The sequence below is a fragment of the Pseudomonas sp. GM74 genome (genome assembly GCF_000282455.1).
Lineage (GTDB): Bacteria > Pseudomonadota > Gammaproteobacteria > Pseudomonadales > Pseudomonadaceae > Aquipseudomonas.
Map to the genome: position 1 here is coordinate 56,890 of NZ_AKJG01000108.1, position 42,759 is coordinate 99,648.

General features: G+C 61.7%; 39 protein-coding genes and 1 pseudogene (1 of these 40 only partly in view). 23 read left to right on the forward strand and 17 right to left on the reverse strand.

The features are described 5' to 3' along the window. The 3 genes in view from hemL to PMI34_RS07070 are tightly spaced (at most 31 nt apart) and all read right to left on the reverse strand, a layout consistent with a single transcriptional unit that may run on beyond the window. Positions 1–336 carry the start of a glutamate-1-semialdehyde 2,1-aminomutase gene (hemL, locus tag PMI34_RS07080; protein WP_008052405.1) on the reverse strand. The gene continues 948 nt to the left of window position 1, outside the view, so only the first 336 of its 1,284 coding nucleotides appear in the window; the start codon lies at positions 334–336; its stop codon lies beyond the left edge, outside the window. A 28-nt stretch (positions 337–364) separates the two neighbouring features. Continuing rightward, complete coding sequence (gene thiE, locus PMI34_RS07075) at positions 365–988, reverse strand: thiamine phosphate synthase (protein ID WP_008052406.1); 624 nt, start codon at positions 986–988, stop codon at positions 365–367. Between the two features lie 31 nt (positions 989–1,019). Further along, positions 1,020–1,817, reverse strand: a complete 798-nt coding sequence (locus PMI34_RS07070) for a hydroxymethylpyrimidine/phosphomethylpyrimidine kinase (RefSeq protein ID WP_008052407.1) — start codon at positions 1,815–1,817, stop codon at positions 1,020–1,022. A 303-nt stretch (positions 1,818–2,120) separates the two neighbouring features. Between PMI34_RS07070 and PMI34_RS07065 the strand changes: the two genes are divergently transcribed. The 4 genes from PMI34_RS07065 (at position 2,121) to PMI34_RS07050 (ending at position 8,642) form a co-directional block, all read left to right on the forward strand. Further along, positions 2,121–4,505 (forward strand): hybrid sensor histidine kinase/response regulator, encoded by a 2,385-nt coding sequence (locus PMI34_RS07065; RefSeq protein WP_008052408.1) that lies wholly within the window; start codon positions 2,121–2,123, stop codon positions 4,503–4,505. Positions 4,506–4,579: 74 nt separating this feature from the next. Continuing rightward, on the forward strand, positions 4,580–6,229 hold the full coding sequence (locus PMI34_RS07060; protein WP_008052409.1) for an acyl-CoA dehydrogenase family protein: 1,650 nt from the start codon (positions 4,580–4,582) through the stop codon (positions 6,227–6,229). A 203-nt stretch (positions 6,230–6,432) separates the two neighbouring features. Next, complete coding sequence (amn, locus tag PMI34_RS07055; RefSeq protein WP_177318815.1) at positions 6,433–7,932, forward strand: AMP nucleosidase; 1,500 nt, start codon at positions 6,433–6,435, stop codon at positions 7,930–7,932. 71 nt (positions 7,933–8,003) lie between these two features. Then, positions 8,004–8,642: a pseudouridine synthase gene (locus PMI34_RS07050; RefSeq protein WP_008052411.1), complete on the forward strand. Its 639-nt coding sequence runs from the start codon at positions 8,004–8,006 to the stop codon at positions 8,640–8,642. Here the strand turns inward: PMI34_RS07050 and PMI34_RS07045 are convergent. Both PMI34_RS07045 and PMI34_RS07040 read right to left on the reverse strand, forming a co-directional pair. Further along, positions 8,637–8,846, reverse strand: a complete 210-nt coding sequence (locus tag PMI34_RS07045) for a DUF2788 domain-containing protein (protein ID WP_007937369.1) — start codon at positions 8,844–8,846, stop codon at positions 8,637–8,639. The two genes, PMI34_RS07050 and PMI34_RS07045, sit on opposite strands and share 6 nt — an antisense overlap. 214 nt (positions 8,847–9,060) lie before the next feature. Further along, the gene (locus tag PMI34_RS07040; protein ID WP_007937367.1) at positions 9,061–9,540 is read right to left on the reverse strand and encodes an Lrp/AsnC family transcriptional regulator; all 480 of its coding nucleotides are present in this window, start codon (positions 9,538–9,540) and stop codon (positions 9,061–9,063) included. A gap of 439 nt (positions 9,541–9,979) precedes the next feature. Between PMI34_RS07040 and PMI34_RS07035 the strand changes: the two genes are divergently transcribed. Next, positions 9,980–11,029: a DUF6515 family protein gene (locus tag PMI34_RS07035; protein ID WP_008052412.1), complete on the forward strand. Its 1,050-nt coding sequence runs from the start codon at positions 9,980–9,982 to the stop codon at positions 11,027–11,029. Here the strand turns inward: PMI34_RS07035 and PMI34_RS07030 are convergent. Then, positions 11,023–11,919, reverse strand: coding sequence for a cation diffusion facilitator family transporter (locus PMI34_RS07030; protein WP_008052413.1), 897 nt, complete (start codon positions 11,917–11,919; stop codon positions 11,023–11,025). The two genes, PMI34_RS07035 and PMI34_RS07030, sit on opposite strands and share 7 nt — an antisense overlap. Before the next feature lie 41 nt (positions 11,920–11,960). Further along, a complete protein-coding gene (locus tag PMI34_RS07025) occupies positions 11,961–12,380 on the reverse strand; it encodes a hypothetical protein (protein WP_008022979.1) in 420 nt (139 codons plus the stop codon). A 109-nt stretch (positions 12,381–12,489) separates the two neighbouring features. On the opposite strand from PMI34_RS07025, the gene hrpB reads away from it, so the two are divergent. Then, positions 12,490–15,006 carry an ATP-dependent helicase HrpB gene (gene hrpB / locus PMI34_RS07020; protein WP_008052415.1) on the forward strand — a complete coding sequence of 839 codons (2,517 nt, stop codon included), beginning with the start codon at positions 12,490–12,492 and terminating at the stop codon, positions 15,004–15,006. Between the two features lie 90 nt (positions 15,007–15,096). Here hrpB and PMI34_RS07015 read toward each other — a convergent pair whose 3' ends face one another. Then, complete coding sequence (locus PMI34_RS07015) at positions 15,097–16,026, reverse strand: LysR family transcriptional regulator (RefSeq protein ID WP_008052416.1); 930 nt, start codon at positions 16,024–16,026, stop codon at positions 15,097–15,099. Positions 16,027–16,252: 226 nt separating this feature from the next. Here PMI34_RS07015 and PMI34_RS07010 point away from each other — a divergent pair, with 226 nt between their 5' ends. From PMI34_RS07010 to PMI34_RS06990, 5 genes are all read left to right on the forward strand, one after another. After that, positions 16,253–17,743, forward strand: coding sequence for an aldehyde dehydrogenase (locus PMI34_RS07010; protein ID WP_008052417.1), 1,491 nt, complete (start codon positions 16,253–16,255; stop codon positions 17,741–17,743). Between the two features lie 21 nt (positions 17,744–17,764). After that, complete coding sequence (locus PMI34_RS07005; protein WP_008052418.1) at positions 17,765–19,135, forward strand: aspartate aminotransferase family protein; 1,371 nt, start codon at positions 17,765–17,767, stop codon at positions 19,133–19,135. 389 nt (positions 19,136–19,524) lie between these two features. Further along, on the forward strand, positions 19,525–20,511 hold the full coding sequence (locus PMI34_RS07000; protein WP_008052419.1) for an ABC transporter substrate-binding protein: 987 nt from the start codon (positions 19,525–19,527) through the stop codon (positions 20,509–20,511). Between the two features lie 8 nt (positions 20,512–20,519). Continuing rightward, entirely contained in the window at positions 20,520–21,323 is an 804-nt protein-coding gene (locus PMI34_RS06995) for an ABC transporter permease (protein WP_007990681.1), read from the forward strand. Continuing rightward, entirely contained in the window at positions 21,311–22,144 is an 834-nt protein-coding gene (locus PMI34_RS06990) for an ABC transporter ATP-binding protein (protein ID WP_008052420.1), read from the forward strand. Before PMI34_RS06995 ends, PMI34_RS06990 begins: the two co-directional genes overlap by 13 nt. A 137-nt stretch (positions 22,145–22,281) precedes the next feature. Here PMI34_RS06990 and PMI34_RS06985 read toward each other — a convergent pair whose 3' ends face one another. Both PMI34_RS06985 and PMI34_RS06980 read right to left on the reverse strand, forming a co-directional pair. Further along, positions 22,282–23,361, reverse strand: a complete 1,080-nt coding sequence (locus PMI34_RS06985) for an endonuclease/exonuclease/phosphatase family protein (RefSeq protein ID WP_008052422.1) — start codon at positions 23,359–23,361, stop codon at positions 22,282–22,284. Between the two features lie 66 nt (positions 23,362–23,427). Further along, positions 23,428–24,102 carry a YciC family protein gene (locus tag PMI34_RS06980; protein ID WP_008052423.1) on the reverse strand — a complete coding sequence of 225 codons (675 nt, stop codon included), beginning with the start codon at positions 24,100–24,102 and terminating at the stop codon, positions 23,428–23,430. Positions 24,103–24,280: 178 nt separating this feature from the next. Here PMI34_RS06980 and PMI34_RS06975 point away from each other — a divergent pair, with 178 nt between their 5' ends. The 3 genes from PMI34_RS06975 (at position 24,281) to PMI34_RS06965 (ending at position 26,297) form a co-directional block, all read left to right on the forward strand. Continuing rightward, positions 24,281–25,063: a DUF2076 domain-containing protein gene (locus tag PMI34_RS06975; protein WP_008052424.1), complete on the forward strand. Its 783-nt coding sequence runs from the start codon at positions 24,281–24,283 to the stop codon at positions 25,061–25,063. Between the two features lie 120 nt (positions 25,064–25,183). Next, on the forward strand, positions 25,184–25,663 hold the full coding sequence (locus tag PMI34_RS06970) for a LabA-like NYN domain-containing protein (RefSeq protein ID WP_007990686.1): 480 nt from the start codon (positions 25,184–25,186) through the stop codon (positions 25,661–25,663). Between the two features lie 22 nt (positions 25,664–25,685). Then, the gene (locus tag PMI34_RS06965; protein ID WP_008052425.1) at positions 25,686–26,297 is read left to right on the forward strand and encodes a 3'-5' exonuclease; all 612 of its coding nucleotides are present in this window, start codon (positions 25,686–25,688) and stop codon (positions 26,295–26,297) included. Between the two features lie 126 nt (positions 26,298–26,423). Here PMI34_RS06965 and PMI34_RS06960 read toward each other — a convergent pair whose 3' ends face one another. Next, entirely contained in the window at positions 26,424–26,876 is a 453-nt protein-coding gene (locus PMI34_RS06960; RefSeq protein ID WP_007990688.1) for an Lrp/AsnC family transcriptional regulator, read from the reverse strand. Positions 26,877–27,041: 165 nt separating this feature from the next. Between PMI34_RS06960 and yedA the strand changes: the two genes are divergently transcribed. Together yedA and PMI34_RS06950 are read left to right on the forward strand one after the other, a co-directional pair. Further along, positions 27,042–27,974 carry a drug/metabolite exporter YedA gene (gene yedA / locus PMI34_RS06955; protein ID WP_008052426.1) on the forward strand — a complete coding sequence of 311 codons (933 nt, stop codon included), beginning with the start codon at positions 27,042–27,044 and terminating at the stop codon, positions 27,972–27,974. A gap of 65 nt (positions 27,975–28,039) precedes the next feature. After that, positions 28,040–29,380: a DEAD/DEAH box helicase gene (locus PMI34_RS06950; protein WP_008052427.1), complete on the forward strand. Its 1,341-nt coding sequence runs from the start codon at positions 28,040–28,042 to the stop codon at positions 29,378–29,380. 116 nt (positions 29,381–29,496) lie between these two features. Here the strand turns inward: PMI34_RS06950 and PMI34_RS06945 are convergent, their stop codons facing one another. Beyond that, positions 29,497–30,738, reverse strand: coding sequence for a TIGR03862 family flavoprotein (locus PMI34_RS06945; RefSeq protein WP_008052428.1), 1,242 nt, complete (start codon positions 30,736–30,738; stop codon positions 29,497–29,499). 280 nt (positions 30,739–31,018) lie between these two features. Continuing rightward, positions 31,019–31,939, reverse strand: coding sequence for a histone deacetylase family protein (locus PMI34_RS06940; protein WP_032829802.1), 921 nt, complete (start codon positions 31,937–31,939; stop codon positions 31,019–31,021). Positions 31,940–32,017: 78 nt separating this feature from the next. On the opposite strand from PMI34_RS06940, the gene PMI34_RS06935 reads away from it, so the two are divergent. The 3 genes from PMI34_RS06935 (at position 32,018) to PMI34_RS06925 (ending at position 34,151) form a co-directional block, all read left to right on the forward strand. Beyond that, complete coding sequence (locus tag PMI34_RS06935) at positions 32,018–32,587, forward strand: GNAT family N-acetyltransferase (RefSeq protein ID WP_008052430.1); 570 nt, start codon at positions 32,018–32,020, stop codon at positions 32,585–32,587. 104 nt (positions 32,588–32,691) lie between these two features. After that, positions 32,692–33,561: an acyl-CoA thioesterase II gene (tesB, locus tag PMI34_RS06930; RefSeq protein WP_008052431.1), complete on the forward strand. Its 870-nt coding sequence runs from the start codon at positions 32,692–32,694 to the stop codon at positions 33,559–33,561. Continuing rightward, positions 33,558–34,151 carry an HAD family hydrolase gene (locus PMI34_RS06925; RefSeq protein ID WP_008052432.1) on the forward strand — a complete coding sequence of 198 codons (594 nt, stop codon included), beginning with the start codon at positions 33,558–33,560 and terminating at the stop codon, positions 34,149–34,151. The genes tesB and PMI34_RS06925 overlap by 4 nt, the downstream gene beginning before the upstream one ends. 141 nt (positions 34,152–34,292) lie before the next feature. Here PMI34_RS06925 and PMI34_RS06920 read toward each other — a convergent pair whose 3' ends face one another. From PMI34_RS06920 to PMI34_RS06910, 4 genes and pseudogenes are all read right to left on the reverse strand, one after another. Further along, complete coding sequence (locus PMI34_RS06920) at positions 34,293–35,252, reverse strand: alpha/beta hydrolase (protein ID WP_008052433.1); 960 nt, start codon at positions 35,250–35,252, stop codon at positions 34,293–34,295. Further along, a complete protein-coding gene (gene ypfJ, locus PMI34_RS06915; protein WP_008052434.1) occupies positions 35,253–36,143 on the reverse strand; it encodes a KPN_02809 family neutral zinc metallopeptidase in 891 nt (296 codons plus the stop codon). It abuts the gene before it with no gap. A 226-nt stretch (positions 36,144–36,369) separates the two neighbouring features. After that, positions 36,370–36,902 (reverse strand): annotated as a pseudogene (locus PMI34_RS0127440) (aldo/keto reductase). Next, positions 36,886–38,634, reverse strand: coding sequence for an FAD-dependent oxidoreductase (locus PMI34_RS06910; RefSeq protein ID WP_008052437.1), 1,749 nt, complete (start codon positions 38,632–38,634; stop codon positions 36,886–36,888). The pseudogene PMI34_RS0127440 and the gene PMI34_RS06910 overlap by 17 nt, the downstream one beginning before the upstream one ends. A gap of 175 nt (positions 38,635–38,809) precedes the next feature. On the opposite strand from PMI34_RS06910, the gene PMI34_RS06905 reads away from it, so the two are divergent. From PMI34_RS06905 to PMI34_RS06890, 4 genes are all read left to right on the forward strand, one after another. After that, positions 38,810–39,586 carry an IclR family transcriptional regulator gene (locus PMI34_RS06905; protein WP_008052438.1) on the forward strand — a complete coding sequence of 259 codons (777 nt, stop codon included), beginning with the start codon at positions 38,810–38,812 and terminating at the stop codon, positions 39,584–39,586. A 240-nt stretch (positions 39,587–39,826) separates the two neighbouring features. After that, positions 39,827–40,882 carry a Gfo/Idh/MocA family protein gene (locus PMI34_RS06900; protein WP_008052439.1) on the forward strand — a complete coding sequence of 352 codons (1,056 nt, stop codon included), beginning with the start codon at positions 39,827–39,829 and terminating at the stop codon, positions 40,880–40,882. Positions 40,883–40,884: 2 nt separating this feature from the next. Then, entirely contained in the window at positions 40,885–41,700 is an 816-nt protein-coding gene (locus PMI34_RS06895; RefSeq protein WP_008052440.1) for a sugar phosphate isomerase/epimerase family protein, read from the forward strand. Between the two features lie 123 nt (positions 41,701–41,823). Further along, positions 41,824–42,702 carry a DMT family transporter gene (locus PMI34_RS06890; protein WP_008052441.1) on the forward strand — a complete coding sequence of 293 codons (879 nt, stop codon included), beginning with the start codon at positions 41,824–41,826 and terminating at the stop codon, positions 42,700–42,702. Positions 42,703–42,759: the final 57 nt, after the last annotated feature.

Consider the following 42,759-nt stretch of genomic DNA (forward strand, 5'->3'; position numbering starts at 1 on the left):
GACCATGCGCACCATTTCCATCGACGGCACGAGGGAGCAGACCAGGTCGGCCATCTGCGTTTCCATCTCGGTCGGTGCGCCGTAGGACAGGCCGTGCTCCAGCTGTTTGCGCACCGCGTCCAGCACATCCGGGTGGCTGTGGCCGAGAATCATCGGCCCCCAGGAGCCGACGTAATCCACATAGCGCTTGTCATCTTCGTCGGTGACGTAGGCGCCTTCGGCGTGCTTGAAGAACAACGGCGTGCCGCCGACGCTCTTGAACGCGCGAACCGGCGAGTTCACGCCACCGGGAATGTGTTTCTGGGCATTGGCAAACAGCGTTTCGGAACGAGACATGATCGGGCTCTCAAATCAGATTTAAAGCTTAAATAGAAAACAATTCGTTGAAGGCGCGGGCGCGGCGGGTGACCTCAGCCGTGCTCTCGGCGCCAAACAGGCCATGCACCACCGCCAGCAGATCGACACCATGGGCCACCAGCGGTGCGGCGTTATCCAGGGTGATGCCGCCGATCGCGCAGATCGGCAGGTGCAATTGCTTGCGGGCCTGGTCGAGCAGGTCGAGGCTGCAGGTCGGTGCGCCGGGCTTGGTATTCGAATTGAAGAAGCGGCCGAAGGCGACGTAACTGGCGCCTTCCTTTGTCGCTTGCTCAGCCAGTTCGATTTGCGCGTGACAGGTCGAGCCGATGATCGCTTTGGAACCGAGCAGTGCGCGGGTCGGCGACAGCGGGCCGTCGGTCTGGCCCAGATGTACGCCGACGTTCAGGCGGGCGGCAAGCTCGGCGTCGTCATTGATGATCAGCTGGGTCTTGTAGCGTTCGCACAGGTCGCGCAAGGCCTCGGCCTCGCGCAGGCGGCGAGCCTCGTCGCTGCTCTTGTCGCGGTATTGCAGCAAGGTGACGCCGCCTTCCAGCGCCGCCTCCACGTACTTGAGCAACTTACCGTCCAGCAAATGGCTGTCGGTAATGGCGTACAGGCCACGTAGTTTCATCGGACAAGCCTCACCGCATTTCAAATAGAAGTTACGAACAGAAATCCAGTGGCAAGCGGCGCGGCACGAACTGGCCTTTGCCTAGCTGCTCGGCATCACGCAGGGTGCGCCATGTGTAGTTAAGCGCGGTCTGTACGGCACTGGCGAGGTTTTCGCCCTGGGCCAGACGACCGGCCAGGGCGCTGGCCAGGGTGCAACCGGAACCGTGATAACTGCCCGGCAAACGCTGGCAGGTATAGGTTTCGCGCAGGCCGTCGCGGCTGTACAGGCGATTGTGGATTTCGGTTTCGTCGCCATGGCCGCCGGTGATCAGCAGGTGTTTGACGAACGGCAGGAGTTTTTCAGCGCACTCGTCAGCGGTGCCTTCGGGCAGTTCGGCGAGGATACGGGCTTCGGGAAGGTTGGGGGTCGCAATGATCGACAGGGGCAGCAGGCGTTCGCGCATGGCGTAGCCGACTTCATCCTTGCCCAGGCGTCCGCCACCGCCGGCGCGCAGTACCGGGTCGCAGACCACCGGCAAGTGCGGGTGCGCCGAAAGCAGTTCGACCACGGTGTCGACCATTTCCAGGGAACCGAGCATGCCCAGTTTGACCGCCGCGACTTCGGAGTCGTTGAGCACGGCATTGGCCTGGGCCAGTACCCACTCACGGTCCAGGACGCGGAAGTCCGTGACATTGACGGTGTCTTGCACGGTCAGGGCGGTGACGGCCGGAGCCGCATGGCAACCCTGAGCGAGCAGGGCTTCGATATCTGCCTGCAAGCCGGCGCCACCACTTGGGTCGTGGCCGGAGAGACAGAGGACAACGGGGCGAGAACTGTAGATATTCATGGTGCGCGAGCTTACCACCAAACCTGTTTTTCGGGTGTTGTGGCAGTGTTTTTGGTCGATACATTGTGGTGAGGGGGCCGGCCCTTCGCCATAGTGATATTTCTGCCATTGATAATCGTTCAGTGGTCTCGCTGAAACGCCCGTCCTAGAGCCTTTTCATGAAAAATTTCAATGGTGTTCAATGGCCATCAACGGCTATGCTAGAGTGGATCCAAACCAATAACAGGTGATGCCGGTTTTACGTCTGCTCAAAAGGAATGGGGGGCTTCCTGACAGAACCGGACAGGCCACGCTGGGGCTTCAATGCGCTATTTGCTGATGTTGCTGTTGTGTTTGCCCCTCCTGGCAAACGCCGTCGAGTTCGACGAGTTCACTCAAAGCCTCCCCTTGGGCCGAACCCTGCAGGTCTATGAGGACGCAGGTGGTCAGGCGACCATCGCGGATATCCGTGCGCAAGCGGCGGCCGGTAACTTCAAACCGCACCACAAGGACACGCTCAACGCAGGGTACTCGCGTTCGGTGTTCTGGCTGAAAATCGACCTGCATTACCGTCCGGCCAATCCGGCGGCGCAAAGGACCTGGCTGCTGGAACTGGCCTATCCGCCCCTCGATCATCTCGATCTCTATTTGCCCGATGCGGCCGGCAACTATCGGTTGGTCAGGCAGACCGGCGATGCCTTGCCCTTTGCCAGTCGCGAGATTCGTCAGAACAACTATCTGTTCGACCTGGCGTTCAAGCCGGATCAGGCCGAAACCGTATTCATGCGCCTGCAAAGCGAAGGCTCGATCCAGGCGCCGGTCACCTTGTGGTCGAGTACCGCCTACCTCGAAGAGCAGCCCGTGCGCCTCTACGTACTGGGGCTGATCTATGGCGTGCTGCTGGGGATGCTGGTCTACAACCTGTTCATCTACCTCAGCGTGCGCGACACCAGCTACCTCTACTACATCTTCTATATCGCCTCGTTCGGCTTGTATCAGCTGTCGGTAAACGGTGCGGCCGTGCAGTATTTCTGGCCGGACAATCCATGGTGGGCCAACGCCGCGACGCCGTTTTTCATCGGCTGTGCGGGGCTGTTCGGCAGTCAGTTCGCCCGCAGTTTCCTGCAAATGGCTACCCACAGTCGCTGGCTCGATCGCCTGTTGCTGGCGCTGGTTGGCTTCGGTGCGCTGGTGGTCGGCCTGTCATTGATGACCAGCTATGCCCTGGCCTTGCGTCTGGCCACCGCCCTGGCGCTGACGTTCACCGTGGTGATTTTTGCCGCCGGGATCTTTGCCTGGTTGAAAGGGCTGCGGGTGGCGCGGTATTTCATCATTGCCTGGTCGGCGTTTTTGCTCGGTGGCATCGTCAATACGCTGATGGTGCTGGGCTACCTGCCGAATGTGTTCCTGACCATGTATTCCAGCCAGATCGGCTCGGCCATCGAAGTGGCATTGCTGTCCCTGGCGCTGGCCGACCGCATCAACGACATGCGCGAGCAGCAGGCACAAACCCTGTTCGACGCCAGCCAGAAGCTTGAAGTCCTCAACCAGCAACTGGCCCGCAGTAACAAGCTCAAGGACGAGTTCCTTGCCACGCTGACCCACGAACTGCGCACGCCCATGAACGGTGTGATCGGTTCGCTGGAGCTGATGCAGACGGTCGAGATGGACCCGGAGCTCGAACAGTATCAGCAGACGGCGTCTGGATCGGCCCGGGACATGATGCGCATGGTCAACGGCATCCTCACCCTCACCGAATTGCAGGCCGGCAAACTCAAGGCCTCGGCCGATACCTTCAGCTTGCGTGGCGTGGTCGAAGCACTGCGCATGCAGTTCGAGGGCAACGCGTCGAGCAAGTCGCTGGACTTCAAGGTCGATGTCGCGCCAGGTGTGCCGGATCGCTTGCATGGCGACAACGTCAAGATCGCGCAGTGCCTGGAATGCCTGCTGGATAACGCCATCAAGTTCACCAAGGTCGGCGGCCTGGCCCTGCGGGTGTCTGCAAAGGCCATCGAACCCGATCGGTTGGCCTTGACCTTTGCGGTGATCGACACGGGCATTGGCTTCACTGATTTGGGGGAGGCCACGATGTATCAGAGGTTCTTCCAGCTCGATGGCTCGATGACCCGTGAATACGGTGGCCTGGGGGTTGGCCTGGCGATTTGCCGACAGTTGGTCGAATTGCTCGGTGGACGCCTGACGCATCGCACCGAGCCAGGACGCGGCAGCCGGTTTCAGCTGGATGTGGAAGTCGGGCTGCCGGTGGCCGAACGTCCGGTGACGCCGTTGATGACTCGGGATTTTCCGCGCCTGCGCTTGCCTCAGGATTGTGCCGTGCTGTTGGTGGATGACAACGGCATCAGCCAGTTGGTGATGCGTGGCATGTTGCTCAAGCTGGGTTTTCGCGTACGCACCGCCGACAGCGCCGATGTCGCGCTCGATCTCTTGCAGCGCGAAGGGTTTGACGCGGTGCTGGTCGATTGTCAGTTGCCGCTTCAGGACGATGTGTCGGTGTGCTGCCGGATCCGCGCGTTACCCGGTTATGCCGAGCTGCCACTGTTCATGATCGCCCTGGGCGGTGACCGTGAGCGCTGCCCGACCGGTGCGTTGATTGATTACTTGAGCAAACCGGTGAAATTCGAAGACTTGCAGGCCGCCCTATACCGCCGTGTGCTCTGTTCGCAACAGGGCGAAAGCGCCGATAATTAGGCGTGTATGACACTTTGTTCGGCCGTGGGGCGGTGCTTAACTGAAGTCCCTTGGCCGACCAAAGGAGCCCTGTCATGAACCTGCATCAGTTCGCCGAAACCCACGAAGTCACCAACCAGCCACCGTCACTGGACGGCGCCAACCTGTACCGCATCGACTTGCCGTTGCAGGAGTGGTCGCGGCGGTTCGGGGCCGGTTGGGCCGAATCGCGGATCGACGCCTACGGCGCACTGGCCGGTGGCCGGTTGATGGAGGCCGGGTTTCTGGCCAATCAGAACAAGCCGGTGTTCAACAGCCACGACCGGTTTGGTCATCGCATCGATCTGGTGGAATTTCATCCGGCTTATCACCAATTGATGCGCACGGCGGTCGAGCACGGCTTGACCTCGCTGCCCTGGGCGCACCCGCAGGACGGCGCCCATGTCGCCCGCGCTTGCATGTCGTATCTGCACAGCCAGGCCGAAGCCGGCAGTGGCTGCCCGTTGACGATGACCTTTGCCAGTGTCCCGGCCATGCGTCTGCAACCGGACCTGGCCGAAAAGTGGCTGCCGAAAATCCTCGCCACCGAATACGACCCGCGCAACGTCGGCATGGCCCACAAGGCCGGGGTCACCATTGGCATGGCCATGACCGAGAAGCAGGGCGGTACCGATGTCCGGGCCAACACCACCAAAGCGTATCCGGTCGGCGCCAGTGGCCCCGGTCAGGCCTATGAGCTGGTGGGCCACAAATGGTTCTGTTCGGCGCCGATGTGCGACGCTTTCCTGACCCTGGCGCAGACCGACAAGGGCCTGACCTGTTTCCTGCTGCCGCGCCATCGTCCGGACGACACGCGCAATCAGTTCTACATCCAGCGCCTCAAGAACAAGCTCGGCAATTGCTCCAACGCCTCCAGCGAAGTGGAGTTTCGTGGCGCACTGGCGTGGATGATCGGTGAAGAGGGCCGGGGCGTTCCGACGATCATCGAGATGGTCGCCATGACCCGCTTCGATTGCATGGTCGGTTCCAGTGCGCTGATGCGTCAGGCATTGACCCAGGCCAGCCATCACTGTGCCCACCGTTCGGTCGGCGGCAAGCTGCTCAGCGAACAGCCCTTGATGCAAAACGTGTTGGCGGATCTGGCACTGGAAAGCGAAGCCGCCCTGGCCTTGAGCCTGCGCATGGGCCGGGCGCTGGATCATCTGGATGATTCGCAGGAAGCCAAATTCGCCCGGCTGGTGACGGCGGTGGGCAAGTACTGGATCTGCAAGCGGGCGCCGGCGATGATCAACGAAGCCGCCGAATGCATGGGCGGCGCGGGTTATGTCGAAGAAAGCATCCTGCCGCGGCTTTACCGCGAGGCGCCGGTGAATTCGACCTGGGAAGGTTCCGGCAACGTGCAATGCCTCGACGTGCTGCGTGCCTTGTCGAAAGAGCCGGGCGTGCTCGATGTGCTGTTCAGCGAGTTGGGCGATGGTCATGGCGACAAGCGCCTGGCTGCGCACATCAATCAATTGCAGGCGGCCTTCAAGGACACCAGCGACATTCAGTACCGCGCCCGGCAGTTGACCGAGGACATCGCGTTGGGACTGCAGGCCAGGTTGTTGCTGGAGGCGGGTAACTCCGTTGTCAGTGATGCGTTTATCGCCAGTCGTCTGAATGGCGGCGGCCGGGTGTATGGCACCCTGCCGCGCGGGCTGGATGTGGAAGCGATTGTCGCCCGCTCGACTCCGCAGGGTTTCTGACCGCGATTAACTCAGCACCGCAAACCCCTGTGGGAGCGAGCTTGGTCCGGGCGGCGTTCCGACGATGACGGATTTACATTCAACAATGATGTTGACTGATACGCCGCTATCGTCGGAACGCCGCCCGGACCAAGCTCGCTCCCACAGTTGTTCTCTGTACACAGTCAACGCCACTGTTCCCGTGAAGCGACGATGCAGGCAAGATGAAGGTCTGCAAGTCAGAACACAGGATGCTGATCGTGACCGAAGCTTTTATTGTCGTTCAAACCGCCGAGCAAGCCGTGGACCGGCTTGCACACTTGCACAATCGTGCAACCACCGCGCTGAGCCAGGCGCTCAAGCGCTACCTCAAGGATCGCGTCGAGCCCGATGCCGAACAGCGCTCGATGTTCCGCTATCCCGAATTGCGCCTGACCTACCACTGCCAGGGCGAAGTCCCGCAGACCACCCGTGCCTATGCCAAGGTCCAACTGCCGGGCACCTACAGCGTCACCGTCACCCATCCGTCGGCTTTTCGTAAATACCTGCTGGAACAGCTCGTTCCGTTGATGCACGACTTCACCGTGACGGTGGAAGTCGGTGTCAGCCAGCAGAACATCCCGTATCCGTATGTGGTCGAGCAGGGCGATGAACTGGGAGGTTCTGGCGTCACCGCCGCCGTGCTGGCGCGGGTGTTCCCGAGTACCGACCTGTCGGCCGCGACCGACGGCATTGCCGACGGTTTGTACGACTGGGAAAACACCGATCCGCTGCCCCTGGCGCTGTTCGATGCCGCACGGGTGGATTTCTCCCTGCGCCGACTGGTGCATTACACCGGCAGCGACTGGCGGCATGTGCAGCCGTGGATTCTGCTGACCAACTATCACCGCTACGTCGACCAGTTCATCGTCCATGGCCTGGAGCAGCTGCGCACTGACCCGCGTTTCGTGCGCATGGTGCTGCCGGGCAACGTGATCATCGACAAGAGCATGGACCACGGCGAAGCCTCGGCGATTGCTGCCGGGGTGGTCTGGCACCGCTACCAGATGCCGGCCTATCACCTGATCGCCAGCGATGGCCACGGCGTGACCCTGGTCAACATCGGCGTCGGCCCCTCCAACGCCAAAAACATCACCGACCATCTGGCCGTTTTGCGCCCGCATTGCTGGCTGATGATCGGCCACTGTGGCGGCCTGCGTCAGTCGCAGACGATTGGCGACTACGTGCTGGCCCACGCCTACATGCGTCGCGACGGCATTCTCGACCGGGTGGTGCCGCCGAACATTCCGATTCCGGCCCTGGCCGAAGTGCAACTCGCGCTTCAGCAGGCGGCGGCCAACATCACCGGCGAGAAGGGCGACGAACTGAAAAAACGCCTGCGTACCGGCACCGTGCTGACCTACGACGACCGTAACTGGGAGCTGCGCTGGGCGCAGGAGCGGCCGCTGATCAACCTGTCCCGCGCCGTGGCGGTGGACATGGAAAGCGGCACCATCGCAGCGCAAGGTTATCGTTTGCGGGTGCCGTACGGCACGTTGCTGTGCGTCTCGGACAAACCACTGCACAGCGAAATCAAGCTGCCGGGCTCGGCCAATGCCTTCTATGAACGCGCGGTCAGCCAGCACTTGAAGATCGGTATCGAGGCGGTCGATCTGTTGCGCACCGAACTCAACTCACTGCACTCGCGCAAACTGCGCAGCTTCGACGAGCCACCGTTCCGCTAACGGTTGTCATGGTCATTTGACGGTTGGGGCACTAGCATTAGCAGCCCTGACCGTTAGATGTTTCCTTTCTCATGTCTCGTCCTCCTCAACGTCCCGTTTCCCGCCGCCCTGGCGCGAAACCCTCTCCTTCAGCCCCGCGCCGTGTCGCCAAGGCACCACCGGCCGAGCCGAAGCTGATCCTGTTCAACAAACCTTTCGATGTGCTGACGCAATTCAGTGACGGCGAAGGGCGCGCGACCCTCAAGGATTACATCGATGTACCGGGAATCTATCCGGCCGGAAGGCTGGACCGCGACAGCGAAGGCTTGCTGCTGCTGACCAACGACGGCCAGCTTCAGGCGCGGATCGCCGACCCGAAACACAAGCTTGCCAAGACCTATTGGGTGCAGGTCGAGGGCGAGCCGAGCGCCGAGCAATTGCAGCGCTTGCGTGACGGCGTCGAATTGAATGACGGCATGACCTTGCCCGCCGAGGCGCGGCAACTGGACGAACCCGAACTGTGGCCGCGCAATCCGCCGGTGCGCTTTCGCAAAAGCGTGCCGACCAGTTGGCTGGAGTTGGTGATTCGCGAAGGGCGCAACCGACAGGTGCGGCGCATGACGGCGGCGGTCGGGTTGCCGACCTTGCGTCTGGTGCGGGTCAGGATCGGTGACTGGACGATCGAGGGGCTCGATCAGGGCCAGTGGAAGGAAGTGCCGGCGCGCTTATAACGTTCCGGACTCGATCAGGCCGATCACCACGCTCTTGATCACGAACGCCGCCACGCCCAGGCCCAGCACGAAGAACAGGATGAACGAGCCAAAGCGCCCGGCCTTGGACTTCTTCGCCAGATCCCAGACGATGAAACCCATGAAAATGATCAGGATGCTGACCAGTCCGGTCATCATCCACTCTTCGAAAACGGCAGGATCCATCGAACATCTCCAGCGCGGGCGTGGCTAAAAGGGCGCGGGGAGTATACGCCTGCGCGGGTTCGCGCTGTATTGACCTGCGGCGGTGTGTCGCAGCTATTCGTCGCCTGTGCCGGCCTCTTCGCGAGCAAGCCCGCTCCCACATTGGATCTTCTGACCGATAGAGATTAACTGTGGGAGCGGGCTTGCTCCGGGCGGCGTTCCGACGATGGCGTCTTCAGCTACGCAGATGAGTCAAAGGCAGTTCGGTGCTGTTCAACACCTGATTCAACACAAAACTCGAACGTACGCTGGTCACGCCTTCAATCCGCGTCAGATGCCCCAGCAGCAGTTTCTGGTAGTGGTCCATGTCCGGCACCACGACCTTGAGTTGATAGTCGGCATCCATCCCGGTCACCAGGCTGCATTCGAGTACCTGGGGCAGGGTGCGGATGGCCGCTTCGAAATTCTCGAAACGCTCCGGCGTGTGACGGTCCATGCCGATCAGCACGTAAGCGGTCAGGCTCAGGCCCAGCATCTTGCGGTCGAGCAGGGCGACCTGGCGGGAAATGTAGCCGTCGTCTTCCAGTTGCTTGACCCGCCGCGAACACGGCGAAGGCGAAAGGCCGATGCGCTCGGCCAGCTCCTGGTTGGAGATGCGTGCGTCGCGCTGCAATTCCGCCAGAATACTCAGGTCGTAACGGTCGAGCTTGCTCATCAAACGGTCCTTTGTCGTAACTATTGCGGAGGATTATGTATCCGAGGTTAAAAATTGCGCAAGTGATGTTTAATTCAGCAATCTTCGCAATCCTCTGCCGACGCTCTCGGCCTATTCTTATCACCAGAATCACTGCTCGGACAAACAGTCCAGTGCGGCTCGCCGAATCAGGCCCGCCGCGGTCGCCACCCCCACCGGGGATGTGCCGGCCCCCGAGCTGCACACTGTCCAGAAGACGGCGTGAGGTGAGCCGACGCCACAAGTGTCGAGCCAGGACGAAGTTCTCTAAGGGGAGGCCGACGGGTCTCCCCTTTTTCTTGCATGTGGAATTTGACCCGCTGGCCTCAGTAAATAAGTTGCGTGACAGATAATCTGTCGCAGAACCGGCCAGCGCTTTCCCAGTCTTACGTACAGGCCCTTACCCGCAATGAGGTAAAGCATGAAATCGCGCATCTGGCGTTTGGCCGGTGTTGGTTTGCTGTGTGTCAGTGTCTCCGTGCAAACGATGGCCGATGAGCCGCAAAACCGTGGCCATGATGGCGGGCAACACGGCCAGGGTGGGCATCAGGGCGATAGCCAGGGCCATGGTGGCAGCAACCAGCCGCATCCGCAAAACGGCCAGCCGCAGAACCAGCCCCGTGCGCAGAAAAACGACAACCGCCAGTACGATCACAACAGCCAGAATCAACGTCAAAACAATGACCAGAGGCAGAACCGTCCAGCGCCGGATTTCAACAGCCAGGTGCGCTCGCCGCTACCTATGCCGCAGATGCCGGCCACTGACATGCCAATCCAGCCCCGGCCCGACACCGTGCACCAGACCCAGCAGCCGCAGCGCGGTTACTACCAGGACCAGCCACGTCGCAACGATTACAACCAGCGCTGGAATGGCTACACAGTCGCACCGTCCTATGACAATCACTTGCAGGGGCGCCCGAGTGGCCATGGTTACGGCTGGGGACCAGGCCCCAGGTATCGCCCCGGCCAGGTGATCGACCGCTTCCCCGAGCGCAACTACCGCGTGCCTTACCGTGGCATGGACTACTACTATTCCGGTGGCTACTGGTATCGCCCGCTGGGCCCCCGTTATGAGGTGATAGAGCCGCCGCGCGGGATTCGCGTCAGATACCTGCCCGATTACGCCCAGCAAGTGTGGATAGGCGGGGTGCTGTTATTCGTGGCGGCCGGTTCGTATTACGCCTATCAGCAAAGCACTCAGGACTACGTTGTGGTCGAGCCGCCGGTTGGCCAACCGCAGTCGCAACCGCCAGCCGGCAACAGTGGTTATGACGTGGAGGCGTATCCAGCCAACGGTCAGTCGCCGGAGCAGGTCAGTCGGGATGGCTACGAGTGTTATCAATACGCGGTGCAGCAGAGTGGTTTCGATCCACGAACCGCCACCTACCAGCCAGATCCGTCGGTGGTGCAAGCCTACCGACAGGCCCAGGGCAACTGCCTGAGCAGTCGCGGTTATCAGGTGACTTACTGATCCCGGGCGGCTTTGACCACTTCCTGCGGGTCGGCGTGCACCAGCACTTCGGCCCGCGGGTAGGCGCTGTGAATCGCCGCGGCAGCCTGATCGCTGATGCCGTGGGCAACGGATAACGTCAGCTCCCCCGGTAACTCCAGATGCAACTGCACAAACCATTGATTGCCGGAGATCCGCGTGCGCAGGTCATGGGCACCCAGCACACCGGGCACGCTGCACGCCAACTCCAGCATGTGCTGGCTGACCTCCGGCGGCAGTTCTTCATCCATCAACACCGCAAAGCTCTCCCGAGCGATCTGCACCGCGCTCCATAGAATGTAGGCAGCGATCCCCAGGCCGAACCAGGGGTCGACCTGATGCAGGCCAAACCCGGCCAACACCAGCGCGATCAGAATACTGCCGTTGAGCAGCATGTCCGAGCGGTAGTGCAGGGAGTCGGCGCGCACCGCGTTGGAACCGGTGGCCTTGACCACCCGATGTTGAAACATCAACAACGCCAGGGTCAGCACGAGGGAGAACACAATCACGCCGATACTGATCCACGGTGCGCCGACCGGTTCGGGATGTTTGAGCCGATCATAGGCCTGCAATGCAATCAGCACCGCACTGCCGCCAATGAACAATGCCTGGGCCATGCCCGCCAACGACTCGGCCTTGCCGTGCCCGTAGCGGTGATCATTGTCGGCGGGGCGCAGGGCGTAATGCACCGCCAGCAGGTTGAGCAATGACGTGACGCCGTCGAGTGTCGAGTCGGTGAGCCCGGCGAGCATGCTCACCGAGCCGCTCAGCCACCAGGCGATGGCTTTGGCGACGATCAGGATGCACGCCACCGCCACCGAGGCACGGGTCGCCAGCCGCAGCAGGCGGGCGTGTTCGGAGCTGGAGGTCATAGGGGTCATCGTTCCTTGAAGAGTCCTTTCGCGTGGAGGGATTACGCGGCCGGTTGCAGGCCGAACATCGCCAGTTGTTGGGCGCTGCCTTTGCTCTGGATCAGGCGTGGATCGTCCAGCGGGAAGCTGCGGCCCAGTTCGCTTTCCAGAATAGTCTGCAACTTGCGGTTATCGACTTTGCCGTCGGGTCCGATGGCGTCCTTGAGTTTTTGCGGGTCGACCTGGGCGGTTTTACCCGGCTCGAAGTAAATCGCGCCGGTGGCGAAGTCCACGGCAAAAGCGATCAGGCCGGGGATGATGTAGAACAGCAGGCCCACGGCATCGAGCGCGGCGATGGCCGGGTCGATCTTGCCTTCGATCTGGCCACGGCGATCGGGGTAGAAGATCGACCCGCAGGCGGTCACTTGAGTCAGCAAGGTTGCGACCAGAACACCGCCAATCAGGCGAAAGGGAGCACGCATATGAAATCTCCTGAGTAATCTCGAAACGAAACGTCGTCGGTATGAATTAAGACCCTGACGAACGCCTTGCAGTTCGCCGTTATACTCGGCCCTCTGTTTGGGAGCCAGCATGATTTCTTTGCCGATCGATGAAGTTTTACCCGCCCTGCGTGAAGCCCTCGCTACACGCCACGAAGCCGTGCTCGAAGCACCACCCGGCGCCGGTAAAACCACCCGCGTGCCTTTGGCCTTGCTCAACGAGCCGTGGCTGGCCGGGCAGACCATCCTGATGCTCGAACCCCGCCGGTTGGCCGCACGCGCAGCGGCGGAACGGCTGGCCAGTGAGCTGGGGGAAAAGGTCGGCGAAACCGTGGGCTATCGCATTCGCCTCGACAGCAAGGTCGGCCCCAATACCCGCATCGAAGTGGTCACCGAAGGCATCCTTACCCGGCGCCTGCAGGATGACCCGGCGCTCGAGGGTGTGGGCCTGCTGATCTTCGACGAATTTCACGAACGCAGCCTCGACGCTGATCTGGCGCTGGCCCTGAGCCTCAATGGCCGCGAACTGTTCCGTGACGATCAGCCGCTGAAAATCCTCTTGATGTCCGCCACGCTCGAAGGCGAACGCTTGGCCGGGTTGCTCGACGACGCGCCGATCCTGCGCAGCGAAGGGCGCATGTACCCGGTGGCGATGCGCTGGGGCCGACCGTTTCAGGCCGGTGAATTCATCGAGCCGCGTCTGGTGCAGACCATCCTCGACGCCTTGAACGACGAGACCGGCAGTGTGCTGGTGTTCCTGCCGGGGCAGGCTGAAATCCGTCGCGTGCATCAGCAACTGGCCGATGCCTTGGGCGAAAGCACTCAGGTCCTGCTGTGTCCGTTGCACGGTGAACTGGACCTCGCCGCGCAACGGGCGGCGATCGATCCGGCACCGGCAGGCAAACGCAAAGTGGTGCTGGCCACCAACATTGCCGAAACCAGTTTGACCATCAATGGCGTGCGCGTGGTGATCGATGCCGGGTTGGCGCGGGTGCCGCGATTCGATCCCGGCAGCGGCATGACCCGCCTCGACACCCAGCGCATTTCCAAGGCCAGCGCTACCCAGCGTGCGGGTCGGGCCGGGCGCCTGGAACCGGGCGTGTGTTATCGCTTGTGGTCACAGGATCAGCACGAGCAACTGGCGGCCTATGGCAGTGCGGAAATCCTTTCGGCGGACCTCGCCGGGCTGGCCTTGCAGCTGGGGCGCTGGGGTGTGACGCCGGGGCAGCTGGTGTGGCTCGACGTGCCGCCCGCCGCCGCGTATGCGCAGGCCCAGGACTTGCTCGAACGCTTGGGCGCACTCGATGGTGAAGCGCTGACCCGTCACGGTCAGGCCATGGCCGAACTGCCGGCGCATCCGCGTATCGCCCATTTGCTTTTGCGTGGCCAGGCGCTGGGATTGGCAGACATGGCTTGCGATGTCGCGGCGCTGCTCGGCGAGCGAGATATCTTGCGCGGTGCCGGGGCGGACTTGCACAGCCGACTGGTATTGCTGTCTGGCGAAGAGCGCGCCGCACGTGGCGCGCAAGGTGGCGTGCAACGCGCACGGCAACTGGCGCGGCAATACCGTGGTTACTTGCGCGGCAAAGCGACGGAGCCGGTCAGCGATCCGGATCACCCGCGCTGGCTCGGTGCGTTGCTGGCTTTGGCCTATCCCGACCGGGTCGCCCAGCAACGGCGCGCCGGTGGCGCGGAGTATCGCTTGGCCAACGGACGTGCCGCACTGTTCGCCGAGGCCGATAGCCTGATGAAGCAACCGTGGCTGGTGATCGCCGATCTGGGCAGTCGCCAGGGCCAGCGTGAGGAGCGGATTTATCTGGCGACGGACTTCGACCCGGCGCTCTTCGATTCCGTGCTGGCCGAGCAAGTTCGCTGTGTCGATCAACTGGATTGGGATGAACGTGAAGGCGTGCTGCGGGCCGAGCGTCAGCGCAAGGTTGGCGAACTGATCCTCAGCCGTGAACCGCTCACCGGCCTCGACGAAAGCGCCCGCAGCCAGGCGCTGGTGAATCTGGTGCGGCGCAAAGGCTTGGAGCTGTTGCCATGGACGCCGGAGCTGCGTCAGTGGCAGGCGCGGGTCGCCTTATTGCGGCAACTGGACCTCGCTGGCAAGGGCGAGAGCGAGTGGCCGGATGTCAGCGACACGGCGTTGCTCAAGAGTCTGGAGCACTGGCTGATGCCGTATCTGGGCAAGGTTTCGCGGCTCAGTCACTTCGCCAATCTGGACCTGTCGAGCATCGTCCACAACCTGCTGCCGTGGCCGTTACCGCAACGGCTGGACGAACTGGCGCCCCATCATTTGAGCGTGCCGTCGGGCTCCTCGATTCGCCTGGACTACAGCGAACAGCCGCCGATTCTGGCGGTGCGTCTACAGGAGTTGTTCGGCCTGGCCGAAACCCCGCGCATCGCCGGAGGCCGGCAGGTGGTCAAGCTGCATCTGTTGTCTCCGGCGCGCCGGCCGGTGCAGGTGACGCAGGACCTGGCCAACTTCTGGCGCAGCACCTACGCCGAGGTGAAGAAGGATTTGAAGGGAAGGTATCCGAAACATTACTGGCCGGATGATCCGCTGGTGGCCGAGGCGACTGCGCGGATCAAACCGCGCAAGTAATCGCATCGCGATTACGTAGGAGCTGCCGCAGGCTGCGATCTTTTGATCTTGAAAAAATCAAAATCAAAAGATCGCAGCCTGCGGCAGCTCCTACAGAGGGTGGTGTGATCTTTCGGATTTCGCCGTGAGTTGTTCGCGGCAATAGTCCGCAAACAACTGCGCCGGCTTGGTCAGTTGCCCGCGCTTGAGCCAGGCCGCCACCAGCCCGGAGCCGGTGACGTCTTCGGCGATGTCCACGCACACCACTTTCTGCCCGTCGTAGGTGCACTCCGAATGCGGCTTGGTCACCAGGATCGAGAAGCCGAAGCCCTGGCCAACCATGCCCCGCACCATCTCGATCGATGGCGAGCTGAAGGCTATGCGTGGGGTCAGGCCCAGCTCATCGAACAGGCTGACGAAATAGGTCCGGCTCGGCTGCACGTCCAGAAGAATCATCGGCTCCAGGCACAGGTCCCGCAGCGACACCTGCGCCTGCTGGGCGAAGCGGTGATCGGCCGGCAACAGCGCGTAAGGTCGTTGCGCCGGCATCAGCGGTTCGGTTGCGATGGTGCCGTCGAGGTCATGTTCATAGAGGATCGCCAGGTCGAACGCACCGGAGGTCAGGCCTTGCACCAACTCTTGTTGCTCGCCGTCGCGGATGCGGATTTCCACCCCCGGGTACAACGCCGAAAACCCGGCGATCAATTGCGGCAGGTACAGCGGCGCGACGGTTTCGAAACAGCCGATATCGATCTGACCGGACACCACGTCGTTGTCGGCCAGGGCGTTCTGTTCGAACTCCTTGGCCATGCGCAGCAGTTCCTGGGCCTTGCGGTAGAAGCGTGCACCACTGGGGGTCAACGACACGCCCTGTGCATGGTGACGAATCAGCAGTTGCACGCCGAAGCTGTCTTCCAGCCCTTTGATGGCCGTGGAGATCGAAGGCTGGGCGATGTACAGCTTGCGCGAGGCCTCGGCGACGCTGCCGCACTCGACGGTGGTGATGAAGTATTTCAGTTGACGCAGATTGTAGGCAGCCACAGCAAACCTCGAGGGAGAACGGATCAGGCATCCTGGCAATTTGCGCGCCACCCCTATCCGCTCGGGTAGCGATTTGTTGTGGTTGAACAATAACCACATGCTGCGCCAGAAGGGAGATTGGCTACGTAGTTTTTTCTTGGCCTGCGAACACATTTTTACTGGTTTTCCACCGCTCGGGCCTGAGCGACTATCCAATACACAAGAATGTCCTCTGGAGCATCTGAACGTGTTCGAGCTTGAGTATTGGCAACGCAAGGCCGCTTCCCTGCGGTTTCCCGACCAGGCCGTAATCGACGGCCAGCGCCGTGCGGCGCAGTCGGGGCAGACTTACGCCGCGATCAACCCTGCCACCGGGCAATGCCTGGCCAACGTTGCCGCCTGCGGCGAAGAAGACGTGAACGCGGCGGTGCGCAATGCGCGGCAAGTGTTTGAAGCCGGCACCTGGTCGGCACGTTCGCCGACCGAGCGTAAACAAGTGCTGTTGCGCCTGGCCGACTTGATTCTTGAAAACCGTGAGGAACTGGCGCTGCTCGACTCGCTGAACATGGGCAAGCCCGTCGTGGACGCCTACAACATCGACGTGCCGGGTGCCGCCGGTGTGTTCCGCTGGTACGCCGAGAGCCTCGACAAACTCTACGACCAGATCGCGCCGAGTTCGCAGAACGTACTGGCGACCATCACCCGCGAAGCCCTCGGCGTGGTGGCTGCCGTGGTGCCGTGGAATTTCCCCCTGGACATGGCCGCGTGGAAACTCGCCCCGGCCCTGGCCGCCGGTAATTCGGTGATCCTCAAACCGGCCGAGCAGTCGCCGTTTTCCGCTTTGCGACTGGCTGAGTTGGCGCTTGAAGCCGGTGTGCCTGCGGGTGTGTTGAATGTGCTGCCGGGCCTCGGCGAGCAGACGGGCAAGGCCCTCGGCCTGCACCCGGACGTCGATTGCCTGGTGTTCACCGGCTCCACCGAAGTCGGCAAATATTTCATGCAGTACTCGGCGCAATCGAACCTCAAGCAGGTATGGCTGGAGTGCGGCGGCAAGAGCGCCAACCTGGTGTTCGCCGATTGCCAGGACCTGGATCTGGCAGCGGAAAAAGCCGCGTTCGGCATCTTCTTCAATCAGGGCGAAGTCTGCTCGGCCAACTCGCGGTTGCTGGTGCAGCGCTCGATTCATGACGAGTTCGTCGAACGTCTCAAGGCTCAGGCCGAACGCTGGTTGCCGGGCGATCCGCTGGACCCGTCGAGCGCCGCCGGAGCCATCGTCGACAGCCGTCAGACCTCACGCATCATGAAGTTCATCCAGCAGGCCGAGCAGCAAGGCGCGACCAAGGTTTGTGGCGGTCGACAGTCGATCTTCAATGGCTCGGACAACTTCATCCAGCCGACGATTTTCACCGGCGTAACCCCGGACATGCCGCTGTTTCGCGATGAAGTGTTCGGCCCGGTGCTAGCGATCACGCCATTCGACGACGAGGCCCACGCCTTGCAGTTGGCCAACGACAGCGTCTACGGTCTGGCGGCCTCGCTTTGGACCGACGACCTCAACCGCGCCCACCGCGTGGCGCGACAATTGCGGGCCGGTACGGTGTCGGTCAACAGCGTCGATGCGCTGGACGTGACCGTGCCTTTCGGCGGCGGCAAGCAGTCGGGTTTCGGCCGCGACTTGTCCCTGCACTCATTCGATAAATACACCCAGTTGAAGACCACCTGGTTTCAATTGCGCTGATAACAAAACGGAGAACTGGCGATGACCACACCACGTGATACCCGCGACTACCAGGCCGCCGACGCTGCGCACCACATCCATGCGTTCGTCGATCAGAAAGCCCTCAACGACGAAGGGCCACGGGTGATGGTCCGTGGCGAACGCCTGCACCTGTGGGACAACGACGGCCGGCGTTACCTCGACGGCATGTCCGGGTTGTGGTGCACCAACCTCGGTTACGGGCGCAAGGACCTGGCCTTTGCTGCGAGCCAGCAACTGGAACAGCTGCCGTACTACAACATGTTTTTCCACACCACCCACCCGCAGGTGATCGAGCTGTCCGAGTTGCTGTTCAGCCTGCTACCGGGTCACTACAGCCACGCGATCTACACCAACTCAGGCTCCGAAGCCAACGAGGTGTTGATCCGCACGGTGCGTCGTTACTGGCAGGTGCTCGGCAAGCCCGAGAAGAAAATCATGATCGGTCGCTGGAACGGTTACCACGGTTCGACCCTGGCCGCGACGGCGCTCGGCGGCATGAAATTCATGCACGAAATGGGCGGCATGATTCCGGACATCGAGCACATCGACGAGCCGTACTTCTTCGCTCACGAGGGCAACCTGACCCCGGCCGAATTCGGTCTGCGTGCGGCCCGGCAACTGGAAGCGAAGATTCTCGAGCTGGGTGCGGACAAGGTCGCGGGCTTCATCGCCGAGCCCTTCCAGGGTGCCGGCGGCATGATCTTCCCGCCGGAAAGCTACTGGCCGGAAATCCAGCGCATCTGTCGCAAGTACGATGTGCTGCTGTGCGCCGATGAAGTGATCGGCGGCTTCGGTCGCACCGGCGAATGGTTCGCCCACGAGTACTTCGGTTTCGAGCCGGACACCCTGTCCATCGCCAAGGGCCTGACCTCGGGCTACATCCCCATGGGCGGCTTGATCCTGTCGAAGAAAATGGCCTCGGTGCTGGTGGAGCAGGGCGGTGTGTTCGCCCACGGCCTGACCTATTCCGGGCACCCGGTGGCGGCGGCGGTGGCGATTGCCAACCTCAAGGCCCTGCGTGACGAGGGCGTGGTGACGCGGGTCAAGGACGACATTGGCCCGTACCTGCAACAGTGCCTGCGGGAAGTGTTCGGCAAGCATCCGCTGGTGGGTGATATCCAGGGCACCGGCATGGTCGCGGCGCTGCAACTGGCCGAAGACAAAAACAGCCGCAAGCGTTTTGCCAACGAGAACGACATTGCGTGGCGCTGCCGTACGATTGGTTTTGAAGAGGGGGTGATCATTCGCTCCACACTGGGGCGGATGATCATGGCGCCGGCGTTGATTGCCAGCCGTGAAGAGATTGATGAGCTGATCGCCAAGGCCTTGAAAGCGGTGGATCGCACGGCGCAGGAATACGGCCGGCTCTGACTTTGTAGTGCTCTAGCGGGCCTCTTCGCGGGCAAGCCCGCTCCCACAGGATTTGTGTCGGCCGCACGTTTTGGGCACGACACATAACCTGTGGGAGCGGGCTTGCCCGCGAATGCTATGGCCGATTCAACACATTTTTCATGTCTTGCACTGAGCTTGTGCATCCTTGCCATTGCCGCTTTTTAGCAGTGCGCGCTAACCAGTTTTTTCATCACTCGCATCCACATATTTCCTCATTTTCCTAATCCCGCCCTTGGGCCAACATCGATCTCGCCAGCCCGCCGAATGCTGCCCGCCGAAGGGTCCCTCAGAGACCACAGGAAGCAGCCGATTCAGGGCTCGCCGTACTGCCCATGACAAAACTAAATCAACAGCTTTGGGAGTGCTCCATGATCAAGTCCTTGCTTACGCGCGTTGCCCATCCACTGGCGATCACCGCCATCGCCGCGACGGTCGCCACCAGCGCCCAGGCCGGCACCCTGTCCATCGGTCATACCACCTGGGTCGGCTACGGCACCCTGTACCTGGCCCAGGACCTTGGCTACTTCAAGGAAAACGGTTTGACCGTCGAGTTGCCAGTGGTCGAAGAAGCGGCGATGTACATGGCCGCACAAGCTTCCGGCGAGTTGTCCGGCTCGGCGTCGACCATCGACGAGGTCCTCAAGTACCGTCCGCAATTCTGCTTCAAGGCCGTGGCCGCGCTGGACGACAGCCATGGTGGCGACGGCGTGCTGGTGGGCAAGGACGTCAAGAGTCTGCAAGAGCTCAAGGGCCAGGCCGTGGCGGTGAACGAAGGGTCGACCTCGCAGTTCTGGTTGTCGTATCTGCTGAAAAAGAACGGCATGAAAATGAGCGACATCACCGTGCAGAACATGACGGCCGATGACGCCGCCACCGCGTTCATCGCCGGTCGTGTACCCGCCGCCGTGACCTGGGAGCCGCACCTGTCGATGGTGCGCGACAAGAAACAGGGCAAGGTGCTGGTCGACAGCAGCAGCACGCCGGGGGTGATCGTCGACGTGGTGGCATTGAACTGCACCGTCATCGAAAAACAGCCGGAAGACGTCAAGGCACTGGTGGCCGGTTTGTACAAAGCCGTGCAGTACACCAAGGATCATCCGCAGGAAGCCTACAAAATCATGGCCAAGGGTGTTGGAGGTTACCTGGCCGATCCGAAGGAACTCGAAGCGGCCGCCCAAGGCGTGCGGTTCTACGATCAGGCCATGAGCGAAAAACTGCTGGGCTCGCCGGGCAAGCCGGGTGACAGCGCACCGCTGATCAAACTGGCCAACGAGACCGCCAGCGAACTGCAAGGCAAACCCTACAACGTCAGTAATGACGACCTGATCGACAACCGTTTCGTCACCCCGCTCTAGGAGGCTGCATGTTCAAGCGCAATTCATGGCTGAGCCGCTGCATCACGCCCAAGACCGGTTTGCCGGTCTCGGTGATCTGGAGCGCGAGCGGCCTGGCCTGGGTGCTGTTGGTCGGCCTGTGGGCCGGTTTGTCCTATGGTGGCGTGGTGCCGGGCATGTTCCTGCCGACGCCGGGCGCGGTGGTCGAGGCCGCCGTGCGCCTGGGTCGCGACGGCACCCTCGGCCAGCATGTGTGGGCCAGCGTCGAAGTGGTGATGGTCGGATTCATCGTGTCGTCCCTGGTGGCGGTGCCGCTGGGACTGTTGATGGGCAGCTTCCGCATCGTCCAGGCGTTCCTGGAGCCGCTGGTGAACTTCATTCGCTACCTGCCGGTGACCTCGTTCGTGCCGCTGTTCATCCTGTGGATCGGCATCGGTCTGGAGCAGCGGGTATCAGTGATCATTTTCGGCGTGTTCTTCCAGCAACTGGTGATGATCGCGGACGTGTCCAAAGGCATCTCCAAGGACCTGATCAACGCTTCCTACACACTCGGTTCGAACCGTCGTGATGCGGTGCTGCACGTGATCGCTCCGGCTTCCCTGCCGGGCGTACTCGACACTCTGCGCGTGACCATGGGCTGGGCCTGGACTTACCTGGTGGTGGCTGAACTGGTCGCCGCTTCCAGTGGCCTGGGTTACCTGAGCCTCAAGGCCATGCGTGGCTTCCAGGTGGATGTGATTTTCCTCGCCATCGCGATCATCGGCCTGCTGGGCCTGGTCACCGATCAACTGTTCCGTTTCCTACGTCTGAGGATCACCGCATGGGCTCAGTAACCGCCGCCACTCATCGTTTTGTCGCCCCTCAGGCTGCCCCGGTGAACGCGCCACGACTGAAGGTGGACAAGGTCAGCCTGAGTTACAGGAAACCCGATGGCGGTACATTTACCGCCTTGGAGGAAGTGTCGTTCGAGGTGCCGGACCAGCAATTCGCCGTGCTCGTCGGGCCGTCGGGCTGCGGCAAGTCGAGCCTGCTGTACCTCACCGCCGGCCTGGCCGAACCGACATCAGGCGAGATCTACGTCGGCGGCCAACAGGTGGAGGGCCCCGGTGCGGATCGCGGCATGGTGTTCCAGAGCTACACGCTGTTCCCGTGGCTGACGGTGCGGCAGAACGTCGAGTTCGGCCTCAAGCGGCGCGGCATGCCGGCGGCGCAACGCAAGGACATCGTCGACTACTACGTCAACGAAGTAGGTCTGAGCGGCTTTGCCGACAACTACGCCAAGCAGTTGTCCGGCGGCATGATGCAGCGCGTCGCCATTGCCCGCGCGCTGGCCAATGATCCGCAGATCCTGCTGATGGACGAGCCTTTCGGCGCCCTCGACAGCCAGACGCGCCTGCAAATGCAGCAGTTGCTGCTGCGGGTGTGGGGCAACAGCAAGAAGACGGTGTTGTTCGTGACCCACGACATCGACGAGGCGATTCTGCTCGGCGACCGGGTCTACGTCATGGGCGCCAGGCCAGGACGGATCAAGCAGATCCTCGATGTACCGATCGAACGTCCACGCAACCTGGACATGGTCATGGAGCGCTCGTTCATCGAAATGAAGCGCGAGATCTTCGGGCTGCTGCATGACGATCTGGAAGAGGTGCATTAAACCTGATTCGAGCCGATGCACCATCCTTGTGGGAGCGAGCTTGCTCGCGATAGCGATTTGTCATTCAACAATGATGTCGACTGACACGACGCCATCGCGAGCAAGCTCGCTCCCACAGGTCTTGTGTTGATTCGGGGTCAGGGCGCAGCGGGCAACAGGAACCGCGCAATCACCGGCAGATGATCGGAGATGCGCAACGTATCATCTTGCCGCACCACCGCTTCGACCCGTTTGATCCGCGGGCTGTAGAACAGGTAGTCGACGGTCCGGTCCGGGCCGTTCAGCCCGGGATCGTTCGGGTAATGGGTCAGCCAGCGTTCGCGGTCGATACCACTGGCTTCGTTGTTGCTCGGGATCATCGGGTACTTGTCCCACAGGATGTGCAACGGGCTGTCGGCGGAGTAGGGCGCTCGTTGTGCGTCGGACAGGCGTCGATACTGGCCTAGCGGCAACAGGTTGAAATCCCCACCGATCAGCCACGGCGTGCCACGGCTTTCGAGTTTATCGAGGGCCCTGGCCACGGCGTTCACCTGGTTCTGCAAGGTGTCGTCGGCTCGATTGGCGCGGTCCAGATGGGTATTGAGCACCGCTATTTGCCCACCATCACTCAACGGCAAGTAGCTCACCAGCAAGGCGTCTTTGGGTTTGAATTGGCGACTGAGCGGATTGCCCGAGGCGATGGGCAGTTGCAGGCGTTCGGCATGTTCGATCTGGAAACGGCTGAGGGTCGCCAGTTGCCGGCCGACACTGCCGAAGATGTGCGGGTTCGGCACGAAGTCAGCCTTCCAGTCGAATGCGCTGGTGCCACACGGATACAAGTCGGCGAGCCGTTCTTGCAGCAGTTTGAACTGGCGCTGGTAATCGCTGGCCTTGGCACCATCGTCCAGTTCCTGCAACAGCACGATGTCCGGTTGTTCGTCGCGAATCACCCGCGCCACTTCGTCGAGGCTGAAGGCCATGTCTTCCGCTGTGGGGCGTTCGTCGGTGCCGGCGGCCAGGTCATTCCAGAATACGTAGCGCTTGCCGGCCAGGTACTGGACGTTCCAGGTCATCACCTTCAGCGCCTGACCGGGGACCAGGGTGGGGGGCTGGGCATTGCAACTGACTGATAACACTTCCTTGGCATCGGGGCGCCAGGTCAGGCTGTAGATCATTACGATGATCAGGCCGATCACGATCAGCAGGCCCAGCAGGGTGTAGCGCAGTAGACGGGTCATGGCTCGGCTTATTAGCGTTACAGGTTTGTTCCCGAGCATAACCGAGAGCGATGGTCGCGCCCAAGGTCAGAGCGAGTTGTCATTTCTCTCAGGCAGCGGGTTGATCAGCATGAACAGCCGGAACAGCACCACGCTGGTAAACAGCTGAAGGAAGCTGTGGGCACTGTCGATCAATAGTGAGATCACCGGGTTCTGAGGTTCCGGGTACGCCGCAAGTGTCACGCCCTTGAGCAGCCACAACGGTCCCATCACACACAGAATGCACAGCAGGATGCGCAGGAAATGACCGCTGGTCAGGCGCAGGCTTTCCTTCATGGCCGCCAACGGCGCCAGGCCGCGCAACACCAGCAGGTATTCGCCAAACGCCAGGGTCACCATCAGGTAGATACCCGGCAGGAAATACAGCGACAGGCCCAGCAGAATCAGCACGGTATTGAGCGCCGTCAGCAGGGCGAAGCGCGGCCACAGATAGGCGGATCTAGACAGCAGCTCGCGGTTGCTCGGCGATTCGCCGCGGCTGCGGGCGTCGAGAAACAGAATCAGCGCGGCGGTGTACAGCGGGTACACCAGCAGGCCGACAATCACGCTGATGCCGGGGAAACTGTCCGGCTCCGTGGAGTGGTCGACCACTTGTTGCAGCAGTGCCTCAAGCATCACCAGCGGCAGGCACAGCTGCACGATCTGGCCCAGATTGAGCCTGAAGAAATACAGGGAGTCACGCAGCACATCTAACGGATTCATCAGTTGGTATCGCAGGTTGGAAGCAGTGGCTCACTTTAACCGATCAAGCGCCGGGGGACGCAAACGTAAACGTTCGGTAAATGTCATTGAAACATCTTGTTTCAGCCTCCATTAAGGTCGAGCACCTTATCCTCAGTGGAAAAAGGCAACGATTTTCCCGGCAATCTACGAGGTCGCCATGAACAGCGAAGAACAAACCCTGATCGATGGACTGTTTTCCCGGCTGCAACAGGCCGAAACGGACTCAGCCCCGCGCGACGCCCAGGCCGAGGCACGTATCAAGGAACACCTGACTCGCCAGCCCGCGGCAGGTTATTTCATGACCCAGGCGATTCTGGTGCAAGAGGCGGCGATCAAGAGCCTCGATGAGCAGAACCAACAACTGACCCGGCAAGTCCAGCAGTTGCAGGCCGAACTGCAACAGGCCAAGGCCCAGTCAACCCCGGCTCCTGCGCCGAGTAGCGGTGGCTTTTTGTCGAGCATCTTTGGCGGCAGCTCTCGCGAGCCACAACCCGCGCCAACCCAGAGCGCACCGCCGTCGAGCGGTGGCTGGCGTGAGCCGGGACGCTCGTCGTTCGGTTCGCAACCGCCACAGCAGAACTTCGGTGCCCCGCCGCAAAACTATCCACAGCAGGGCTATGCGCCGCAACAACAGGCTCCGGCAGCGGCCGGCAGCAGTTTCCTCGGTGGTGCGCTGAAAACCGCCGCCGGCGTGGCGGGTGGCGTAATGCTGGCACAAGGCATCAGCAGCCTGTTCCATCACAATCAGCAACCGGAAGTCGTCGAAGTCATCAAGGAAGAACCGGCCCAGGTCAACGACCAGGGCAACAATGGCGGGGGTGATGACCAGCGGATGGCCGATAACGATTCCTGGAGCAACGATCAGGGCGGGTTCAGCGACGCCGACTACAGCGATGACAGCTCATCGTTCTTCGGCGGCGACGACGATTCCTTCGTCTGACCTGTGGCGAGGGAGCGAGCTCCCTCGCCACATAGCCGATTATTCGCGGAACAATACTTCGGGCTGGCATACTGGGCGACTTTTCGGGCCTGGTGCCTGATTCAGCCTTGAGGAAAGCCGGTGAAAAAAATCGCAGTGTTCGCCGATGTCCAGAACCTCTACTACACCGTGCGTCAGGCCTATGGTTGCCACTTCAACTACGCCGCACTGTGGGCTGACATCAGCAAACAGGGCGAGATCGTCGAAGCCTATGCTTACGCCATCGACCGTGGCGACAGCAAACAGCAGCAGTTCCAGCAGATCCTGCGCAACCTCGGTTTCACCGTGAAGCTCAAGCCGTACATCCAGCGCAGCGATGGTTCGGCCAAGGGCGACTGGGACGTGGGCATTACCCTCGACATCATGGATGCCGCCGACCATGTCGATGAAATCGTCCTGGCCTCCGGCGACGGTGATTTCGACATGCTGCTGGAGCGCATCATCAGCAAACACGGGGTGCAAGCGGTGGCCTACGGCGTGCCGGGTCTGACCGCCAACTCGCTGATCCGCGCCGCCAGCCGCTATGTGCCGATCGAAGGCGCGTTGTTGCTCAAGAATTGATTTTTACGGAGTTGAACCAGGTTTGGAACGCATAGCAGTCATCGACTTTGAAACAACCGGGATCTCCCCGAGCAGCAGCTGCCGGGCCACGGAAATCGCTGTGGTGATCCTTGAGCAGGGGCGCATCGTCGAGCGTTACCAAAGTCTGATGAACGCCGGCGTGCGCGTCCCGGCCTTCATCGAACAACTCACCGGCATCAGCAACGCCATGCTGCGCACCGCGCCGTCGGCGGAGCAGGTGATGAACGAAGTCAATGAATTCGTCGGTACCACGCCATTGCTGGCGCACAACGCCGCGTTCGACCAGAAGTTCTGGGACTTTGAACTGGGCCGGATCAAACGCACACGCCTTCAGAACTTCGCCTGTTCGCTGCTGCTGGCCCGCCGCCTGATGCCCGCCGCGCCGAACCACAAACTCGGCACCCTCACCACCTTCGCCAACCTGCCCCACACCGGCAAGGCCCACCGGGCCATGGCCGATGCCGAGATGGCGGCCAACCTGACGGCGCACCTGGAGGAAGAGTTGCTCCAGAAGCATGGCCTGCGCGAGCTGTCCCATGACTTGTTGTGCAAGTTGCAGAAGGTGCCAGCGGCGAAAGTGGGTGAACATCTCAAGCGCTATCGCGGCTTTTGAATGCACCGCGAGTCCCCTGTAGGAGCTGCCGAGTGCAACGAGGCTGCGATCTTTTGATCTTGATCTTGAAAAATCAAAGTCAAAAGATCGCAGCCTCGTTGCACTCGACAGCTCCTACAGGGGGAGTTATTTGCCATTCCCTTCGATATGCCCCAACGGCACCCGCTTTTCTATCGCACTCGACAACACAATCGACGTCTTGCTGAACCCGAACGTGGCGATCCGGTTGATCAGTTCTTCCAGCTCCGGCATCGAGCCCACCGCTGCTTGCATGATCACGCACGGGTCGCCGGTCACCCGATGGCATTCGGTCAATTGCGGGATTTTGATCAGGTCGTCGTAGGCTTTCTGGTTGCCGTGCTGGTTCAGGCGCAGTTCGATCACGCACTGGATCGGCAGGCCGAGCTTGGCCATGTCGACCTTCGCCTGGTATCCGGTGATCACGCCGCTGGCTTCGAGCTTGGCCACGCGTTCGGCCACGGCCGGGGCGGACAGGTTGACCTTGCGCGCCAGGTCCGCGTAGGACGCGCGACCGTTTTCCAGCAGGGCGCTGAGCAGCATGCGGTCGTACTTATCCATCGGGGTAACTCCTGAAAATGGCCGACTTTCGAAAACACGGTTTATAGCGCTGAACTCCGTGTTTTGAAAAGTGTACCGGCGCTTTAAACAGGTTTTGTAACTTATTTTCCGACGCTGGCCTTTCTAGAATAGCCGTTCACTTGTCCTTGCCTGTGAGCTGCCCCCATGTCCGGCCTTCGTCGCTTTCCCTTACCCTTGATCGCTGCCTTCTTCGCCTTGTATGTGATTTGGGGTTCGACCTATCTGGTGATCCGCATCGGCGTGGAGTACTGGCCGCCGTTGTTGCTCGCCGGCATCCGTTTCGTCATCGCCGGGACCTTGATGTACGCCTTCCTGCGCTGGCGCGGGGCGCCGGCACCGACCTGGGCGCAGTGGAAAGCTGCAGGGATCATCGGGATTTTGCTGCTGGCGTGCGGCAACGGCGCGGTGAGCGTGGCCGAACACACCGGCGTTGCTTCCGGCGTCGCGGCACTGGCAGTGGCGACGGTGCCGCTGTTTACCCTGCTCTGCGGATATTTCTGGGGCGCGCGTAATACCCGTCTCGAATGGGCCGGGATCGTACTCGGGTTGATCGGCATCGCCATGCTCAACCTGGGTTCCAACCTGCAATCGAGCCCGCTGGGTGCGGCCTTGCTGATTTTTGCAGCGGCAACCTGGGCCTTTGGCTCTGTTTGGAGCAAACACCTGCCGTTGCCTCAAGGCGCAATGGCCAGTGCCGTGGAGATGCTGGTGGGCGGCGTCGTGTTGCTGATCGCCAGCGCAGTCAGCGGTGAGCACCTGGAAAAGGTACCGCCGATCGAAGGCTGGGCCGCGCTGGCGTACCTGACCGTGTTCGGTTCGATCATCGCTTTCAACGCCTACATGTACCTGCTCAAGCACGTGCGTCCAGCCGCTGCCACAAGCTATGCCTACGTCAACCCTGCGGTGGCGGTGCTGCTGGGGATCGTGTTTGTCGGTGAAACCATCGGTATCGAAGAGGCCCTGGCGATGGCGGTGATCATCAGTGCCGTGGTGTTGATCGGCTTGCCACAATGGCGTCGCACGCCAGAGCGGCCAGTGGTGGCGACGGCAGTACCGGCAGAATCCCGTGTGAATTAGGGTAAACTGCGCGGCATTGCACACTCGTTTTGCACAACCGCGCTGAATTTTCCTACGGTACTCCCATGACTTTCGCCACCCTTGGCCTGATCGAACCCTTGCTGCGCTCCCTCGAGACGCTCGGCTACCAGACTCCGACGCCGGTTCAGGCGCAAGCCATTCCGGCGGTGCTGGCCGGTCGCGACCTGATGGCCGCCGCCCAGACCGGCACCGGCAAGACCGCCGGTTTCGCCCTGCCGCTGTTGCAACTGCTGGCCATGGAAGGACCGAAAGTCACCGCCAACTCGGTCCGCGCGCTGATCCTGGTGCCGACCCGCGAACTGGCCGAGCAGGTTCACGAAGCCGTGCGCCAGTACGCCGAAAACCTGCCGCTGCGCACCTACGCGGTATACGGCGGCGTCAGCATCAACCCGCAGATGATGAAGCTGCGCAGCGGTGTCGACCTGTTGGTGGCGACCCCGGGCCGCTTGCTCGACCTGTTCCGCCAGAACGCGCTGAAGTTCAACCAGTTGCAGACCCTGGTGCTGGACGAAGCCGACCGCATGCTCGACCTGGGCTTTTCCGAGGAACTGGCGAACATTTACCGCGCGCTGCCGAAGAAACGTCAGACGCTGTTGTTCTCCGCGACCTTCTCCGACGACATCCGCCTGCTGGCCGGGCAGATGCTCAACGACCCGTTGACCATCGAAGTCAGCCCGCGCAACGTCGCGGCCAATACGGTCAAGCAATGGATCGTGACGGTGGACAAGAAGCGCAAGCCGGAGCTGTTCGTGCACCTGATGCGCAAGGGCAAGTGGAAGCAGGTGCTGGTGTTCGCAAAGACCCGCAACGGCGTGGATGCGCTGGTGGAAAAACTCCAGGGCCTGGGCATCAATGCCGATGGCATCCACGGCGACAAACCCCAGGCGACTCGTCAGCGCGCGCTGGATCGATTCAAGGCCAGTGAAGTGCAGATCCTGGTCGCTACCGACGTGGCGGCTCGGGGCCTGGATATCGAAGACCTGCCGATGGTGGTCAACTTCGATTTGCCGATCGTCGCTGAAGACTACATCCACCGTATCGGTCGTACCGGCCGCGCGGGTTCGACCGGCGAGGCGATTTCCCTGGTGTGCGCCGATGAAGTGAATCTGCTGTCGGCCATCGAGATGCTGACCCGCCAGACCTTGAAGCGGCAGAACGAGCCGGACTTCGAACCCGAGCACCGCGTGCCGGACACCGATGCCAGTGGCCAGGTCGTCAAGAAGCCGAAAAAACCGAAGAAGCCTAAGGCTTCCGGTGGTGGCGGTGGTAAACGCAATCTGGGTCGGTGGGTTGATAGCGGAGAGGTTGCGCCGGCGGAGCCTTCGATCAAGCCTGTGCGCAAGGTGCCGGTGTTCAATACCGGGCCGCGTAAGCGCAAACCATAATAATCGCGGCGTCTGTCAGGCCGCCTTCGCAAGCAAGCCCGCTCCCATACTGGATCTGTGTCGTGCACAAATCCCCTGTGGGAGCGGGCTTGCTCGCGAAGGGCGCGCCTCGGTCTTCAGTGCTTGCGTCGCAACCACTCCATCATCCCCAACCCCGCCGCTCGCCCACTGGCGAAACACGCGGTCAGCAGATAACCGCCCGTCGGCGCTTCCCAATCGAGCATTTCCCCGGCGCAAAACACGCCAGGCAGTTGCTTGAGCATCAAGCACTCATCCATCGCCTCGAACAACACCCCGCCAGCGCTGCTGATGGCCTCGTCCAGTGGACGGGTTTTCACCAGTGACAGTGGCAATGCCTTGATCGCCTTGGCCAGCAAGGCCATATCGGCAAAGCACTCGGCGCTGGTCAGTTCACGCAAAAGCGCCGCTTTTACCCCATCGATGCCCAACTGACTGTGCAGATGCTTGGCCATCGAGCGTGAACCTCGTGGTTTGCTCAACGCCGCCAGAACTTTATCCACAGGCCGGCCCGGCAACAGGTCCATATGAATCGTTGCCGAACCATGCCGGTTGATCGCTTCGCGAATAGGCGCCGACAGGGCGTAGATCAAACTGCCTTCGATCCCGGTGGCGGTAATCACGCATTCGCCGAGCCGTGGCACGTCGTCGTTAAGGCCGATAGCGATGTTTTTCAGCGGCGCGCCGGCGAATTTGCTGACCATCAATTCGCTCCAGGCCTGCACCTCGAAGCCGCAATTACTTGGTTGCAACGGCGCCAGTCCTACGCCGTGTTGCTCCAGTGCCAGCATCCATGCGCCGTCCGAGCCCAGGCGCGACCAACTGCCGCCACCGAGGGCGAGCAGGGTGGCATCGGCCTGCACGGTTTTTTCTCCTTCCGGGCTGTCGATGCGCAATCCACCACGCTCGTCCCAACCGCGCCAGTGGTGGCGGGTGTGGATAACTACGCCGCTGTCGCGCAGGCGCTTGAGCCAGGCGCGCAGCAGCGGTGCGGCTTTCATGTCGGTGGGGAATACCCGGCCGGAGCTGCCGACGAAGGTGTCGATGCCCAGGTCGTGAATCCACTGGCACAACGCTTCGGCGCCGAAGCCACGTAGCAGCGGGGCGATCTGCGGGGCGCGTTCGGCGTAGCGCGAGAGAAACGCCGGGTAGGCTTCGGAGTGCGTGATGTTCATGCCGCCGACGCCGGCCAGGAGGAATTTTCGTCCGACCGAGGGCATGCCGTCGTACAGATCGACCTTGATCCCGGCCTGGCTCATCACTTCGGCCGCCATCAGACCGGCGGGGCCGCCGCCGATGATGGCGACGCGGGAAGGGGAGGCGGTTGAGGGCTGGGTCATGATGAGAGCTGCGGCCTGGCTGGATAAGCCGCGCATTCTAGCAGCCCAAATCCCTGTGGGAGCGGGCTTGCTCGCGAAAGCGGAGTGTCAGTCGAAATCCATGAATCTGATACACCGCCTTCGCGGGCAAGCCCGCTCCCACAGGGTTTGGTGGTGTTTGCCAGTGCTGGTTAAAAAATAACCACCGTTCTGTAGCCTATACGCCGTGTGGGCTGCAGGCCCTTTCACTCAGGTTATCCACAGGCAGTTCCACAGGCATTGTGGGTAAAGCATCCACAGCTCAGTGACAACCTGATGACTGCCAGACGCGCTGCGCACTGTGATGGAGAATGCCGTGACGGCGGGCCAGGGCCTGGCGGTCCTTGCTGTAGCCGCCGCCGATCACCCCGACCAGCGGAATGTCACGGCCCAGGCAATGGCGCATCACGCTTTCATCGCGGGCGGCGACGCCTTCGTCTGTCAGCTTCAGATAGCCCAGGGCGTCGTCCTTATGCACATCGACCCCGGCGTCATACAGCACCAGGTCCGGTTGGTAGAGCGGCAGCAGGTAGTTGAGTGCATCGTCCACCACCTTCAGGTAATCGGCATCGCCCATGCCGTTGGGCAGCGGAATGTCCCAATCACTTTCGGCCTTGCGCGCAGGAAAATTCTTTTCGCAGTGTAGGGAAACGGTCACCGCCTCCGGTGTGTTGTGCAGTATTCGTGCGGTCCCGTCGCCCTGATGCACATCGCAATCGAAGATCAGCACCCGATTCACCCGACCACTTTCCAGCAGGTAATGGCTGATCACCGCCAGGTCATTGAAGATGCAGAAGCCGGCCGGGTAGTCGTAGTGCGCATGGTGGGTGCCACCCGCCAGGTGACAGGCCAGACCATGCTCCAGCGCCTGCTCGGCCGCCAGCAACGAGCCACCGACCGCTCGAACCGTACGCCGGGCCAGGGCTTCGTTCCAGGGCAGGCCAAGGCGGCGCTGGTCTTCGCGGGATAATTCGCCACTCATGTAGCGCTCGATATACGAAGGGTCATGGGCGAGGGCGAGAATCTCTGCCGGACACAGATCCGGGCGCAACAGGTCCGTGTCGCGGGTCAGGCCGCTGTCCACCAGGTGATCGCGCAACAGGCGGAACTTGTCCATGGGGAAGCGGTGGTCCGCCGGAAACTCGGGGCTGTAGTCTTCGTGATAAATCAGCGGGAGCGGCATGATGATTTCATTCAGGAATGAGAGAAGGATCCTACCAGCGTTGTAGACTTGCGGCATGCAAACGGAGGGCGGGGAGCAATGGAGCCAATACTGGAGCTTGAAAGCGCTCGGCTGCTGTTGCGCCAGTGGCGCGATGAAGATTTGCCGGAGTTTGCCGCGATGTGTGCCGATCCGCAGGTGATGCGCTATTTTCCGGCAACCTTGAGCCGGTTGGAAAGCGCATCATTGATCGGGCGAATCCGTGGTCATTTCGCCGAGCATGGTTATGGTCTCTGGGCCTTGCAGCGAAAAGATTCCGGCCAGTTCATCGGGTTTACCGGGCTCAACGTGGTCGGATTCGACGCGCCTTTCACCCCCGCCACGGAAATCGGCTGGCGCCTGGCCCGTGAGCACTGGGGCTTGGGTTACGCCAGTGAAGCGGCGTGGACCGCTCTGCGCTGCGGGTTCGACCGCTTGCCGCTGAAAGAGGTCGTGGCTTTCACGACGCAAACCAATCTGCCGTCAGAGAAAGTCATGCAGGCCATCGGCATGCATCATTATCCGGCGGATGACTTCGATCACCCGCGACTGGAAGCCGATCATCCGTTGCGTCGGCATGTGCTGTATCGCATCAGCCGCGAACAATGGCTGCAAACCTTGCATGGATAACCCGGCACGGACGTTTACAATGGCCCTCATGGGTAGAGTCCCGAAACTGAATCGAGCGTTGCAGCCAAGGCTGCGCGGCAATGTTTTGCGTGAGGAGCATCTGAATGAGCCAAGTGTTGGATGATCTGGTCGACCTGCTGACCCTGGAACCGATCGAAGAAAACCTGTTCCGTGGCCGCAGCCAGGACCTGGGCTTTCGTCAGCTGTTCGGTGGTCAGGTGCTCGGCCAGTCGCTGTCGGCGGCCAGTCAGACGGTTGAAGAGGCGCGCCATGTGCATTCGATGCACGGCTATTTCCTGCGTCCGGGCGATGCCGGATTACCGGTGGTGTATCAGGTTGACCGGGTGCGTGACGGTGGCAGTTTCAGCACGCGCCGGGTGACGGCGATCCAGAAGGGCCACCCGATCTTCACCTGCAGTGCGTCGTTCCAGTACGACGAGGACGGTTTCCAGCACCAGAGCGAGATGCCGCAAGTGGTCGGCCCGGAAAACCTGCCATCGGAGCTGGAAATCACCCAGCAGCGCGCGCACCTGATCCCCGAGAAAATGCGCGAAAAACTGCTGTGCCCCAAGCCGATCGAATTTCGCCCGGTGACCGAGAAAGATCCCTACAACCCGTTGCCCTCCGATCCGGTCAAGTACGTCTGGTTCCGCGCCGATGGCGCCTTGGCCGATTCGCCGGCGCTGCATAAATACCTGCTGGCCTATGCATCGGACTTCGGCCTGCTGGTCACCTCGATGCAGCCCCATGGCAAATCGGTCTGGCACAAGGACATGCAAGTCGCCAGCCTCGATCACGCGCTGTGGTTCCACCAGGATCTGCGTGCCGATGACTGGTTGCTCTACGCAATGGACAGTCCGTGGGCCGGCAACTCGCGCGGATTCTCCCGTGGCAGCGTGTTCAACCGCGCGGGGCAACTGGTGGCCTCGGTCACTCAGGAAGGCTTGATCCGTCACCGCAAGGATTGGGCGTGAGCCTGGCCGACGTGCGTCACTGGGTGTTCGACATGGACGGCACCCTGACGGTGGCTGTGCACGACTTCGCAGCAATTCGCGTGGCATTGGCGATTCCTGCCGAACACGACATCCTGACCCATCTCGCCGCACTGCCGGCCGATGAAGCCGCTGCCAAGCACGCGTGGTTGCTGGAGCATGAACGGGACCTGGCCCTCGGTTCGCAACCGGCACCGGGAGCGGTGGAGCTGGTGCGCGAGCTGGCCGGGCGCGGTTATCGCCTGGGCATTCTCACGCGCAATGCCCGGGAGCTGGCGCATGTCACGCTGGAGGCCATTGGCCTGGCCGACTGCTTTGCGCTGGAGGATGTGTTGGGCCGCGATGATGCACCGCCCAAGCCGCATCCGGGCGGGCTGCTGAAACTGGCCGAAGCGTGGAAGGTGCCGGCGAGCGAGATGGTGATGGTGGGTGACTACCGGTTCGATCTCGATTGCGGGCGAGCGGCGGGTGCACGCACGGTGCTGGTGAATCTGCCGGATAATCCATGGCCGGAACTGACCGATTGGCATGCGGCGGATTGTGTCGAGTTGCGGCAGATGCTGTCGGCTTGAGGAAGTGGTTGGTTGATCTGACGCCTTCGCGGGCAAGCCCGCTCCCACAGGGTTCTCGGCAGTACACAATGTTAGTGTTCACTGAAGATCACTGTGGGAGCGGGCTTGCCCGCGAAGGCGTCAGATCAGGCAGTGCAACACCTACTGCCCAAACAGCGCCTTCTGCCCCTCCGGCGAGGTAAACATCCCGTCCCCGTTATGCCCAACCCCGGGCACTTCAATCAATTGCTGCTTCAACCCTTGCGGTTGCAGCCGCTTCAGATAATCGAAGTAGTAACGCCCACGGGCCAATCGAGATGGCCCTTGCGCCCTGGCCTCACAACTCTTGTCCAGCGCCGGATGATTCGGGTCGGTGTCCTGCTGCCCCAGCAGATAAACGACTTCACGCTTGAGGTAACTTTCCTGCAACTGCGCGGCGCTTTGCCCTTCGGCGTAGGCCGGTAAATCCGCCAGCCCGTACTTCCAGCGATTGAAGTTCGGGCAACCGGCGTGGCTGAACGCCACGGGCCTGCGCTCATCGAAATAAGCGTAGGAGGACGGATTGGCGATCACGTAGCGCACCTGCACGCCGGCCGCATCGAGGTCGGATTGCGCGTGACCGAGCAATGCATAGCGCTGAACCACCTGTGCGCCGCCAGAGTGCCCCGCGATGACGATTTGCTTCACATCCGGAAACTGCTGACGGTCACTCAAGCGGGCGATGATTTCGTCGAGCGCCGCGTAGGAACTCAGCCGAAACGGTGCCGTGGATTCGCCGCCGGCCATCCATTCATTACCTTGCCAGCGCAGAACGGTGTCGGCCACCGGATGGACCGCAATGTCGGTTTCATTGAGGAATTGCGGGGCGATCACCAGGGTCGTTGCGCTTTGCCCGGCCAGTTCGGTCGCGTGCTCACCGCTCTGCAGATAGGTTTGCGCGTTGCGCAAGCGACCGTGGAGGATGATCAGCACCCGTTCGATTTTTGCCGGGGCGGGGCTGATGCCCACCGCGATTTCACCTGATTTCAACAGCAGGCGCCCTGAGCTGAGTTCCTTGACCCCATGCTCGGCGGCCTGGGACGTTGCGCAAGTAAACAGAACAACCAACAACCACTTCTTCATTTACAGATTTTTCGTCGCAAAGGTATCGCACTGGCTTACCTGGCCTTGGGCGAAACCGGTTTTGAACCAGCGCACCCGTTGCGCCGACGTACCGTGAGTGAACGAGTCCGGGACCACGCGGCCCTGACCCTGTTGCTGCAAACGATCGTCACCGATGGCGTTCGCTGCGTTCAGTGCTTCTTCGATGTCGCCTGGTTCCAGCCAGTTCAGGCGCTTCTGCGCATTGTTGGCCCAGACACCGGCCAGGCAATCGGCCTGAAGTTCCTGACGAACCAGCAAACCGCCGTCGCCTTCCATCTGCCGGCCTTGTTGGCGTGCTGCCTGAATTTTCGCGGACACCCCAAGCAGGGTCTGCACATGGTGTCCGACTTCGTGAGCGATCACGTAGGCCTGGGCGAAGTCGCCCGCGGCGGAAAAGCGTTGGGACATCTCCTGGAAGAACGCCATGTCCAGGTAGACCTTCTGGTCGGCCGGGCAATAGAAGGGGCCGGTCGCCGAGGTGGCCAGGCCGCAGGCCGAATTCACCCGGTTGCTGAACAGCACCAGGGTCGGGTCCTTATATTGGCGGCCGACCTGCTGGAATATCGCGCCCCAGGTGTCTTCGGTATCGCCAAGGATTGAACGCACGAACTCCGCGCTTTCATCATTGACCGGCGGTGCCTTGCGACTCTGGTTGGTGGCGGGCGCCGATTGCTGGTCCATTTGCCCGGCCAGTTGTCCGAGGATCTGCAGCGGATCCTGGCCGGTGATCCAGCCGATGCCGACAATCAGGAGGATCGCCGTCAGGCTCAGTCCCTTGCCACCGCCAAAACGCATGCCGCCACCGCCGCCAACATCATCGCCACGGGCGTCGACCACGTTGTCGCTGCGTCGGCCTTTTTTCCATAGCATGTGGGAATCCTCTTCTATTCCGGGTAAAGCTCCGTGCGATGAGTGTTGCTGCCAAGTGGGAGCGGCGCCAGTCCGGTCGTCCGTCTTTTTCTCGCGCACAGGCTGATTCCCTGCACCCCGCGAGGGGCTGCCGAGAACATTTCAGGCTTGTATTGAACACGGATACCCCATCGAATTCCGTCGGGCGATGGTTTTTTATCGTGAGGGCGATCGCCGGTCTTGCGGATTACTCGTCGAATGCATCCCACACCGGCGCAAAGTCAGGGCTGACCTGGCGTTCGCGTTTAGGCAGGCTGGCGATCAACGCACGGTCCTCATCATCCAGTCGCACCTCCAGCGCCGCGAGATTGGCCAATTGATTGGACTCGCTGCTGGCCTTGGGGATCGCGGCCACGTTGGGTTGATCGAGCAGCCATTTGAGCGCGACCTGGGTCGGCAGTACGCCGTGTTTCGCGGCGATCTGCTGGATGGCCGGGATGTCGGATACCTTGTTGCGCGCCAGTGGCGCATGGAATCGGGTTGCAGTTGGTCCCACCAGACTTTGGTCGTGACATGGATCTGCTCGCGGGGTGTCGGACTGTTCGCCAGCGCCTGACCGACAGCGTCTTCGTTGTTGTAGGCCGCTGCCGTGTCGATGTGCCGGTAACCCAGGGCCAGAGCCTGCTCCACGGCACGGGTGCATTCCTCACCGAGCATTGGCCAGGTGCCGAGGCCGAGTTTCGGCATGTTCAAGCCCTGTGTATTAACGATGTGCTGCATGGTCGATCTCCTTTTCATAGGCAGTGACGCCTGCGATATGGCGCGCGGCGATGTAGCCGAAAGTCAGCGCCGGGCCGAGATTGATGCCGCCAGCGGGGTAGTGGCCGCCCATGATGCTGGCCATGTCGCCGCCCGCCGCATACAGGCCGGCGATGGGGTGCGCCGCGCCATCCAGGACCTGGGCATGTGGGTTGACCTTGAGCCCGGCGAAGGTGCCGAAGCAGCCAGGCTGCACTTTTACGGCATAGAAGGGGCCTTGTTCGATCGGCGCGACGCATGGGTTGGGTCGTTGCAGTGCGTCACCCTGCTTGCGGTTGTAGGGCGTGGAACCTCGGCCGAACTGCGGGTCCTCGCCGTTGCGCGCGTGGCGGTTGTATTCCGACACGGTGCTGCGCAAGCCAACCGGGTCGATGCCGCAGGCTGCAGCCAATTCCTCAAGGGTGTTGCCGGTTTTCAGATAGCCGCTGCGGATGAAGGATGACAGCGGCACCGGAAATGGCCGAGAGATGCCCAGGCCATAACGACGTTGAAAGCCATGGGTGCAGATCAGCCATGACGCCACTTCTTCACCCGGTGGGGCAGCGGCGACCATGGCCGTGACGTAGTCGTAGTAGCCGTTGGCTTCATTGACGAAACGCTGGCCGTTGCTCAGCACACCGATGATGCCGGGTTTGCCCCGTTCGATGATGTGTGGAAAGTGTCCCGTGGTGCCGTCGCTGTGCGGCACTTGCGAGACCGGCGCCCAGGCAACGGCGGACGCCATGTCGCTATTGACCCGGGCACCGGCACTTTCGCCCAGGCGCAGGCCGTCACCGCAAACGCCGAGGGGCGGCAGGGCCAAATGCTCGTGCCCGGTCGGTGTGCGGGGGAATAGTGCCTTGCGACGTTCGATGTCATTAGCGAAACCACCTGCTGCGAGCACCACGGCCTTGCGTGCATGGATGCGCACCGAGCCCTTGGCGGTGATGACCACTGCACCTCGTACCTGATCATTCTCGCGCAGCAATCGGGTCACGGGCGCTGATTCCCAGAGCAACACGCCGAGGTCATCGGCGGATTTTGCCAGGCGCGCCACCAAGGCCACACCGTTGACCAGTTGCATCGCCCGGCCATGCATGGCGAGGTCGAACAGGTGCCGGCTGAAACGCCGTGTAACGTGCCAGGCCGCGGACAGCGAACGAGTCAGGTTGAGGAATGCCGTGAGGTCCGCCCCCGCCATGATTGGCATGCCCATGAACGAAGTTTCCCGCATGGTTTTGCGCAGACGCTTGAGCAGTGTGCCGGCTTTTCGTGCGTCGTAAGGGGCGGCGATCACCGAGCGTCCACCGGTGCCGGCCCCGGGCGTGTCGCCATGAATGTCGGCAATGGTGTTGCCGTCGGCGAACTGCAGCGAGGTGTGCTGCTCGAAGAATGACACCATCCGCGGGCCGGCTTCCAGGAAAGCGTCGATCATCGCCGGATCAAAATGCTCGCCCAGTTCGTGTTTCAGGTAGGTGCGCGGCAGTTCAACGTCTTCGACGATGCCCGCGCGCCGAGCCAGCGGGTTGCAGGGCACCCAGGCCCAGCCACCGGACCAGGCCGTGGCACCGCCGAACACCGGGTCCTTTTCCACCACAATGACTTTCAGCCCGTGCCACGCGGCGGTCACGGCCGCCGACAGTCCCGCCGCACCGGAGCCAACGATCAGCACATCGCAGTCGATGTCGGGAAGAAAGTGCGCTTGGGCAGGCATTATTTGAACTCCGGTGTTTTATTGTTTTGGAATCTGGTTCCAGAAAATATAAGAGTCTGCTGAGGCTGAACAAGTCTGGAGGATGCAAAGCGGGCGGTTATCGAACGCTCAGTTCCAGATTTCGCATTCGTGCGGTTGTCTTCTAGAATCGAGCAAATTTTGTGTGGAAGCGACCATGGCCGGCAGTCAGATCGAACGTGTTTTCAGTGTGCTCGAAAGCCTCACCAGCGATCCCCGTGGCCTGCCGATGCAGACCCTGGCGGAGCAGCTGGATATCCCCAAGAGCGCGACTCATCGCCTGTTGGCCGAACTGATCCGCCTCGGTTACGTGCGGCAGAATCCGGATAATTTGCGTTATCACCTCTCGACCAAACTGGTGGCGATGGGCTTCCGTTACCTGTCGAGCAGTGGTGCCGACATCGTGCAGCCGGTGCTTGACCGCCTGGCCCAGGAAGCCGGCGAACTGGTGCGCCTGGGGGTGATCGACGGCGAGCGTCAAACCTGGATCGCCAAATCTCAGGGCGCGCGTTCCGGTCTGCGTTACGACCCGGACATGGGCCGCGATGCGCCGTTGTTCTACACCGCCTCGGGGCATGCGTGGCTGGCGTGCATGAGCGATGCCGAAGCCTTGTCGCTGGTGGAGCGGCAGAGCGCGCAGGTGCCGGAACATGTGGGGCCGAACGCGCCGCGTTCGAACATCGAATTGCTCGAACGCCTGCGTCTGGCGCGGGAGCAGGGCTACGCCTGGGTCGAGGAGAGCTCGGCGGTCGGCACTTCGGCGATTGCGGCCGTGGTGCGCCATCCCGCCGATGGGCGGGTGATCGGCGTGCTCAGCATCGCCGGGCCGAGCGCACGGATGCCGGGGGCGCGGCTGCATGAGCTGGCGCCGTTGTTGCTGGCGTACACCGAGGAGTTGAGTGCAGCGAGCCTGGCGTCGGAGTTGTTCAACTAAGGCCTGTGCAAATCGACTGTGGGAGCGGGCTTGCTCGCGAATGCGGTGTGTCATGCGATCTGGATGGCGCTGACACACTGCATTCGCGAGCAAGCCCACTCCCACATTTTGAACAGTGTTCAGCTTGAGAAGCTGTGCGCTGTTCGAACACTTTCAGGATAGGTCTGTGTGAGAATCTGGAACCAGGTTCTAAATTATTTGAGTTCATTACTCCAATAACACTCACAAGAGGACCGTATCTTGAATTCGCCACTTCGCATCGCCCTGATCGGTGCTGGCAACATGGGCCAGCAGCACTACCAGCACCTGCAATCCCTGACTGAAGCGACGTTATGCGCCGTGGCCGATCCCGGACCGCAGGCGGCCAGTCTTGCGGCGCAATGGGGCGTAGCCTGTTTCGCCGATCATCGTCAGATGCTGGAGCAGGCGAAGCCGGACGCTGTCATCGTCGCCAACCCGAACACGCAGCACGTCAGCACGGCCCTCGATTGCCTCGCGGCCGGCGTACCGGTATTGCTGGAAAAACCGGTGGGCGTGCACCTGGATGAAGCCAGGGAACTGGTGGCTGCCTCAAAGGCCAGTGACGTTCCGGTACTGGTCGGACATCACCGCCGGCACAATCCGCTGATTGTTCGCGCCCACGAACTTGTCCACAGCGGTGCATTGGGTCGGTTGACCACGGTCACGGCGCTCTGGCAGTTGCGCAAGCCAGACAGCTATTTTGAAACACCCTGGCGCCGCGAGGCCGGTGCGGGGATGTTGTTGACCAACCTGATCCACGACCTCGATCTGCTGCGACACTTGTGCGGTGAAGTGCGTCAGGTTCAAGCCATCACCAGCAATGCCATTCGCGGGTTTGCCAATGAGGATTGTGCGGCGGTGTTGCTGCAATTCGACAACGGTGCACTGGGCAGCCTGACCGGCTCCGATGCGGTGGCCGCGCCCTGGAGTTGGGAGCTGGATTCGGGGGAGAACCCGGTGTATCCGCATCATCCTGATCAACCGTGCTACTTGTTGGCCGGAACGGGTGGGGCGCTGAGCATTCCGCAGCTTAAACGCTGGCACTACAACGAAGTCGATGGCGGCTGGCATCAACCGTTGCCGGCAACCCAGGAAAGCTTCAGTGCCGATGAAGCCCTGCGTCTGCAGCTACAGCACTTCGTGCGCGTTGCGCGCCGGGAGGTCGAGCCGCTGGTGAGTGCCGCCGATGCCGCGCGTACGTTGGCGCTGATCGAAGCCATCCGTGAGGCAGCCGAAACCGGGCGTGCCTGCGCGCCATCGTTGATCGAGGGTTGAGCATGAGCGAGCGCATCTTCTCCCTGGCCAGCCTGACCGTGCTGGAGTTGTCACCGCCCGACATGGTCGAGGTCGCCGCGCGGGCCGGTTACAGTCATGTCGGCTTGCGTCTGGTACCGGCGACCCCGGAGGAGCACCATTTTGCCCTGGTGGCCGACCACGAATTGCGGCGCCAGACCCTGGCGCGTCTGCGCGATACCGGTATTCGGGTGCTGGACGTCGAAATCCTGCGGCTCAAGCCGGAAACCGTCGTCGCCGATTTCGAAAAAATCCTCGCGGTGGGTGCCGAGTTCGGCGCCAGTGAGTTGCTGGTGGCCGGTAACGATCCTGACGAGCAGCGGCTGACGCAGCATTTTGCCGAGCTCTGTGATCTGGCGGCAGCCTATGGGCTGCACCCGCATCTGGAGTTCATGCCCTGGACCGATGCGCGCAATCTTCAACAAGCCACGCGTATCGTGGAAAACGCCGGGCGTGAAAACGGCGGCGTATTGGTGGACGCCTTCCACTTCGACCGCTCTGGATCGCGGCTGGAAGAACTGGCCAAAGTTGTCCCCTCACGGTTACGGTATGCACAGTTGTGTGACGTCGCAGGACCTCGGCCGGCCGACATGGCGGAGATCTTGCGTCAGGCGCGTAACGAACGGCGTTTTCCCGGCGATGGCGATTGTGACCTGCCGGGGTTGTTGCGCGGTTTGCCGGCTGACATTGCGTTGAGCCTGGAGATTCCCACCGTACAGTTGCTGGAGCAGGGCGTGAGTGGATTAGACCGGGCGCAGATGGCGCTGGATAAAACCCGGGAATTGTTGGCGTGGCTCTGATCGGTGCTGCGCCCCTATCGTCGGAATGCCGCCCAGGCCAAGCCACGCTTCCACAGGTTCTATGCCGGCCGGGTGCAAGCGTGGTTTGCCCGTGATGCTTTTGACTTCAAGTAAGGAAACCCAATGACCGTCAGCACCCCGCTTTCCGGCGTCAATCAGCCCTTCAAAGGGATCCTGCTGATCGTTGTCGCAACCTTCCTGTTTTCCAGCCACGACGCCTTTTCCAAATACCTCTCCGGTTTCTATCCCATTGTCATGGTGGTCTGGGCGCGCTACGTGGTGCACACCTTGCTGATGGCCGGGATTTTCCTGCCGCAGTCCGGGCTGCGGGTGCTGCGTACCAAACGGCCATTACTGCAGGTGATCCGGGCGCTGTGCCTGCTGGGCACCAGTCTGTTTTTCACCACGGGGCTGATGTACATCCCGTTGGCCGAGGCCACGTCGGTCAACTTCCTCGCTCCGGTGCTGGTCACCGCGTTGTCGGTGCCGTTACTTGGCGAGCGGGTGACTCGGGGGCAATGGCTGGCGGTGATTTTCGGTTTCAGCGGGGTGCTGATCATCGTTCACCCCGGGGGTGATCTGTTTACCCCGGCGGTGTTGCTGCCGTTCTGCTCGGCGCTGTTTTTCTGCTTCTATCAACTGCTGACGCGCAAGCTCAGCGAGATCGACAGCCCGACTACCAGCAACTTTTTCGCAGGCTTGTGCAACACGCTGGTGATGAGTGCGCTGGTGCCGTTCTTCTGGCAGACGCCGAACCTGGTGCATGGCGCGATGATGCTGGCGCTGGGGGCCTGCGGGATGACGGCACATCTGTTCCTGACCCAGGCTTTCCGCCTCGCGGCACCGGCACTGCTGGCACCGTTCAGCTATTGCCAGATCATCTTCGCCGGCCTCTTGGGCTGGCTGCTGTTTTCCCATACGCCGACACTGACCACCGTGCTCGGCATCGCCGTGATCTGCTGCAGCGGGTTGGCAGCGGCCTGGCAGCAAAGCCGTCGCTGAAAGAGAGGCGTCAGGCCTAATGCCAGTCACTTGCGCGGTAATGCGATCTGTAGCAGC

Bases quoted from the DNA above. Each gene is read 5' to 3' on its own strand.
- ypfJ (WP_008052434.1), bottom strand. From the start codon at position 36,143: ATGCTATGGAAAAAAGGCCGACGCAGCGACAACGTGGTCGACGCCCGT.
- PMI34_RS07060 (WP_008052409.1), top strand. From the start codon at position 4,580: ATGAACCTGCATCAGTTCGCCGAAACCCACGAAGTCACCAACCAGCCA.
- PMI34_RS06990 (WP_008052420.1), top strand. From the start codon at position 21,311: ATGGGCTCAGTAACCGCCGCCACTCATCGTTTTGTCGCCCCTCAGGCT.
- PMI34_RS06960 (WP_007990688.1), bottom strand. From the start codon at position 26,876: ATGGATAAGTACGACCGCATGCTGCTCAGCGCCCTGCTGGAAAACGGT.
- PMI34_RS06905 (WP_008052438.1), top strand. From the start codon at position 38,810: ATGGCCGGCAGTCAGATCGAACGTGTTTTCAGTGTGCTCGAAAGCCTC.
- thiE (WP_008052406.1), bottom strand. From the start codon at position 988: ATGAAACTACGTGGCCTGTACGCCATTACCGACAGCCATTTGCTGGAC.
- PMI34_RS06920 (WP_008052433.1), bottom strand. From the start codon at position 35,252: ATGAAGAAGTGGTTGTTGGTTGTTCTGTTTACTTGCGCAACGTCCCAG.
- PMI34_RS07025 (WP_008022979.1), bottom strand. From the start codon at position 12,380: ATGCGTGCTCCCTTTCGCCTGATTGGCGGTGTTCTGGTCGCAACCTTG.
- PMI34_RS07065 (WP_008052408.1), top strand. From the start codon at position 2,121: ATGCGCTATTTGCTGATGTTGCTGTTGTGTTTGCCCCTCCTGGCAAAC.
- PMI34_RS06945 (WP_008052428.1), bottom strand. From the start codon at position 30,738: ATGACCCAGCCCTCAACCGCCTCCCCTTCCCGCGTCGCCATCATCGGC.
- tesB (WP_008052431.1), top strand. From the start codon at position 32,692: ATGAGCCAAGTGTTGGATGATCTGGTCGACCTGCTGACCCTGGAACCG.
- amn (WP_177318815.1), top strand. From the start codon at position 6,433: ATGAAGGTCTGCAAGTCAGAACACAGGATGCTGATCGTGACCGAAGCT.
- PMI34_RS06950 (WP_008052427.1), top strand. From the start codon at position 28,040: ATGACTTTCGCCACCCTTGGCCTGATCGAACCCTTGCTGCGCTCCCTC.
- PMI34_RS07000 (WP_008052419.1), top strand. From the start codon at position 19,525: ATGATCAAGTCCTTGCTTACGCGCGTTGCCCATCCACTGGCGATCACC.
- yedA (WP_008052426.1), top strand. From the start codon at position 27,042: ATGTCCGGCCTTCGTCGCTTTCCCTTACCCTTGATCGCTGCCTTCTTC.
- PMI34_RS06975 (WP_008052424.1), top strand. From the start codon at position 24,281: ATGAACAGCGAAGAACAAACCCTGATCGATGGACTGTTTTCCCGGCTG.
- PMI34_RS07005 (WP_008052418.1), top strand. From the start codon at position 17,765: ATGACCACACCACGTGATACCCGCGACTACCAGGCCGCCGACGCTGCG.
- PMI34_RS07050 (WP_008052411.1), top strand. From the start codon at position 8,004: ATGTCTCGTCCTCCTCAACGTCCCGTTTCCCGCCGCCCTGGCGCGAAA.
- PMI34_RS06935 (WP_008052430.1), top strand. From the start codon at position 32,018: ATGGAGCCAATACTGGAGCTTGAAAGCGCTCGGCTGCTGTTGCGCCAG.
- PMI34_RS07070 (WP_008052407.1), bottom strand. From the start codon at position 1,817: ATGAATATCTACAGTTCTCGCCCCGTTGTCCTCTGTCTCTCCGGCCAC.
- PMI34_RS06980 (WP_008052423.1), bottom strand. From the start codon at position 24,102: ATGAATCCGTTAGATGTGCTGCGTGACTCCCTGTATTTCTTCAGGCTC.
- PMI34_RS06985 (WP_008052422.1), bottom strand. From the start codon at position 23,361: ATGACCCGTCTACTGCGCTACACCCTGCTGGGCCTGCTGATCGTGATC.
- PMI34_RS07045 (WP_007937369.1), bottom strand. From the start codon at position 8,846: ATGGATCCTGCCGTTTTCGAAGAGTGGATGATGACCGGACTGGTCAGC.
- PMI34_RS06895 (WP_008052440.1), top strand. From the start codon at position 40,885: ATGAGCGAGCGCATCTTCTCCCTGGCCAGCCTGACCGTGCTGGAGTTG.
- hrpB (WP_008052415.1), top strand. From the start codon at position 12,490: ATGATTTCTTTGCCGATCGATGAAGTTTTACCCGCCCTGCGTGAAGCC.
- PMI34_RS06890 (WP_008052441.1), top strand. From the start codon at position 41,824: ATGACCGTCAGCACCCCGCTTTCCGGCGTCAATCAGCCCTTCAAAGGG.
- PMI34_RS07030 (WP_008052413.1), bottom strand. From the start codon at position 11,919: ATGACCTCCAGCTCCGAACACGCCCGCCTGCTGCGGCTGGCGACCCGT.
- PMI34_RS07040 (WP_007937367.1), bottom strand. From the start codon at position 9,540: ATGAGCAAGCTCGACCGTTACGACCTGAGTATTCTGGCGGAATTGCAG.
- PMI34_RS07035 (WP_008052412.1), top strand. From the start codon at position 9,980: ATGAAATCGCGCATCTGGCGTTTGGCCGGTGTTGGTTTGCTGTGTGTC.
- PMI34_RS06995 (WP_007990681.1), top strand. From the start codon at position 20,520: ATGTTCAAGCGCAATTCATGGCTGAGCCGCTGCATCACGCCCAAGACC.
- PMI34_RS06940 (WP_032829802.1), bottom strand. From the start codon at position 31,939: ATGCCGCTCCCGCTGATTTATCACGAAGACTACAGCCCCGAGTTTCCG.
- PMI34_RS06910 (WP_008052437.1), bottom strand. From the start codon at position 38,634: ATGCCTGCCCAAGCGCACTTTCTTCCCGACATCGACTGCGATGTGCTG.